Raw genomic sequence first — 57671 nt, forward strand, 5'->3', positions numbered from 1 at the left:
CTCGACTTGCATGTATTAGGCACGCCGCCAGCGTTCGTCCTGAGCCAGGATCAAACTCTCCATAAAAGAAATTTGATTAGCTCAAATTGTTTTGCTGGCATCAATTTTGATGTCCAAAATTTTGTTTTGTTCACTAGCTAAGCTAGTTACTTAAAACTTTATTGATTACGTTTTGCTTGTTCAGTTTTCAAGGTTCATGTTTTGCTTTGTTTTAGCGTGTCACCGTGGCGACTTGTATAATACTACACCCTTATTTTTAAAAGGTCAACACTTTTTCAAAAAAAGTTTAACTTTTTTCTCGACATAGAATTACTTCCTATATTAATAATCAAAATAAACCTTTGACTACAAATAATATTTTCACCCTTAAGGTTTATGTTATACCACTAATTAAAATATAATTTTATCATATCTTACAAGAAAAAATTAATAGATTTTTTTGGATAGCAGGAAAAAAATCGATATTAAACCGATCTTTCAGTATGTAGATGCAGTTTTTTATATAAAGGTGAACTGGAATGAGGGGCACTACACTCCTAAATGGAGTCAACGACTTTACTTGATTTCAAAAAAGACTATAGATAAACTCAAAAGTTTGAGTTTATCTATAGTCTTAAACTGAATTTTATAATGGGAAAAAGAATGGGATAGTTATCATCATGACAATAAACATAACAATTTGTAACGGTATCCCTATTCTTACAAAGTCCATAAATTTATAGCCCCCAGCTGTCATTACCAGCGCATTAGTTGGGGATGCAATTGGTGTGGCAAACGCCATACTCGCGGCTACTGCTACTGCAATCATAAATGTTGTAGGATTAACCTCCATTGCTATTGCAGCACTCATAGCTATTGGTGCAAACAATACAGCCGTCGCCGTATTACTAATAAATTGTCCAAAGACAGCTGTCAAAATATAAACACCTATGAGGACACCATAGGGACCATAGTCACCAAGAACTTTAATAATCCCGTCAGATAATATAGCCATGCCTCCTGTTTTTTCTAACGCTGTCGCCATTGGTAGCATAGCGGCCACTAGCACTATACTTTCAAAATTCATATTGCTATACGCATCTTCCATGTTCCGTAAGCAACCAGTTAATATCATTAAAACGGCACCAATCATAACAGAAATAACAGCAGGGAAAATTTCAAATGCCATTAACATAATCATAAACAGCATAATAATCCCCGCAATACCAGCTTTTCCTGTTGCCGCTGCTACACTCGCGTGTTCTTTTGGCTGACCCACAACCACAACATCTTGGGTCTCTCTCGCTAATAAAAGAATTTCATCCCAAGCTCCTTGCACTAAAATAGCGTCTCCAAATTTCAACTTATGCGAAACCATGTCTTGGAGTTTATAACCACCCTTACGATTAATACCAATTATATTTAGATTGTATTTTTCTCTAAACCCTAACGAACTAACTGTTTCATTGATAAAGCTTGAATTTGGCGTAAGCAATACCTCTGCAATACCGAGGTGCTTCGAAACCAATTCATCAGCTTCCCCTTCTACTAATCCTTGCATCTCGAGGTGATAATCCTCAACAAAGTGACGAATATCCGCTTCTTCCCCTTGAACATACAGCTCGTCCTTTGCATGAATCACACTTGTGGGACCAGCCATTTCTTGATACGTCATAGGTAGTAAATTGATACCTTCTTGTGACTTGCGATGAATTTTCATCATACAGAGCGTGTACTTGGCTGGTAGCTTTAACTCTGCTAACGACGTTTCAATAATAGGTGATTCTTCTGGAACAGAAATTTTGAATAGTCGATTATTTAAATCATATTGCTTTATGATTTTCTTGGGTGAAAGCTTATAGCCCTCATTTGTTTGCGTACGATGTTGATCTTTCGGTAACAGAATATTGCGCACAAGTACTAGATAAGCAATTCCTGCAATCATACCCACTATACCAATTGGAGTTATCTCAAAAAATCCAAGTTTGCTATATCCTCTATCTACCAATAACTGACTGACAATTAAATTGGTTGGGGACGCAATCAACGTCATAAGACCCGATAGACTAGCTACGTATGAGAGTGGCAATAAAAATTTAGAAGGGCTGACCTTCATACTAATCGCTATACTTACAACTATTGGCATCATTAATGCGACAGTACCTGTATTGCTCATAAATGCACCGACAGATCCAACAATGATGAGTAGTAATACAAATAGTTTCAACTCACTATTGCCCGACCATTTAAGTAATAACTGTCCTGCCATTCCCGCAAGACCTGTGCGTAATATTCCTGCACCCACGACGAAAAGCCCTGCAATCATTAAAACTACAGAGTTTGAAAATCCAGCTAATGCCTCTGTGGGCGTTAGAATATCTGTAATAACAAATGCTAAAAGTGACACAATTGCTACAAGATCTGCTCGTATTTTATTGGTCACAAATGCGAAAATTGTTGCACCTAAAATAAGAAATGTTAATGTAAGCTGCACATTCATGAATTCCTTTCTAACATTAATCATTAAAATTTTTGACAGCAAAAAAGCCGTCACCATTGCTATTTCTATTATAGCTTACGAATGGCTAGAAATAGTAAAAGTCACCATCTTTTCAAAATTAAAATAAGTGTGGCATGCAACCACACTTTTATTTCTTATATAGATGATGTTCTTTAATATAGTCATAACAAGCATTGGGCAAAAGATATCTTGGCTCTCCACCCATCGCAAATTCTTCCCGAATATAGGTAGAGCTAATTTCCATGGCTAAGCCCTTATCAATAAGGTGAAATCTCCCATCATCATTATTTCTTAAAATCGGGGATCGGCTAATTGTTGATAGCATATCAACCCCATGCCTCGCCATAACTATGAATTTATTTTCGGTAACTAATGCGTCTCCCTTTTTCCATAATCCTGCTCCAATGTCTACTAATAAATCTGCGCCCATAATAAAGTGGATTTCATCTTCTGGATGTTTTTCCCTAAAGTATTTCATCGTGTCATACGTGTAAATATTCCATCCCTCTTGATCCATCTCATAGGAATCTGCTATAAAACGATCATCCTTAGCAATTGCTAAATGTAGCATATTCCACCGATGCTTATCTTCTGTTTTTATAGTTTTATCTTTTCGCTTATTTGAACAGGGTAAAAATATGACCTTATCTAATTTACAACGGTGTGCAACCGTGCTAGCAGTCCAAAGATGAACATTGGTGATAGGATCAAAGGATGAACCATAAATACCTATTCTCGCCATCGTATCTTCCTCCTGTCATTTTTTATCTAGTATCCATCTTCTTCGAAATTTTTTCTTTAATATCATGAATAATAGCTCTCTTGTGATCCCAGCAAGCCTGACTCAAATCAACTGGGTACTCTTCCGGGTTCATCGTTCGTTTGTACTCACACCATAATAATTTTAAATTTTTCTTTGCATATGCTTGTGTCTCTTGAATTGTAGGTTCCTCAAATACTACTTTCCCATTTTCTACAATGCTTTCATGTAACTCGATCGCTGTAAAATTCGTCACAAACTTAGTTATATACGTATGAACAGGGTGGAACATCTTTAATCGTTCTGTTTGCTGAATATTTTCCTCATCAAGGGCAATATAGTCACCTTCAGCATGACCATTCTCATTATTAACAATACGATAGACTCGTTTGCGCCCAGGAGTCGTCACCTTTTCTGGATTCGCAGAGATTTTTATAGTATCAACCATTTCCCCATTTTCATTTTCAATAGAGACTAACTTGTATACTCCACCTAAAGCAGCTTGATCGTAGGCTGTAATTAGCTTCGTGCCGATTCCCCAAGCATCAATTTTCGCCCCTTGAGATTTTAAATGCATAATAGTATATTCGTCTAAATCATTGGATGCCATAATTTTTGTTTCCTTAAAGCCTGCATCATCTAGCATTTTTCTTGCTACCTTTGATAAATAGGCTAAATCACCACTGTCTAAACGGATACCAATAAAATTAATTTGATCTCCCAATTCCTTCGCTACTTTGATGGCATTCGGAACACCTGACCGTAACGTATCATAAGTATCTACTAAGAATACACAGTCTTTATGTGCAGCTGCATATTTTTTAAACGCAGTATATTCATCTCTATAGGTTTGAATCATAGCATGCGCATGTGTTCCTGAAACTGGAATACCAAATAATTTACCTGCACGCACATTACTTGTTGCAGAAAAGCCACCGATATAAGCAGCACGAGTTCCCCAAATTGCCGCATCGAATTCGTGAGCACGACGGGTTCCAAACTCCATCATAACATCCTCACCCGTCACTTCTTTAATACGCGAGGCTTTCGTCGCGATTAGCGTTTGGAAATTAACAATATTTAGCAAGGGGGTTTCTATTAATTGCGCTTCAGCCAATGGTGCCTCGATTCGCAAAATAGGTTCATTGGCAAAAACCAACTCTCCTTCTCTCATCCCCCTTATAGTTCCTGTAAACTTTAGATTCTGGAGATAGTGGAGAAATTCCTCTGGATAGTTCCCTTCTTCACGCAAATATTCAATATCACTTTGAGAAAAACCAAAGTTATTAATAAACTCCATTACTTTTTTTAAGCCAGCGAATATCGCATAACCATTGCCAAATGGAAGTTTTCTAAAATACAGCTCAAAAACAGCCTTTCGTTGATGAACCGCGTCCTTCCAATAGGTCTGTACCATATTTATTTGGTATAAATCGGTGTGTAACATGAAACTATCATCTGCGTATTTCACGTCATTTCCCTCCATTCTTTACTATCAAATAACAGAGGCACCAAGTGTATGCTCAAAATGACTTAAAGCCCACTCATGTCCTGTTTGATTAAAGGATGCGACAGCGTTTTTATGAATGACAAGATCGAACCCTTTATTATAAGCATCTACAGCCGTATGAAGAACACAGATGTCTGTACAAACACCAATTAAATGAAGCTCTGTAATTCCTCTTTCACGCAATTTCAACTCCAAATCTGTCCCTGCAAAGGCCGAGTAACGAGTTTTATCTATATAATAGACATGTTCCAATTCTTGCTTACCTTCGTACAATGTTTTTAAAGCCCCGTATAAATCTCGCCCTTTGGTATGACGAATATTATGTGGAGGAAATAGCTTTGTTTCAGGATGATAAACATCTTCTTGCTCATGAACATCTATAGCGAATACTGTGAACTCATTATTTGAGATAAATTCACTTGTTAAATTAACAATCGCCTGCTCAAGCTGTTGTCCCGGCTCCCCACAAGTTAGAGCTCCATCAGTTGCAACAAAATCAACAGTGTAATCAATATTAATTAATGCTCTCTTTTTCATCGTTTTATCACTCCAATTTTTAATTAGTAATACTTAAATTACAAATTACTGTTTTTAAAGTTATCAGGAAAGACGAATCTTTCCTAATGATAAATTGATTCCACTACTTCAAAATCATTAAAAGTATACAGCTGTGATGGCCTAAACGAATTACGTTTTGTTTTCTTCGGTTTTCCTTCCACATCCACTACTTTTTCGATAAAAGGTAGTTTAGGTGCTTTTGTAAAAAATACAGAATCATTAGCGATTCGTGGATCGTCTTCAACTGTCAGTAGTACCCGTTGTAATTCTGATAAGGTAAACTCTTGCGGTAAAAAATTTTTAGCAACGGTTGTTTGCACCATGTCTTTTTTAATAAATTCGAGTGCATCTGCAATGATTTTACGATGATCAAAGGCTAGTTGAAGTGTAAATACATTTTCAATATCAAATAACTCTACATCATCTGCATCATCATTTGCTTGTCGCTGTTCCATATGCTCCTCAGGAACAATCGCATAAAAAGCATTTGAAATCATCCAGCCACGAGGATCTCGATTGATATCATCGTAAACACCAAAGTGCTGAACATGTAACCCTTCTACATTCGTCTCTTCTTTTAACTCTCTTTTTGCTGCAATATAGGCTGATTCCTTTTGATGAGCATCTACAAACCCACCCGGAAGCGCCCATTTTCCACCTTCAATATTGGCATTTCCATCAGCATCTTTAGCAGCACGCTTAATTAACATAATTTTAAGTGTCATGTTTGGCGGTGCCTTTTCTTCTGTTTTCTCCGAAGTAATCGTAAAAATTGCGATATCTGCTGTGTATCCATCAGGTGTTTTATATTTTGAAGAATCATAATGCGCTAGCATTTCTTCTTCCGTCCGAAATTTTGACATCATATAACCCCTTTAATCATTACAAGGTTTTAGTAATTTGTAATTAACGAATTACTATTTAATTGAATTATAAACCCCTACCGAAAAAAATGCAACCTATTTATTTAGTACCTCAAAGAGCTATTATCATCAGATTTTTTTAATCAAAATAAAAAAGCATAAATAAAGCTTTTATGCCTTATTTATGCCCATTTACTTTATTGTTCTTTCAGCAAAATTCCATTTTGTACAACAACTTGCCCATTTTTAATAACTGTATTTGTATGGTTCATGCCATAGAAGTATTGTAATTGCTTATAATTAGCAACATCTAAAATAATAACATCCGCTTTTTTATCCACTTCAAGGGAACCTATTTGTTCGCCTCGATTCACTGCATACGCGGCATTAATTGTTGTTGCCGTTAGTACCTCCTCTAGTGTCATTCCCATATGCATGCAAGCTAAATTCATTATAAATGGTAGACTCATAGTCGGAGATGATCCTGGATTAAAGTCCGTTGAAATGGCTACAGGTACCCCTTCATCAATCATTAGACGGCCTCTTGCGAACGGAGCACGTAAAAAGAATGCAGTTCCTGGCAGCAAGACAGCAATTGTACCCGCTTCAGCCATTTTTTGAATACCTTCATCAGAGGCTACTAACAAATGCTCTGCCGAAATGGCTCCCACTTCTGCAGCAAGTTCAGCACCTTTATAAGGCTCAATTTCATCGGCATGTATTTTCGGTGTTAATCCAAGGGCTTTCCCAGCCTCTAAAATACGCTCAGATTGTTCTGGTGTAAAGACACCTTTTTCACAAAATACATCATTAAATTCAGCCAGTTCTAACTCTGCAACTTTTGGTAGCATTTCATGAATCAAAACATCCACAAACTCATCCTCACGCCCTTTATAGTCGCGAGGTACTGCATGTGCACCCATAAAAGTACTAATAACATCCATATCATGCGTTGCTTGCAACTTTTTCGCTACTTCAAGCTGCTTCTTTTCCGTCTCCCAATCCAATCCATAGCCTGATTTGGCTTCAACGGTTGTGACTCCATGCTTTAAAAATATATCTAAGTGCTTCCTTGTTTTTTCATACAACTCATCAAAGCTAGTTTCTCGTGTACGCTTTGTTGTAGCGTGAATGCCACCACCCGTATTCATAATTTCCATATAGGTAGAACCATTGAGCCGCATATTAAACTCTTCTTCACGGGTTCCTCCATGTACGAGATGTGTATGACAGTCCACTAACCCTGGCATAACGACCTTACCAGAAGCATCAATTGTAGTAGCCTTCTTCACTAGTTCAGGAAAATCTACCTCTAATTGCTCTAAAGCACCTACAGCAACAATTCGATCTTCTTCAATAAGAACACTACCATTTTCCACTATAGCAATTTCTTGCATTTGCTCCTTTGTGCGAGGTCCTCGTACATTATTTTTTAATGTAATCACTTCATTAGCATTTTTAATTAAGACAGTCACTTTACATCATCCTTTAACATTGGTATTTGCACACCTTTGTTTTTAGCTGTCCGAATAGCAATGTCATAGCCTGCATCTGCGTGACGAGCCACACCCATACCAGGGTCTGAAATTAATACGCGTGCAATTTTCTCTGCTGCTAGCTCCGATCCGTCCGCTACTAACACTTGCCCTGCATGCTGTGAATAGCCCATACCTACGCCACCACCATGGTGAACACTTACCCAGCTGGCGCCGCTTGCTGTATTAACTAGCGCATTTAAAATCGGCCAATCCGATACTGCATCTGAACCATCCAACATCCCTTCTGTTTCACGGTTTGGCGAAGCAACAGAACCTGAATCAAGATGATCACGACCAAAAACAATTGGAGCTGATAACTCACCATTCGCTACCATTTCATTTACTTTTAACGCAAAGCGATGACGGTCGCCATAGCCTAGCCAACAAATACGTGCAGGTAATCCTTGCCATTTAACCATTTTTTGTGCCATATCGATCCAATTAACTAGACCTTCATCTTCAGCGAACATCTCTTTCGCAAGTGCATCCGTTTTATAAATATCCTCAGGGTCTCCCGAAAGCGCAGCCCAGCGGAATGGCCCTTTCCCTTCACAGAACAACGGACGAATATAGGCTGGTACGAAGCCTGGGAAATCAAAAGCATTGGTTACGCCCATTTCTTTAGCATAGGCGCGAATATTATTGCCATAATCAAACACCTCTGCACCAGCCTCTTGGAACTCTAGCATTGTACGAACATGCTCTGCCATAGTTTCCTTAGCTCTTCGTTCATATGTTTTTACATCTGATTTACGAAGTGCTAATGCTTCCTCAAATGTCATGTTATTCGGTATATAGCCATTTATCGGGTCATGTGCAGAGGTTTGGTCTGTGACAAAGTCTGGAATGATCCCTCGATTCAACAGTTCACGATTGACGTCTGCACAATTTCCAACAAGGCCAATCGAGGCTGGTTCTTTTTGGTCACGTAATTTATTTACTAATGCAACCGCTTCATCCACAGTTTCTACAAGATAATCACAATAGCCCTCTTTTATTTTACGTTCAATGCGGGCACGCTCTACTTCTACAACTAGAATGACAGCGCCAGCCATTTTCCCCGCTAGAGGTTGTGCACCACTCATCCCACCCATACCACCTGTAAGGATGAATTTACCGCGTAAATCTGCAGAGCCAAATACTTTTTTCCCTGCTTCTACGAAGGATAAATAAGTACCTTGTAAAATACCTTGTGCGCCGATATAAATCCAGCTTCCAGCAGTCATTTGACCATACATCATTAAATCTCGATCTTCTAATTCATAGAAATGGTCCCAATTAGCCCACGCTGGTACAAGATTGGAATTGGCAATTAAAACACGCGGAGAATGTTCATGTGTACGGAATACAGCTACGGGCTTCCCTGATTGGATCAATAATGTCTCATCATTCTCTAGTTTTTTTAATGAAGCAATAATTTGCTCATAACTTTCCCAATTACGAGCTGCCTTTCCAATACCTCCGTAAACAATCAGCTCATCTGGATTCTCCGCTACTTCAGGATCAAGATTGTTCATCAGCATGCGCATCGCTGCTTCCTGTGTCCATCCTTTACAAGTTAGTTGATTCCCATGTGGTGCACGAATACTTGTTTTAAATACCATAAAAAAACACGCTCCTTTAAAATAATAAATACATTAATAATAAATAAAACTGAATATTCAGACATCAAAACGAATAATCCCTTATAAAGCAGAGGCGACTTAGAAAACCAAGTCTCGCCTCAGCTCTTCCAACTTAAAATCTTTTAAGCAACTTTACATATATTCCTTTACTAGAGCATCACTAGTTAATAAATACTCCGCCAACGCCTCAATTTCATCACCGATCGGCTGATCTGCTAATAGCGGTGGACAAAACTCACGAACTTTCTCTAAATACTTTCGTGTGGTTGGTGATAATTGTTCCTCCGCTTTATCTAAATAAATAGCCTGTGATGCACAAATCATTTCTATCGCTATAACTAGGGCAGCATTTCGGACAATCTGACGTACTTGACGAGCAGAAGTTGTCCCCATACTTACATGGTCTTCCTGATTCCCTGATGTAGGAATTGAATCTACACTAGAAGGATGAGCCAACACTTTATTTTCTGAGACAATGGATGCTGCTGTATATTGAGCAATCATCAGACCGCACTCAATCCCGGGGTTTGTCGCTAAAAATGGTGGTAACCCTTCATTTAATTGAGGATTCACCATTCGCTCTGTACGGCGTTCTGAAATATTAGCCCATTCACTTACCCCAATTTTTAAAAAGTCCATCGCTAAAGCAATTGGTTGACCATGAAAATGGCCACCCGATAGTACTTCACCGTTTTCTAAAACAATCGGATTATCGGTCGTGGCGTTCATTTCAGTTTGTACTCGGTTCTCCGCGTAAAAGAAAGACTGCCAGGAAGCACCGTGCACTTGTGGAATACAGCGCAGTGAATATGCATCCTGCATACGAATTTCTCCTTGCTTTGTCACTCGCTTACTTCCCTCAAGCCACTTACGAATACGACCGCCAACAAGCTCTAACTCAGGATGTGGCCTTACCGCTAAAAGGGCTGGGTCAAACGCAGATGTGATTCCCTTCAATGCTTCTAGTGTTAAACTAGCAGCCATATCCGCCGCAAGCCCAATTCTTTCAGCCTCATTAACGGTTAAGACACCGATTCCTGTCATAGCCTGTGTACCGTTTACAAGTGCCAGCCCCTCTTTAGCTTGTAGTCGAACAGGTGATAACCCCGCTTGCTGTAACGCCTCACTACCACTCATCACTTCTCCATTAAACTCAGCCTTACCTTCTCCCACTAGGACTAAAGCTAAATGTGATAATGGCGCTAAATCTCCACTTGCTCCAACCGAACCTTGTGACGGGACAATTGGGTGTACGCCTTTATTAATAAAATCTAATAAAAGCTGTACCGTTTCCTCACGAATACCTGAAAATCCACGAGCTAAGGCATTTGCACGTAAAACCATCATGGCACGTACAACATCAGTAGGAAACGGATGGCCCACACCTGTTGCATCCGATCGTAATAAGTTCAGTTGCAATAGCTCAATATCGTCTTCCTCAATTTTTATATTGCTTAGTTTGCCAAAACCTGTATTCACACCATAAATCGTTTGTCCCTCCGCTAAGCGCTTTTCGATCCGTTCCCTACTTAAACGAATACGTTCTATACTATCTGTAGCAAGTGCAACTGTTGCATGCCCTTTAGCGATTTCCTCAATTTGTTGTCTTGTTAATGTATTGCCATCAAGCTCGATGATCGACTTCACATGACATCCCCCTATTCCATTTATGGCTTATGTAAAATTCATTTTAACGTAATCACTAAAACATCCGCATTCAACTACTTTAAGCGTTTACATTGTAAATGAGTGTCCTGCTGAATGATGGTTAATTACTCTATTTCCATTGTACTAACTACCTTTTTCAGAATATAGAGAATTTTAAAAGAGAAAACATGATTTTTTTCAGATTCCTATGTTATTTTTAATAATATAATCGTATTTTTATATGAAACTAGAATATTATAAGCGAGGTTAGATGTTATGAAGCTGTTATTAATCGATCGAGACCCCACTGAACTAGCAGGCATTAAGTGGTTTTTACATACCTATTTTCCAGGCGATGTTCTCATTGACATGTGCACGACTATTTCAGATGTACCTCAATACATCCGTCAATTTGAACCGGATGCCATACTGTTAAATATCGACATGATCCCTAATAATCGCTTAACTTCTCTTTATCGAGATCTACAAAAACTTGCAGGTGCTATTTTAGCCGTAACAACAGAACCCTTATTTAAAAACGCATTGAAAGCCATTGATTTACAGGTAGCTCATCTGTTTGTAAAGCCCATTGATTTAGAAGTATTAAAGCAAAAACTGACAGGCATTTCCTTGCGCTCACCACAAAATACAGATTATGCCCAGGAGGCTGCAAATGAATCATTTTATAATCATTTATTTTTGGATACGAAATCAAACTCTATTGAAACTGGCATTTACTTTACAATAATTGAACCTGAGCACACTGAAACCTATAACAAGCTTTACAATTGGCTTCAACAAACATCTATTCATTTCCATATGAAAACCTATCCTTTATCGAATAGAATCGTCTGCCTTTTTCAAACGCAAGACATAAAGCTGGTAGAGAAGGATGTACGTACTCTTATGAAGGAATGGCGTTTGTTTAGCAATAGTTCTTTAAATATCGGGATATATGATGGACCGACTACAAGCATTAAAAATATGTATACATTAACAAAGCGTACACTTCATCAAAGTTTTTACGAAGGATTCGGGCATATTTTTTACGCAAGTAAACAATTTGAAATACACCCCTTTGATCCATTACTAACACCAGAGGAACAACAATTATTAATAAGTAGCCTGGAGGAGGGTAATCTCGAAGCCGTAAAAACATTTTTATATCGACTTTCTAATGAAGGCATCTATTACGAGCAGGATGACCTACGCATCCATCTAACAAGTGTGTTAGCACAAATTCGGCGCTTTATGTTGAAATATAAACTACACGAAAAAGCAGTCATTGAACAAAACTACCGCCAGCTATTCCATTTAATTATTGAGCATCCTATTTTTTATACGATTCTCAATGGCATTATTTCTTTCACACAGAGATTAATAGAGCTAGCCCGTGAAGCCCGCATGGAGAAAAGAGCCGATTATGTTGAGCTCGCTTTAGAAATTATTGATCAGCAATTTAAAGATAGTTCCTTGTCTCTTCCCTTTGTCGCCCGTAAGCTTGGCATCAGCCCCAATTATTTAAGTACGATTTTTTCGAAGAAACAGGGCTTGCCATTTAAGCGCTATATACAGCAAGTTAGAATTCAAAACGCTAGTAAGATGCTAGTAGAAACAGATTTTTCAATTAGTGAGATTGCTCATTTAAACGGTTTTGATGATCCAAATTATTTTATTAAAATATTTAAACAACAAATCGGTATGACTCCCCATCGATACCGAAAAAACTAAAAAGAATGTTGCATATAATTTTCAATTAGTTATTTTCATTTTCAATAAAGGCTTGTGTTATGGGTGTTAATTCTTTTACTTCTTTTCTTTTACAGTATAAATACTGTTTATATATAGTTTATTTAACAAGAAATTTAGGACGAGGATTAAGCATAAATAGGCTCTTCGGTGCATATATTTATATTTTATATCTTACTATAAAAATTCTTTAACGATAATTATTATAATGTACTAGCAATTCTATTTTATATTTGTTATAGTTATAGACGAAGAGTTTGACTTATATTATTTTCAGGAGGTAACTAATATGACAAACGCAAATGATCGTAGCCGTCGTTTTACAACAGCAGGTGGTGCTCCAGTAGTAAGTAACCATGACTCTATGTCAGCAGGTCCACGCGGCCCTCTATTACTTCAAGATGTATGGCTAGTTGAAAAATTAGCAAACTTCAATCGTGAAGTAATCCCTGAACGTCGTATGCATGCGAAAGGTTCAGGTGCATTTGGTACTTTTACTGTAACGCACGATATAACTCAATATACAAAAGCTAAAATCTTCTCAGAAGTGGGCCAGAAAACTGATATGTTCGCACGATTCTCCACAGTTGCTGGTGAGCGTGGTGCAGCAGATGCTGAGCGCGATATCCGCGGCTTTGCCCTTAAGTTCTATACTGAAGAAGGCAACTGGGATTTAGTAGGAAACAATACACCAGTATTTTTCTTCCGTGATCCACTACACTTTACAGATTTAAACCACGTGGTCAAACGTGATCCACGTACAAATATGAAAAACGCTAATTCTAACTGGGATTTCTGGACTCTATTACCAGAAGCACTTCACCAAGTTACAATTGTAATGTCCGACCGTGGTATTCCAACTGGTTACCGTAATATGCACGGATTTGGTTCTCACACATATAGCTTTATCAATGCTGATAATGAGCGTGTTTGGGTTAAATTCCACTTCCGTACAGAACAAGGCATTAAAAATTTAACAGGTGATGAAGCAACTGAGGTAATCGGTCAAGACCGTGAATCTTCACAACGTGATTTATATGAAGCCATCGAAAAAGGCAATTTCCCTAAATGGAAAATGTATATTCAGGTTATGACAGAGGAGCAAGCTCGTGAGCTACCATACAACCCATTCGATTTAACAAAAGTATGGTATAAAAAAGATTTCCCATTAATTCCTGTAGGTGAGTTTGAGTTAAATAAAAACCCGGACAACTACTTTGCAGAAGTGGAACAAGCTGCCTTTGCACCATCTAACATCGTCCCTGGTATCAGCTTCTCACCAGATAAAATGTTACAAGGTCGTATCTTTGCCTATGCGGATGCACAACGCTACCGTTTAGGTGTAAACCACTATATGCTTCCTGTTAACGCACCAAAATGTCCATTCCGTACTTTCCACCGAGATGGCTCTATGCGTTTTGACGGCAACCTTGGATCAACACTAGGCTATGAACCAAATAGCTATGGTGAATGGGAACATAATTTAGACCATAAAGAGCCTGAGTTACACATCGATGGTCATGCAGGAATTCATGATTTCCGTGAAGACGATAGTAATTACTTCGAGCAACCAGGTAAACTTTTCCGCCTAATGACTGCGAAAGAACAACAACGTCTATTTGAAAATACGGCTAATGATATGGCTTCTGTTGAGGAATTCATCAAACGCCGTCACATTCTTCACTGCTATTTAGCTGATCCAGCATATGGTGAAGGTGTTGCAAAAGCAATGGGTCTTTCATTAGAAGGTATGGATCTTACAAATCCATACGTAAAACAACCAACAAACGTTTAATATTCCACTTATTATTGATATCCAAATCCAACTTTTACTCCATGTGAATGTATAATTCACGTGGAGCTTTTTTGTATTCGTCTAGGTTCAAGCGTTCACTTCTATTTGCAAAGGCATATATTACTTTTATTCATCTCCCCTATTAAGTTGTGAAACCAACATAAAAAAAGGCTTGTGTTTAGTAAATAAACACAAGCCTCGCACTATTATTATTGATAGATTTGACTACCTGCCTTTTTAAACTCCGCTGACTTTTCCCTCATACCTTCATGGATGGCTTCTGTTGTATTTAAATCCTTTTCTTTAGCATAATTACGAATATCCTGGGAAATTCTCATGCTACAAAATTTAGGCCCGCACATTGAACAAAAATGAGCCGTTTTGGCTCCTTCTGCTGGCAATGTTTCATCATGATATTCTACTGCACGCTCTGGATCAAGAGAAAGGTTAAATTGATCGCGCCAGCGGAACTCAAAACGCGCTTTTGACAGTGCATCATCCCGTTGCTGTGCACCTGGGTGACCCTTTGCTAAATCTGCAGCATGTGCAGCAATTTTATAAGTAATAACCCCTACTCGAACATCCTCCCTATTAGGTAAACCTAAATGTTCCTTCGGTGTCACGTAGCAGAGCATAGCAGTTCCAAACCAACCAATCATCGCCGCTCCAATAGCAGATGTAATATGGTCATAACCTGGCGCAATATCTGTTGTCAATGGACCTAATGTATAGAAGGGAGCTTCCTTACAAACCTCTAATTGCTTGTCCATATTTTCTTTAATCAAATGCATTGGAACATGACCTGGCCCTTCCACCATTACTTGAACATCATGCTTCCATGCGATTTGCGTTAATTCGCCTAATGTTTCCAGCTCCGCGAATTGTGCTTCATCGTTAGCATCCGCGATTGACCCTGGGCGTAAGCCATCTCCTAATGAGAAGGCTACATCATAAGCTTTCATAATTTCGCATATTTCCTCAAAATGAGTATAGAGGAAGTTCTCTTGATGATGGTATAAGCACCACTGCGCCATAATGGACCCACCCCGAGACACAATACCCGTTACACGGTTTGCGGTAAGAGGGACATAACGTAAAAGGACACCTGCATGAATAGTGAAATAATCTACCCCTTGCTCCGCTTGTTCAATAAGCGTATCACGGTACACCTCCCACGTTAAATCCTCAGCCACACCATTCACTTTTTCTAATGCCTGATAAATTGGTACTGTCCCAACGGGTACTGCAGCATTTCGAATAATCCATTCTCTCGTTGTATGAATATGCTTGCCAGTTGATAGATCCATAATATTATCAGCGCCCCAGCGTGTAGCCCATGTCATTTTTTCGACCTCCTCTGCAATCGAGGATGATACGGCTGAATTTCCAATGTTCGCATTAATTTTCACATGGAAATTACGACCGATAATCATTGGCTCTGCCTCTGGATGATTAATATTGGAAGGCATAATAGCTCGGCCTGCTGCAATCTCTGAACGTACGAAATCTGGGTCCATATTTTCGCGTATCGCTACAAATTCCATCTCAGGTGTAATAATTCCCTTTCTAGCATAATGAAGCTGTGTGACATTTCTACCCTTCTTTGCACGTAAAGGCTTTCTCACCAATTCCGGAAAGACATTTTCATGGATACGTGGATCATCAGCACGACGAAAACCATTATCCTCAGGTTTAATCGTACGTCCTCCGTATTCCTCAACATCCCCTCGCTCTTGTATCCAAGGACTTCTTAAAGCAGGTAAGCCTTTTGTAATATCCACACGAAAGGAAGGATCTGTATATGGTCCACTCGTATCATACACTCGAATCGGGGCATTTTCTTCATCTCCAAAGCTACCAGTCGTCGGACTTAATGCAATTTCACGCATTGGTACTAATATATCTGGACGAGATCCTTCCACATAAACCTTTTTACTTCCTTCAAAGTTAGACATAATCGTAATGTTCTTTTCACTAATTGCTGACATGAGCTACTTCTCTCCCTTAAATATATTTTAGGCAAGGACCGAATCTAGCTCACCCAACAATCAAATAAAATAAATAAAGGCCGAATCCAAAATAATAATTGGATCCGGCCATGAATGTAAAGGGTCTATTGATTGCACGTAATAGGCAATAGCTTCTTAACTTTCCCACGCTGGTATGAGCCAGATCAGGTCCAAAGGGTCAAGAAACCTCTATGCGTTTCCCTCTCAGCCTGACTCATCAGACCCCCCCTAGTTAATACTATTCAGTTTGATGCTAGTGTAGCAGATATTGCTAAGAGATGGAAGTTATCATTTAAATATTTTCTATTAGGTAAACAATACATCCGCAATATAAATCACAATCGTGACCGTTATACAACTCACAATGGTTGAGAATAAAACGGTTTGTGCAGCTGTTGCCGACTCTACATCATACTCTAATGCTAGACTTGAACTGTTGCGGGATGTGGGAAAAGCACTTGCTATAAATAATGATTGTGCCACAACCCCATCTAAACCCAGCGCATAGATAATGACTAAAGCCACGGCTGGTCCGATAAATAATCGCGTGAAGCAGCTGACGAATACTGTTTTATTAAACATCGTTTTGATCTCCATCTGAGACAATTGGGCGCCTAGCGTGATTAATGCAACGGCAATAAAACCATCTGCTACATGGTCTATTGGTATTTTAATAAACTGCGGAATGCCAATATCAAAATAATTCATGGCCACACCGATTATTAAAGCGTGAATAATAGGCATTTTTATAAAGTCCTTAAAAATCGTCATGCCCGATTTAGTAGAGGAAATTAAATTATATAAACCATACGTATACGTTGTCATGTTTTGAAAGATAACGAGTATAACCTGGATGGCTACACCAATAGGTTGAGTGGCAAAAATCATTTGAGCTACCGGAATCCCATAGTTCCCAGAGTTAATGAGTACTACACTATTTTTAAAAACAGCCGCCTCAGTTTTGGCGAGGCCAAGCCCTTTCGCTAAAAAGTGACTAAGCAGCATTTGACTACCGATAAAAAGTACAACAAACAATCCGACTTCTCCTAGAACAGACAGCTTTATATTCGTCTCATATAAATTAATAAATACAGCGGCTGGCATAAAACAATATGTAATAAGCTGTGATAATGCTTTTAAATTAAAGCGAAATTTCTTTTGTAGAATAGCACCTAGTACAAGTAATACTAAAATAGGTGCGACAATTTGAAAGAAAATCATTCCAAGATACACCATATTGATGTCCCCCCTCCCTTTTAATAGTAGTGTCGATCATGCACTTGGTCAATGACACTTACTTTCATAATTAAAACCGTTGATTTCCACTACGGACGGGGCGCGCCTTGTTCCTATGGTTGAAAAGATTCAAAAAATCAAATCAATGAACGAGAACAATGTAAGAATTACCAAAACTCATTCATTTAGGGCCATGTATGATTAGGCAGCAAAGAATTATTTTTCATGAAGTAAAAATGAAAAAGGAATCGAGCATGAACTTCTCGATTCCTTTTATCAACAGTCTGAGCTACCTTTAGATTTTAGGTAGCCTTTTTCTTTACGCAAGCTTAAATAGATTAACTACCTCTTGCAGTTCATTAGAGATATCATTCATATTTTGCATAGACTCTGCCACTTTTTGCAATTCTGCTTGTTGGTCCATTGCAGAGGCACTTACTTGCTCAGCAGAGGCCGCTGTTTCCTCTGATATAGCCGATATACTTTGAATGGACATAATCGCTTGATTTTTATGCTCTAACATAGTAGACAACTGTGTCATTAGTTCACTAATAGAAGTTGCAATTGCACGTGACAAATCACTATTATCTTTAAAGGCCAATTGCGTGCTTTGTACGGACTCATTTTGAGATTGCATTAAGTCTGCATTTGATGCAATGACTGCAACTGTTTGCTGAGAATTTTCTAAAATACTTTCTACCGTGCTTTTAATAATTTCTGTTTCAGTTTTTGATTGCTCTGCCAACTTTCTTACTTCTTCCGCCACGACAGCAAAACCTTTTCCATGCTCACCAGCTCGTGCAGCCTCAATACTTGCATTTAAAGCTAATAGATTAGTTTGCTCCGTAATGCTTTGAATGGAGGCAATAATTTGATTAATATTGGCAATATTAGAAGCTAGCGATTCCATTTGCTGCTGAATACGGCTGTTCATCTCATTCGTCTCTATATTATGTTCATGTAAACTTAGAACCTCTTGCATGCCTTTTTCTGTTGTCACATTTGTCTTGTTGGATAAATCGTCCATTTCATTCGAAAGCGCAGTAATAGCGTCTATTTGATCCGATAAATCCATCATACGATAGTTCGTTTCTTCAGTATCCTCTGATTGCTTCGATGCACCCTGTGCAATTTCATTAATGGCTACTGATACCTCTTGACTAGAGGACACGATTTCATTAAACGCCTCATGTACCTGGTTAGAAGATTGGTTCAATAGAGTCGTGGAGTTTAACACCGCTTTAATAGCACTATTAGTTTTATCCAACATATTATTATAGGCCAATGCGACTGCCCCAATTTCATCTAGTTTAATATATTTATCCTCTACCTTTTGTGTTAAATCACCTGCTGCTGCTGTTTCAATTGAAGCACGTAAAAACTTGAGCGGCTTTAACTGTTTGTAAATAAATAGTACACTTGCAGCAGTCATCAAGGCTACCATTATAATGGATGCTATAATCGTATATATAAATACATGGTTATATGTTTCTAAAATTTTTGATTCAGCTAATACGATTTGAACGGTCCAAGTTTCGTCAATGTCCTCTAAAATCATTGGAGCAAACACATTATAAGCTTGATCCTTTAGTTCATTAGACTCTATGTACATACTTGTTAGCTCGCCGTTTTCCATTGTCTTACTTATGCTTGTCCAAGCAGGGTCGTCTTGCATATTTTGCCCATCCAGCTCTTTACCGAAGCTGTTAGCTGTTAGTACACCGTTATTTGTAATAATTGCCGCATAGCCGCCTTCCGGAGCAACAGACTTTGTCAGCTCATTTAAATAATCAATCGATACATCCGCCGTCAATACACCAAAAAACTTCCCTGAAGCATTGACTAATGGTACAGAAATTGTGGTCATTAGTACGGTTTGACCGTTTACACTATAGTCATAGGGCTCCGTTAAAACGGTCCGTCCCTCTTCTTTTGGCACCCAGTACCATTGGGATACATTTTTATCATCTACACCTTCAATAAGAGTGGTCGTTATTTCATTACCATTTTTACTTAAGTATGGTCCAAAACGTTTTTTGGAATCTACCAATGTAGCCTCATCATTTGGGTTTACAATAAGAGAATTCTGTTCAAAGATAGCTCCTACCCCTAATAAATCATCATTATTGGCTAAATTATTTTCCATGATGTCTAAAACACCTTTGGTAGATAGCGTCTTATTCTTCTCCATACTTTCAACGATCCGTTTCGTTGTTTGTAATGTTGTATTGGCTTTTTTAAAGCGCTCGCTCATAATAGCCGCTGATGATTCAGCCGTTTGCAATGTTCCATACTCTGCATCTTTAACACTTTGCTTTTTTATAATCATCCCCGTTGTCACTGTATAGGATAAAAATAATACTAGAAACAATCCTATTATTAGGGAAGATAGTTTCAATGCAATTCCTCTTGATTTCTTCATCACAAACACCCCACTTTTATAAATAATCATAATGGATGGAAGGTCGTATCTCAATAAAATATTTAGCGAATAAAGTAGAAATTTACATAATTATAGATAAAAATACAGGCATATTAATAGATTTTTCTTATATATTTCAAAGTACTTATGACTCATTCAAGTTGCAACAATTAGTAAAACATACACTTAAAATACTAAATTATAGTAAAATATGATATATTATCTATTAGATAAAATGATTGGAGTGACTTGCATGACAAATAAAGCGCTATCAACATTAATAGCCACGGCTATGACAGCGACACTAGTATTACCAGTGGCTACTGCACAAGCCTCTTCTTCCCTAAATCAATCAAGCTTATATGAAGCACAGTTTCAAGTTGCAGCAACAAAAAAAGTGGTCGGCAATGCCGTAACGATTAAAAACATTACAAATGATACGGTCATTACAACAAACGGTACATTTAGAATCCACAATGATTTAAAGCCCCTTTTTGATCATTCAAACAAAACAGCATTAACGAATGCATCGGCCACCATTGTCGTAAAAAACAAGCAAATTATTGATGTGACATCATTAACATTAAATAAAGCTGGTACGAGTAAAAAATCAGTATATTTTGATGGGGGTGACGCTCATGTTTCTGGTGATGTTACTGTGAACGCAGATTATGTAAACATACAAGACATTACGATTGATGGTCAGCTAATCATTACAAACAGAGTAAAAAAAGCTATTACACTTGATGACGTTTCTGTGAGCGATACGATTACACTAAAACCACTAATTATAAAGAAGAATGACTGGCTGTATGTTACGCTAAGAGATATGAAATCATCTACTATCAATGTAGCACGTACGAAGGTGAATATATCTTCTGACCAAGCGCTTTCTAAAATTGATATAGGAGGTAAAGTTCCTACTTTTGAGTTGAAGGCAAATGTGGAAAAGCTAACGATCAATGTAGAGGAAAACTTCAACCTTTTCGGCGAGGGCAAAATTGAACAAATCATTGTCAAAGGCGGAACAAAAGTAGCATTAAATTCTGGACACCAGGTGGGTAAAGTACAAGTAGACAATAAAAGCGTATCCGTTACCCTACCTGTTATTGATAAAAAAGAGCTAACTACGCTACTAGCATCCCCCCCTTACGTACAGGTTTCTATAAATGGATACGATATTTTAACAACTGACAAATGGACAATGCAGGTTGATCGTAATATTTTTGATTCTGCTGTGGCCAGCGCCAAAGCTGTAGCAAACAACAATAGCGCCTCACAAGAACAAGTAAAGAATGCTATTACACAATACAGAAATGCTTTATCCGTCTATCAAACTGCTCAAAAGTACGGCTTAAAATATGGCTATGGCTACGGCAATAGCGATAAAGCTACTCTTCAATCTTTAATCAATTCAATTCAGTATGTAACGGTTTCGTGGGGCTCAGATGTTTACCATAATAATCCATGGACAACGCAAGCTGAGAGGAACGCTATAGATTCCGCAGTTTCAGCTGCTCAAGCAGTTGTTAATAATTATTACGCTACTCAAACTGATATTACGAGTGCTATCAATAACTTAAACAATGCTATTTGGACTTATAAGAGTGCTTATAAGTATAATAATAATTATTATTATGGTAATAAATACAGCTTACAAACGCTTGTTAATCAGGCAAAAGGGATGTATGTGACTGTTTCAGAGGATGGATCAGGTTTATCATCTAATATCAATTGGACAACGTATATGGAATGGTACATTTTCGACTCGGCCGTATCATACGCTGAAACGTTTTTATCTAATAATTATTTCTCTGACTACGAAGTCTCATATGTCATTAATTATTTAAACACCGCTATTTCAACCTATAAAGGCCAGTATAAAAAAGGGAAAGATTAAATTCTTTCAGCTTGAAATAAAACAATGATGCTGACAAAACAAATCAATGAATATAACGTTTGATCAATGAGTTTCATAAACCTGTTAGGACGAAAACTAGGAACAACTATATCATCGAGCTTGCGTTAACTTCTCAATGGCTTTTTTTTCAATCTAGGGACTCTGCAAACTGCAAGAGTCCTTTTTATAATCATTATTCTATATAGTTAAACATTCATGTGCGTTAGCGCATTGGTCTGCTTCCATCTTTTATACCAATTCTCAATTTCCTCACTTGGTTCCACCGCCAAATGCTCCTGAAGCGCTTTTTTTAACAGTAAGTATTGCTCCTCAACAGCCGCTACATTATTCAGTAAATCGTAAAGTTTCATCAGGATGAAATAGTTTTCCTCTTCACCTGCAAAAAGAGCTTGAACTGTTTCCTGTACCTTAATAGCAGCTGAATAGTTTTCATTTGTTATATAAAATTCACTAAGCTGATGGGCATGATGTAACCATAGTCGCCTTAAACGCTCTTTCTCACTTTCTGCCCATAGATAATCACAATCGCCTAAATAATCACCAGTATACATTTGGAATACTTGTTCATGCTGATCCACGGTTGACTTTTCTAGTGAAGGTAAAGCTTTCAAGCTAGACAGCCATTGTTCTACATCTACAACAGTTTGTTCCAACAAAAGTTTATAGCCTGAATTGAGCAATGGACTTGAAATTTGCACACCTTCCAGCCCATAGTTTTTTAATGTTTGACGTATTGTATAAATGGCCGTATAAAGTTGTTTCGATGCTTTATCTCTATCAGACTCTGGCCAAAATAACTCTAAAATGGTATCACGATATATAATTTCATCACGGTGATTAAGTAAGTAAGCAAATAACTCTTTCGCTTTGGATGTTCGCCATTTTAAAATTTGTGTTTGGCCGTCTGGCGATACGACATGGAGCCCGCCAAATAGATTAATAATTGTAGAGTTCATTGAACTTTTTTTGTGTTTATTATTGATCTGTTCAAGACGATCCAATGTCTTTTCTAAACGTGAAATTTGTATGGGTTTCAATAAATAATCAACAGCATGTAAATTAAAGGCATCTAAAGCATATTGATCGAACCCTGTTGTAAAAACAATCTCTACATCTGGCAATAATTCTTGAATTTTCTCCCCCAGTGCTAAACCATCCATATCCGGCATGACTATATCTAAAAATACAACACTTGGTTGTATACTCTGTATCTCATCCATCGCTTTTAGAGAATCGGTGTATTCTCCAACTACTTCTATCCCTGGAACCTTACTTTCTTCAAGCAAGGTTTTTAATCTCGTTATTGATAAATATTCATCATCTACTAGCACGATTCTCATTATTACTCCTCCTTAAAAACTACTCCTTTACTTATTATCGTTTATTTTTCTAAAAAATTGAGAGATAGCATTACTTTTGAAGGATAAATAATCCAATTTGTAGACATCTACTGATATAGGATAAAAAAGAGCACGCCTCCTAAAAAACCATATTTTAACTATTAACAACTTCTATTATTTACCATAAAAAAATTAAAATAAACTGGCCTAACCGCTCATTTTTATATTCTCTCTGTCAGATGATTTTCGGTCATTACAGCCCATTATTATCCGGTAGTACTTGTCCCACAACAAAACAATTCTTTTTTGATGCCGTTTAAATAGGTACTGAAGTTATATACTCTCACTAAAAACACATAACCAATCTACCTATTCGGCCAAAAAATGCATAAAAAAATCCCAGGCTATGATAAAATTGATACAACCCCATATATTGGATAGATTTCCGTTTCGAATAATATAATTAGGAGGCATCTCATAGTATGAAAAATAAAAAAAAATTAGCTCTGCTGTCTTTAGTGGCGGTCCCATCGCTCCTTTATAGTGCACCAGCATCTGCTGCTAATGTGACTGGACAACCAAGCGTGGCATACATATACAGCACTTCTTACTACAATTCTAACGTGTCAAATGTTATACAATTGATTAACAATATTAACTACACAACCTCTACCTTCCAAGTAAATTTGGAGGCAGCACTTAAGGCCTACAATGCACTAACAGAGCTGGAAAAACAGTATGTAACAAACTATTCCACATTGTCAGCACATCAACAGACAAGGATTTCTTACCGTAAACTGGCAGCACAAATTGAGGAAAAGTTATATTCAGTAGAATCTACAGCTGTTAATTATTATCAAAATGTCATGGAAACAAGAGATTGGTATAATACCTTAAATGCAGCACAAAAAACTTTTGTAAGTGCAGCCGCGCAAAAAATATTAACATCATATATTGCGCCTAATACATCAGTTGATAAAGTAGTAAATAAAATTCAACTAATTAATTCATCTCGTCCAACTTTCCATAAAGATGTAGCTGATGCTCGAGCAGAGCTATATGCCTTACGTAGGTTTTCATATGTTTCTTTACCTACTGGGGTTGAACAACTTCTACTTGACGCTGAACAACTTGTATTGAAGGATAAGGCTGCTGCTAAGGCTGTAGAAAGTGCCATTGCAGCTCTATCACCAAAAACCTCTACTCCGCAGGATGTACAAGAAGTAAAGACGGCTTTTGAAGCTCTAACACCTGTACAGCAGCAACTCGTGCCAAATGTTTGGACTTTGGTTGATTTTGTCCAAGGGAAATATACACTCCCTTCAAAAGGGAACGTCCCTAAAACACCTGTACTATCAGATATGGTAGCTATACCAGGTAAAACAACGGCTATGACGAAAAGCAAGAATATTTATAAAGCCAAAATAAATGTTTCTGATTCCGAGATTGATACAGAACGCTTTATTTTAACAACAAAGGATAAAATAACAATTATCATTCCGCCACTTTATACATTAATCAATGAAGATGAAGGTGTAATCGACATTCAAGTAACAAAAAGGGGAGATCGCATTACTCTTCAGGCTACATTAAATAAAAAGCAAGTTACATTCGATGCGAACATGGAGATTATTATTGAAGGTTTATCAGCAAACTCATCGATCAACCACTTAAATGACTTTGGCAAGCAAGTACCAGCCGACTATATCGTTAGTGGAAACCGTCATATTATCCCAACAATGACACCTGGGACATTCCAAATCATTAGAAATTAAACATTTTAAAGCACTAAAGATACCCATTTCAAAGGTTTCTTTAGTGCTTTCTTAAAGCGCCCCCTTAACCTGTTGTCCATTTATGAGGCACCATTTATTTAATTTACTGTAGCTAATAGACGATTTACAATGAAATCAAGCTGTTTAGTTAATGAATATATATCATTGTAGTAACAAAAACCAAAATCAATTTCCACAAGTCTGCCTTCTTTAACAGCTGGAATAGCGGACCAAACTGGATGGTCAGTTAAATCTACCATCCCTTCATACGATGAACGAAAAACATAATCTCCTGCATACTCCGTTAATACTTCTAAGGATACATCTATCGCCTCCTGAGTATTATTCTTATCATCTATTTTCTGTTGAATAATTTCTGGCGCACGCATTCCTAAATATTCATACAATGCTTGAGAACCACGTCCAAAGGTATAACTTGTTACAACTGACATTTTCCCTTTGCCGCCTTCCATAATACTAACTGTTTTATCTAATACACCCACCGCTTTTAGCTGTTCTTTACTGTCTTCTACTTTTGTATAAAAATTAGTCAAAAGATCTTTTGCTTCTTTCTCTTTCCCCAGCACTTCACCAATTTTTTCTAAACGTTGATCTAAAGATGTTGTGGCGTCATCTATCACAATAGTTGGAGCTATTTTTTTCATCTGGCCATATAGTTCTTCATTCTTTGGAATAATGATGACATCCGGCTTTAATTGAATCACTGCCTCAACATTCGGCTCAAACCATTCACCTAAACTTTCGACTGTTTTTAATTCCTCCTCAAATGCAGCGCCCTCCTGTATCTTAGAAGAACCCACAGGTGTTACACCAAATGCTAGGACGTCACCAGTATAATACATCACAACTACTCGCTCAGGATTAACGGGTATTTCAACGTCCCCTTTAATAGTGGATACAACCTTTGTTTGTGATTTAATTGCTGTTTGTGCAACAGAGGTCTTATTTCCCTCGCCCCCCGTATTCGTAGATGTTCCGTTGCTACAAGCGCTTAATAAAAGTGTTAAGCATAGAAAAAGTGTTGCAATAGTTGATACTCCTCTTTTATTCATTGATTCATACTTCCTCCCTTTATATTGATAACCATTCTCAATATAATCTTGGAAGTTCCAATCGACAATGGAGTATCTTTCAGACATTGAAGGACTATCTTTTACTAGACGATCTATTTGTTCTTTTTGACGAAACTTTATGGGTGAGATCCCTACTCTTTTTTTGAATAGTCTACTAAAATAATAAACATCATGATAGCCGACGCTCATAGCTATATCACGTAAGCTAGCATCTGTCTCCACAAGCAAAGTGGACGCCTTTCCGATTCTTAGCTGAATTAAATACTCAATAGGACTACAGCCTATCTGTTGCTTGAATTGAATAGATAAATGTGATGGACTATAACGTAATGCCTTGGCAATTGTGTCTAACGTCAATGGTTTTGCGAAGTTTTCTTCTATGTATGCTTGAATTTGATAAGAGACATTCAACTTTGGGATGTCGAGACTCTCTTGATCTAACTGTATAAAAATTTCATTTAAAAATTGATAAAATAGTGATTTAACTGTAAATTTATCTAGATTACCGGCATTTCTCCATTTACTATACATTTGATGTGTTTTTTCGAACATAGTAACAGGTGAGCTTGGTACAAAACCGTATTGATATTTGAAAGGATTATTTCTATACATGGCCGCTACTACCCTTTTATTAGAAGTTAAAGGAATAAAGGCTCGATAGAATACCATATAGTATTCAAACCCTTTATCTTTAGCCATGATTTGCAGAGTAGAGCCCTTCCCACTGTGGATAAGATGAAAGCCCTCTAGTGTATATTTGTTTAAGTCTATATAGATATCTGCACTACCTCCTGTAGCATAAAGAAACATATTAGCAGGTAATTTATACAATTTACCAATTTCCTCAGGTTTGAATAGCTCATAACGTATATCTAGTATTTTTGTCGTGGCATGATTCCAAAGAAATAGAAACTCCTCATCAGGTAGCATTCTTTATCATTCCTTTCCATTCAGCTACTCCAAGTTTATTATAATTGATAATAGTTCTCAATTATATTTTTTAATAAATAGATATTAATAGAAAAATCACTCTGGCAATACAAGGCTAGAGTGATTTTGAACTTATCTTTAATTTCTTTTAACTTGTTGGACTATCATTTCCGTTACTTCTTCGATTTGCCCAAGTATAGAAATTGGATCTGAAAACCAGAAACTCCATCCATCGATTTCGAAAATTTGATCATTTTGTACAGCATCAAGTGTTTTCCAAACAGGTTCACTTTTATAATCATATGTTTCTGTTGCTTTATCAACTGCCATAAAAATATAATCACCTGCATATTCTGTAAGTAATTCAGGGGATAATTGCAACCAAGGCTTTTCAGGATCAATATCATCTATTACTTTTGATGGCGGCGTTAGTCCAAGCCCATCATAAAATGACCGCCCTGTATAACCATTACCGTATAATGTTATATCATTTTTTGCCCCGCCAGCTAAAATAGTAACAGTTTGATTCTTGCTTATAATATTTTGAACGGTTTGTTTGGCTTTTGCTACTCTCTGATGATAGTCATCTAACCATGCCTTCACTTCTTCCTCTTTATCTAATATTCTACTAAACTCCTCCAATGTCTCATCCATTTCTAAAGTAAACGGTATTAAAACAGTAGGGGCTATTTTAGAAAAGGCTTCATATTTCTTTTCATCACCTGTAATAATAAGGTCTGGCTTCAAATCTACTACGGCTTCAAGGGAATCCTCAAAATAAGTAATTCCTTCGTTATGGTCTTTTAAATAAGGGCTTTTCATATAAAGCTCCTGTGTACCTACTGGTTTTATGCCCAAGGTCAATAAAAAACCAGGGTACGTATCCGTTACGACACGTTTCGGGTCAACTGGAATTTCTACATCCCCTTTCACAGTAGAAACGATTTTCGTTGTGGACTGCACTTCCGCAGCCTGATTGGTTGCCGCCTTTGTCTCCACATTATTGGTAGTATTCATAGCACTACCAGAACATGCACTTAGCAATAAAGTGAAGCATAGCAATAAAGTCGTCATCATAGAGGACTTTGTCTTTTTATTCATCAGTAAATCTCCTTTTTGTTTATATTGATAATAATTATCATTATCAATATAATGTTGTATCCACTTTTTATCATTAGACAAAGAAAGCCGATACATAGGACGATACGATTTATGTTGTTTTGGTTGCTGCTTAAATTTCATGGGGGTTAGACCACTGTGCTTTTTAAAAATACGGATAAAATAAGAAACATCTTCATAGCCAACACTCGAAGCAACCTCTTGCAAGCTTAAAGTTGTATGTATTAATAACTGCCGCGCTTTTTGAATTCTTATTTGAATAAGATAATCAATAATACTTCTACCCGTCTTTTGTTTAAATTGCTTAGCTATATAGGGCACACTATAATTCAACATTTGGGCAAGTGATTCTCGAGTAATCGGTAGATTGTAATATTCGTCTATATAATTTTGAATTTGCTCCACAGGATCTGGCTGTTGAACATTGACATGCTGTTGATGTAATTGCTGCAAAAGTTCATAAATAATTTGGTAGAAAAGTGATTTGACATGGAAATGCCCTATATTGTTCTGTTTGAGCCACTCTCGATGCATAGTTTCTATTTTTTCCTGTAATGTGAGTGCATTTGTAACTTGAAAAGCATATTGAAGCTGAACAGGTTTTTCCCTTTCCCATAGCGCTAGCATGCCTTTTCTAGATGTAATAGGCAACGTCGCTTTGTAGAGAATTAAGTAGTACTCTAAACTATCTTCTACAGCACTAATATGTAGGCAGCTTCCTTTGCCAGCATGCGCTATATTAAAACTTTCTATCATATAAGATTTATTGTCTAATATTACATTAGCTTTCCCTTTGATAGCGTACAGGAAACCGCTAGCTGGTAAACGAAATGAGCTAGGCTGCTCATCACCATGTATCTTGATATACCGTATATCAAACACTTGGATAGTAGCAGACTTCCACAGAAGGATATGATCATCTATATTCACTGTTTGTATACACACCTTTCAAGTCAAATAATAGAATGGCCCCCTTGTAAATATTATAAATGATAAACATTCTCAATAATATCTAAAAATGTAATAATAAAAAGAAGCATCTTCACTAGGAAAGATGCTTCTATAAGTTTCTTAATTGAGACGGTTAAACTAAATAATCAATCACCATTTTCTACTATTTTTTATTCGTTAGCCAATTTGTTAATTCCTCAACTTGCGCCAAGACTGCTGTTGGGTCATAATACCATGAACGTTCCTCAGGCCAAACATAAAGATTATCATTTTTTACAGCTGGCAGGCTGCCCCATATTGGATCTTTCTTAAAATCTTCAACAGTTCTATCATTTGAAGTTAAAATAATGTAGTCTCCTGCATAATCTGCTAGTATCTCTTCGGAAATCTCAGCCCACTGCTTTTCCATAATTTCTTCTGCTACATTTGCAGGTGGCTTTCGACCAAATGACTGATAAACTGGCTGTCCTCCACGTCCAAAGTTGTCACCATAAACATAAATAGATTTGCCTGCATCTTCAATAATGGAAAAACTCGCTTCCTCTGGAATAATCGCATCTACCTGTGCTTTTGCATCGGCAATTTTTTGATCATATTGGGAGAGCCAATCCTTTGCTTCTTGCTCTTTTCCAAGTAACTCACCGAAATATGTAAGCTCCTCATGTGCATTTTTCAATTCCCCGTATGGGATAACTACAGTTGGAGCAATTTTACTTAAAGCATCATAGTTTTCTCCATTACCAGTAATAATCAAATCCGGTTTGAGTCCTAAAATCCTCTCAGTCGACGGTTTCCCATATACACCGATATCTTCTACACCTTTCAATGCTTCCTTTAAATAATAGTTTTTAAGAGCTAGCCCAGGGGCTCCCACTGGTTTGACGTCCAATACAAGTAAACTCGCAATATATTCCTCTGCTACAATACGTTGTGGATTAGTCGGAATAACAATCTCACCATTTGTCGTCTGAATCGTTTTTGTCTCTGCTTCTTTAGTATCTTGTTCTGTAGCTGGACTAGCGGTCTTTTCCTTTTCTCCACAAGCCGTTAACAGTAGAAGTAATAGAAGAAACAGTGGCGTTAAGAATTTTCTATTTTGTTTAAGCATTTTTTCCCTCCATACACATTAATTGATAATCATTCTCAATAATTGTAGAAGAATGACAAATATCTGTCTATGCATGAAAGTGATGTATTGCCCTGTAATTTTATGATGTCAGTACTTCCATCAGTTTTTGCAATTGAGCTGCTGTAGATAAAGGGTCATATCCATAAAATAATTCATACTGATTAATAAAATACACCTGCTTCTTTTGCACAGCAGCAAGTGACTGCCATTTTTCTGAGTGTAATACAGTTAATAGACACTCTTTTCCGAAATCTTTTGTAGGAAGAGCCGTTACAAATATATAATCAGCTGGAAAATGAACGATTTCTTCAATATCTACTGTTAAATACCCTGTTTTTTCTATATTATGTGTGACAATCTCATCTGGTCTACTAAACCCTAAATCTTCGTATAATATATGACTCCCCCTTCCATGACTGCTATTTATACAATAAGCTGCTTGACTACCTATTTCCCAAACAATAGCAGTACCCCTTGCCCCAAGCTGTGGATCAAGAAGTTGATTGCATTGAGCTACCTGGTCATCATATTGCTGAAGCCAATGATTATACACTTCTCGTCTATCTACTAAATTGGCAATAAGCTCAAATTGCTCTCGCCAACTTAACTGTCTACATGGCAGCTCGAATATAGGGGCTAAAGACAGTAAAGATTGTTTTTCTTTGCCACCACTGTAGTTAATAATGACATCTGGACATGCTACGGCTATCTCTTTATAATTTGAAGTAATATCATACTCATAGCCCTTCAATTTCTGTGAGGAAGGAACAGACTTGATATTCTCTAAAAATGGGGAGTACACCCCTAACACTGGCGTAATACCTAATGCCAGTAAGCAGGCAGTATGATTGGCATTGAGTACAATGAGACGCTTCGATTTTTGATAATAAACTGTAGGCGATACACCGACAATTTCTTTAAATTTCCGGCTTAAATAGGTCCCCTCTCTGTAGCCTACTACTTGGGCTAAATCATCTAATTTTGGCATCCCTAATAATAGTTTTTTCTGAGATTCCCTTATTCTTAATAATGTTAAATATTCGCTATACGTATATCCAGTGTGCTTATGAAACGTACGAGAAAAATGTTCGGGACTTACCTGTGCTTTTTCAGCCATTTGCTCTCTTGTTAAGTCTTCATTGAAATGTAGATTCATATAATTAAGTACCCTATCAATCCACAAATCTTCTTGTTGTTTGTGAGTACGTAAATGGTGGTACAGTTCTTCTAACATTTCACCAAATAGTTTTTGTAAACGAAACGGATTACTTTCAACTGTAATTTTCGCTTCTCTTTCTATCTCCTTGACTAAATCCATGAGACGATATGAGCAATGTTCCATTAAAGTGGTGTCTTGTAATAAACTAACCAATTTGGGGCCATAGGCACGATATTGAATGACAACCCCTATACTTCCGCTTGCTTTAAGTAGATGGAAATCGTCCACATCATCCACAAACATAACAGAATTTGAGCTAAGCTGAAGCTTCCTACCTTGTAGCGTACACAAGGCATTACCCTCATAAAGTACAATGATAAAAGGGTATGCCGACTGATCTTTTTTGGCACAAAATAGTTCTTCTAATTTCATAATTTGAATAGGTTGATAAAAAACATGGGACAGTAACTGATTATCATTATACATTCTAGTTCTATCTCCTAAGCTCTTAATTGATATTGATTATCATTTTCATTATAATGGAATAGAATAATAGAAATCAATTGAATTGGGAGGCTTTTAGCTTTGACAAATTTTTTTAAAAAGAATTCCTTATTCACAGGTATTCTCCTTTTTTCGATGCTCTTAGCTGCATGTGGAAATCAATCATCTCCCTCAGCAGATAAGGCTAAAGTTAATCATTCAAATCGCGTGTTAACAGATTCTTTAGGTCATGAAGTAACGGTCTCCGAAAGTCCTCAACGTATCATTGCTCCCTATCTAGAAGATCACCTCGTGGCTTTAGGCATTAAGCCAGTAGCACAATGGTCAGTAAAAGGTGGGACATCTATTCAAGACTACCTTCAGGAATCATTAAAGGACATTCCAACAATTGAGTTTGATCTTCCCTTTGAAGCTGTTACAAGCTTTAATCCAGATTTAATTGTAATTGGTTCATCTGAAATCGCAGAAGGTGAAAAATACGAGCAATATAGGAAAATTGCGCCTACATATGTAATGGGAACAGAAGATAACAATTGGCGTAACAAGCTTCTGAAAGTGGGAGAAATTTTCGATCAAACAGATAAAGCAAAGGAAGTTCTTACAGATTATGATCAATTTGCTAAAGAGGCAAAAGAGGATATTCACAACAAGGTGGGGAATCCTTCAGCCACTGTCATCTGGAATATTAACAATACAATTTATATGGTAAGTGATACAGCCTCGAGTGGTATTGTTCTTTATGAGGATCTTGGGCTGAAAACACCTAGCCTAGTGAAAGAAGTATCCGCCTCTGCTGCTGGTGATTGGTCACAAGTATCTTTAGAAAAATTCGTACAAATAGATGCTGACTATCTCTTTGTTATTAACAGTGATCGTGCAGGCAGCTCTACATTACTAAATGATCCTCTCCTAGCAAATATACCTGCCATTAAAAATGGCCATGTTTATGAGTTTGACCAAAGCTCAAGCTGGTTATATTCTGGGGCCATTGCTAATCGCCAAATCATTGAAAATGTGTTAAATAGTATCGCTAAGTAAAAATACCCCTTCAGCTACCTTACATGCTGAAGGGTTTTATTGTGTTCGATATTTTAAAAAGTCTCGAGGGCTCACCCCATATTTCTCCTTAAACACCTCAGCAAAATGACTTGGATTAGAATAGCCCACTGCATTAGCTACTTCCATAACATTCATGGTTCCGTTTTGTAATAATAAACTTGCCTGCTCCAAACGCTTCTCACGTAAATAGCCAAACACTGTTGTACCATACATCTCTTTAAAGCCTTTTTTCAGCTTAAAATCATTTAAACCAATTAAACGAGACAGCTCCATTAAAGAAGGAGGATTCATCATATTCTCAACCATGATAGCTTGTGCTTGAAAAAGTTTGTTTCTATCGTCACGTGAGAATTCCACCGGGTTTATGGATTGAGGGAAAAAGGACTGAAATGTACTTGTTAAAAGCTGTAAAGCTATGCTTTCTAATTGCAAATTAGTTATCTGATTAGCTGCTATCGCTTCTAGAAGCTGTTTTACCATAAGCAAGTCTGGTGGGTTTATTTTCTCTTGAAACAAGCGATAAGGAGACCCACGAAGAATCCTTGAAAATCTGCTGGAAGCACCATCATACTCATTAATTTTTTTCATGTAATGGTTAAACGTTGTTACAGGTATACCAATACTGACCATCTGATAAGACTCATCTTTATTAAATAAAAAATTTGCCTCTATAGATTCCATCAATTGCAGTGTGCATGTCCCTGCCTTTACCCTATATTCACAATTAGAAATGTGAACTCTTCGTGTTCCCTGCAAGCAGTAGCTTATTTCTACCATTGGCTTCGTTGTTAAAATATTCATTTGATAGTCTTGATGAAATGAATAATCTGATATAACCACTTCTAAATCTGTACGGGGCAAGAAACGATGAATTGCCCCTTCCTTCATTGTTGATTGGAATTCCATATAATGTATGGACGTTTCCTGTGGCTTTAGTACATTTAATGCCTGAAAAAATTGAGTGAAATTTTGATGAAAGTCCACATTCATAGAGTTCACCATCTCCTTAGCACTTCAATTGAGAATTATTATCATTAATTATCTAAAGTATAACCTAAGTCCAATCTTTAAGCTATGACATTATACCTCTTCATTCTGTTTTTCAACCAATGTACATACGAGTACTATACATAAAAAGAAAATAATCGCTCCAAAGCCATATGCAACTGAAAATCCACCAAAATACTCAATCAACCAGCCAGCTAAGCCTGGTCCTATCATTTGACCCACTGCATAAAAAATAGAAATAAAACCAATAGCCGATGCAACATTCTGAGGAGACACTTCTTGACTGGCTTTCATTTGTATTAACACCAGCACACCACCAAGTGATGATCCCCAAATTATAGAGGATACTATAAACCCTCTAATGTTAACTAACATAATAGGCAATAAATCTCCAACGACCGATAATAGTAATGCTATTATTAATGCCTTTTTAACACCCATTTTATCTGCTAGCATTCCCCAGAACGGTGCACCTCCAATCGAAACAATCCCTGCAATGGCATACACAGTACCTGCCGTTGCACTGGACATACCAAGATTCATCATATAGCTTGTTTGATATATATTTGGTATGAGATAGACAAGACCTACTGCAAAATAAATTCCTGCTATTATATACAGCCCTTTACTGCGCCATACCGCAATGTGTTCCTGTGTAATATCCTTTTTAGAAGTATGCGGTTGCTTTATGGTCCAAAAAGCCAGCAACATTACAATCACCGTCAAAAACGCGAATATTAGCCAAGTTCCACGCCAACCTGATACAGGAAAATGCTGTAGCATAAATGGTACGAGTAAACCGGATAATAGCATCCCAATACCAGCGCCGCTCATTAACAGCCCCATCACTATCCCTCGTTTCTTGGGATATAAACTAACAGCTATCGATAATAATGGTGTATACACAAGTGCACTTCCTGCTCCGACAAAAAACAGTGAAATAGCAGCCCACCCAAAATTAGTGACGAACACTAGACTCGTTAACCCTAAAACGACACAGCCCCCTCCTACTAATAGAACTTTTTTTGCACCAATACGCATTGTAAGTATTCCTGACATACCTACAGTAAATAAATAACCTAAAAATAATATCGTACCTAGAGAACCAGATTGAGAGGTTGTGAAGCTCATTTCTTCCTGCATAAAAGGCAAAATAATACCATATGACATACGAGCAAATCCTGTAGTCGTGACGATTAATAACATACCTGTTATGACGAACACCCAAAATTTTTTCATCCTTAAACCCCTTTCATTGTTGAATCATAGTGTAATAAAAGGTTAACTTTCTACCGATTAAAGGATGATAATACGGTCAAACGGATTTTAATTTCTGTCGTAAAACATCATCAATGCGATTTTTGGATAAACCTCAATGACCTATATTTAGTTTGTCCATTGTTCTAAGATAAGGTTTAAATTATGCTAACTTATGATAATGATTATCAATTACGGAGGAAAAGATATGAAAAAATTAAACCGACATATGCTCATTTGTAGCCTCTTACTACTGGTTGGAGTCCTATTGGCTGCTTGTGGTTCTAACAATGAAGAGACTAATCGAAAAGAGACAGCAACGGCAGAACCGACAACACGTATTTATAAGGATTATTTAGGTCATGAGGTAGAAATCCCTGTGAATCCTGAGAGAGTAGTTTATCATGGCGAAGGATACGGGGATGTGCTTGCATTAAATATCAAAACAGTTGGTGCAGGATTCTCATGGATTACTGATTATGCTTGGGAAGATCGTGTAAAAGATGTAGAGGACGTTGGTTTTCCGATTAATGTAGAGCAAACATTATCATTAAAGCCAGACCTTATTATTATTGGTACATCTGATGAAAAGACATATTCCCAGCTTTCTAAAATCGCTCCAACTATAGTGTTTGATACGTTCGCCCCATTGAACCAACGTTTAACGGAACTGGGCGATATACTTAATAAAAAAGAAGAAGCAGCTCAATGGATAGAGGATTATACTGATAAGGCGGATAAAATGTGGGAGTCGCTTGTGGCTGTTGGGACTGTTAAACCAGATGAAACTGCATCTGTATTAACATACTACCCAGGAGATCGATTATTTGTAATGGCACGTGCAGGGCTTTCTCAAGTTTTATACGATTCAAATGTTCTTAAGCCTGGTGATAAGATTCAAAAAATACTTGATGATGGAACAGGCTTTGCTGAAATCTCTACAGAGCTTCTTCCTGAATATGCTGGCGATCGAATTTTCATCCTAACGCCAGTAACTGATGAAGCGAAACAATCGACAAAAGAAATGATGGACAGCCCTATTTGGAAAAGCTTACCTGCAGTTAAAAATGGGCATGTATACACGATTGATATTCAGAAAAGTGATAGCGATGCCTCAACTAGAGAATGGTTATTAACAGAATTACCTACTATGTTAAAAAAATAGATTTAAAGAGACATTTCATCTTTGTTGAAATGTCTCTTTACTTTTTATACAATAAAGTTAATTGATAATCATTTTCATTTAGCAAGGACGTGAATAAATGGAAGACAATCATTCTTTTAGTCATAATTTATTATTTCATTTAGTAGATATTGACTGTATTTCACAGAGCTACCCTTTTATTTGCCCATCACACCATACGATGATACTTTTTACGGATGGCTGTGGGACATTAACGATAGATGACAATCCCTATTTGGTGACCAAAGGAAAGATTTTTCTTATACAACCTCATTCCATGATCGATTTATCGGCTCTAACAAATGAATTCTGTTTCTATAAAATAACCTTTACAGCTTTCCAGCTACAACAGGAGCTACCTTCTCCTTATCTAGGGCCTATTTTTTCTGCTGAAGTGGAGCATACCGTTTATCCGAATACACGGTTTATCCGTCTTACAGAAGATCTATATCAATTAAAGACCAAATCGGATTATTTTAAACAGCAAGGCGTTTTATATGAACTATTACATTTATTATTTGAACATCAGCTTCATAGAAATGTCCAATTAACTATGACGAAGGCAGTCGAGGAAACGATCAACTATATACATAAATATTATCAACAGCCTTTAACAGTTAAGATGCTAGCTGAACTTGCTCATATCGCCCAATGGCAATATAGTACAATCTTTCAAACTTTAACAGGGAAGAAGCCGCTAGATTATATTACAGAATTACGTCTTACAAACGCAAAGGAATTATTACTACAAACTAATGAGCCATTAAAGGATATTGCACAACAAGTTGGATTTGATGATGAATATTATTTTAATCGCCGCTTCCGACAGGTGATCGGTATTCCGCCAAAACAGTTTGCACGACAATATAGGCGACGAACAGTGGTAAAAGATTGGACTGGACATGAAGTCATGATCCCATCCGCCCCCCACCGGATTATTTATCACGGAGAAACGTTTGGGGATATGCTGATCTTTGATGTTCAGCCAATAGGCGGTGACAAGAAGTCTATAAGTAAATCCTTTTATAAAAACCATGTTCCTTCTATTCAAGATGTGGCCTTTCCCATTAATCTTGAAAAATCTTCGAAGCTAAATCCAGATTTAATTATCTTTACAAATAATGATGAGCAGCAATATCAAGCACTATCATCAATTGCTCCAACTATTACCTTAAATTCTTGGGATTCGTTAGAGGAACGCATCCTTCTATTAGGACAATGGCTTAGCCAACAACAACGAGCAGAAGATTGGCTAGCCCGCTATAAAGTCCAAGAAAAATCAATGTGGCAAAAGCTCCAATCAGTCATAGACCCGGGCGAAACAGCAACGGTCTTGACCTTTGATCATGGTAAACGCCTTTATGTCATGGGCTGTACAGGTCTATCCCCTGCTCTTTTTCATCCAGATGGATTTCAGCCTCACCAGCAAGTTAAAAAATTGCTTCAATCAGGCAATGGATATAAAGAAATACCGATAGATCACTTACCAAAGTATGTTGGTGATCGAATTTTCCTGCTCTTATCGGATAAACCCGACTCGCAAATGGCCACGATGGAATTAATGAATAGCGATATTTGGAAGGATCTCAAGGCTGTACAGAAAAACCACGTATATTTAGTAGATGCAACAAAGTGGAATTATAGCGATGCCTTTACGAGAGAAAAGTTACTTGGCGCATTACCGAGATTATTAATTACAACAAAGTAATATAAATTCAAGGGGTGACATTTTACATGAAAACAGAAAGTATGACAGATAGAATGACGACGCAAATATCATTAAAGGATATACGTGATTATATTGCTAAAAACCATCATCAGCCTCTCACGATTGAGCATCTCGCAATCATTTCTGGTCTAAGCTCTAGCTACTTTGGAGAGGCCTTTAAAAGGGCATTTGGGCTAAGTGCCACAGATTATTTAACAGAGCTGCGTATTGGACATGCCAAACAATTATTGCGTGATACCGACCTATTACTGCGTGATATTGCTAGAGAAGTTGGCTACAGTGACGAATTTTATTTTAGCCGTAAATTTAAAAAGGAGGTGGGGGTTTCACCTTCTGCTTTCAGTAAATTAGCGCGCCAGCGTATTTCTACCTTCTCTGTGTCTACTATCGGAAATTTATTAGCTCTTGGCATCATTCCCGTTGCGGCTCCACTGAATGCTAAATGGAGTCCTTATTATTACAATCATTATCAGGACAAAATCCAAGTGCATGTGAATATATTTGATGCAGAATCAGAGGATAATTTTAGAAAATTAGCCTCAGCCAAGCCTGATATTCATATTTTTCAAGAAGAGCCCTCTCTTTCCATGCTTGATTGGCTTCAAACAATTGGCATTAAAAGTGTTTATATAGAAGCTAAGGATTGGCGAACACAACTAAGAGAAATAGCCGTTGCTGTCAAAAGGCAAAGCGTGTGTGAGTATTTCATACAGTCCTACGAACAAAAGGTATTAGAGGCTAAGCAAGAAATTAAACAAGTGACCAAGGAAGATAGTTTTGCCGTTCTACGATTATGTGGCGATCAATTATTTTTATATTGCAATAAAGGGATTCAGGATGTCCTATTTACAGATTTGCAGCTCTACCCTATTGATGGGCAACAACAAACATGTAACGAGCTAATTACGCTTGATCAGTTAGTAGACATAAACCCAGATCGTTTACTATTTATCGTTTGTCCAGATTCTCAGACTCGAAATTATTGGCTTACTTTACAATACCTTGATCGTTGGAAAGAGCTCCAGGCTGTAAAAAATGGACATGTCTATGTTTTGCCATCAAATCCTTGGTTTGAATACTCTGCTATTGCGATAAATCGAATGCTAGATGAAATGTTGCTCATGTTTACCGGAAAAAATCCAAACTCTTTTCCTGTCCCCGTCCATGGTATCGTATCCGATAGTGAATTATAATTCCATTTGAGAATGATTATCAACGGAAGGAGACATTGAACTACAATGAAACACAATGGTCGTAATCAAGCGATTATAAAAGCTGTCTATATTCTGGCCACTTTAATGCTAGCTATTGGATTACTTTCTGCCTGCAATGCCCAATCAAGCAATAACGAAGAAAAGGTAGAAACACAGGTAAACTCAAACAATATTAAGGAGCAAAGAGCTTATCCATTAACCATAAAGGATGAGGCTGGCAATGAAGTAACATTACCAGCTAAGCCCACTAAAATATTCGCACCTGTTTTGGAGGATTCCTTACTAGCTCTTGGTATTAAGCCTACTATGCAATGGTCGAATGGCGTTAAACCGCAGCTCTATTTACAGGATCAGCTACAAGGTGTACCTGAAATTAGCTTTGCAAGCGGCCCCCCATCTCCTGAAACGATTATGGCAGATAAGCCAGACTTAATTGTTTTGCATAATTCGTTTTATATTGAAAATGGCACATATGAAAAATACGCAAAAATTGCACCAACCTATGTGTTCAAAAATGCAGCAACTGATATAAAAGGTTCAATTAAAGTGTTAGGGCAATTACTAGACGAGCCCGCTAAAGCACAGCAAGCTATACAGAATTATCAAGAAAAGGTTGATGTAGCAAAATCAAAGCTGGCTTCCAAAACGGAAGGCAAAAAAGTAGCGTTAATTCGCTTTAACGCCAAAGGGATGTTTTTCATGACAGATGAATATTTCAGTGGGTATGTATTAACACACGAATTAGGGTTCGAGCAAAGTAGCTACGTGAAAAATGGTGCGTTTGAAGTATCTTTGGAAATTCTACCTGAGCTAGATGCCGATTATATTTTCCTGATCAATGATGGCAATCTTGGAAATCCATTTATCAATGAACTGAAGGACAGTACTATCTGGCAAAGTACAGATGCCTTCAAAAGTAATCAGGTATTTGAAACATCTGAGGATTATTGGCTAAATGGTGGTATCCATGCACAAGGGAAAGTGATAGACGATGTATTGGAGTTTTTAGCGCCATGACAACAATGACAAAAAAACCATATGTATCAGAAACTTATTTTGAATATACCATGACATCCCACAACCAGTTAGACTATCGACTATTAATTGCAAACCCGACAGATGCACCACCAGCAGATGGTTATGCGGTTATTTATGTACTAGATGGAGATGCTCTTTTCCCAACGCTTGCAGAGGCGGTAAAATTACAAACGCGCAAACCAAAAGGCTATGAGCCCATTCTTGTTATTGGTATTGGCTATCCCTCTAAGGAACCCTTTGATATGGAACGACGCTGCAATGATTTTACCCTGCCTGTTAGTGACGGAAAGCTGCCAGCACGTCCAGATGGAACTCCTTGGCCACCAAACGGCAAAGCCAATGAGTTTCTAGACTTTATTGAACATGAACTAATGCCTGCTGTCGAAAAAGAATGGCCCATCAACAAAAAGAAACAAGCGGTTGTTGGTCATTCCTTAGGAGGTCTTTTCACACTATATGCTTTATGTGCAAGACCTCATTTATTCAGTCATATTGTAGCTGGCAGTCCCTCTGTTTGGTGGGCTGACAATGCGGTACTAAAAGTAATAGACCAATTTTCTGAAGATTGGAACGGTCAGCATGCTATTAATCTCTTACTCACAATCGGTGCTAACGAGTTGCCTGATATGTTAGAGGGAGCTGATTTAGCGGCTGAACGACTGAAGCGTTTAAGTGACCAAAACATTTATACTAATTATGTGAAGTTTGATGAGGAGGACCATGTGAGCGTCCTACCTTGTATGCTTGGTCGACTTCCACGATTTTTAGATACTTAACTAATCAAAAAGCCAAGTAGTTTTTACAAATCTACTTGGCTTTTTGATAATTATTGAATGGAAGGATCTTTATAACCAACCTTCGCATAGAACTTGTGGAAATTACCATATTTATCTTCTAATACAATTGTCACCCAGTCACCATTGAAGAATTTAGCTGGATGTGTAAGTTCTTTTGTAACACGAGCTACATTTGTCGCAACTGTTCCTGTTCCCTTTGATAAAGAACTGTTTGAACCATGTAAGACTGCTTGAATCACTTGTGCAGGAGTTCTACCTGTAATAACTGAAGCATCTGTTCCAGTAGTATCAGATAAATAATAATACTTCAATAATTCACCATTTTCATAGAATTGCGAATCAGAGCCAAGTAAATCAAATGTTGCCTGTACTTTTCTATCGTCGCCTGGTGAAGTCAAATAGGTTAGTTTTATTTCCATAAACTTCGCATCCAATGTTCTGTATAAATATTGGCCAGTATTGACAAACTTATGGCCTTCATAGCCTGGAATCATGAAGTCTCGAGTTTCCTCTTTCATTGTAACTTTTATCGTTTGATTTGCATCACTTAATGTTTTTGGTTTAATAATGAGCTTACTCTCTTTAGTGGTATCTGTCCCAACAGTATAAGTAACTGACTCGTATTTAGCTGTCACATCTACCTCATTACCATTGATATCCTTTGAGGTAATTGTCAAAATATCTGCTAAATCAACACCTGGATTTTCAAGTTTGGACTTACCATTTTCATCTCGCATTATTGTTTCATTAAACGTGATTGTAAATGTATCATCGCTATTACGATAGATAAGTCCTGGGTATTGTTTATTGTCCATTGGAGAAACCATTCCAATGCTTGGTGGTGTACCATCCGAATAGAAGTTATGCTTCATCAAGCCATCAGATGTTCGATCATGGTCATTATATGAATCATTCGCCTTATAGATTGTGAAATTGCCAGGAGTGTCCTCTACACCTACATAAACGACATATTCTGTATGTGGTTTAAGGGATACACCTCTCGCATCCAATGTCCCTGAAAGACCTTTCCCAATTTTTTCAACCGATGGGCTAGCTTTAAGTTTTGATTCTAAATATTTTTCATCTGCGGGTGCAGTTAGATTGGCATCCGGATTATCAATTAGATTGCCATCCTTATCTTTAATTCTTCTTTCAACAAACCAGTAATGAACTTTTGCTGTTTCATTTGTTTCGAAGCTAATAGTAGCCTTTGTATCATCTTTTTCTTTTGCTTTAATCTCTATATTACGTAGTAAAGGAGCTTTAGTATCTTCAAATACTGTCTTAGGACCCGCGATTTTAGAAAGTTCTCCACCACGATCTCTTAGCACCATATAAATAGTATAACTATTAAACGGATCAAGTTTATTTTGTTCAATAGAGACAGGGAATTTTTGTGTAGCTGTTTCCAAATCTGCAGTACCTGAACCTCGTTGGATATAAATATCCTTTCCACCAATCTGGAAATAACCAGATTTACTAGAATCATTCCCAAATTCATTAATAAAGTCACGTTCTGTAATTTTATGATCTGTTAAATATTGTTGGAAAGTCTTCGTTTCACCATTATCTACTACTGTACTTGGTAGTATCATATAATAATATGTCCCGGCCTTATTCGGTTTAAATTCGATTTCAGCTCGTCGGAAACCATCAGATTCATCTGTTTTATTAATTGTATTTACAATTGTTACTACTGGCATTACAGTATCTTCATGTCTATACTCAGCATAATTACGAATAGGGTCACCTGGCTTCACCGTATTCGTGTTTTCAAATGCATTATCTGCTAAGTCTTTGACACCTGGTAAAACCGTTACACGTAATGTATCACCATTAACAAAACCTGTATCAGATGGAATTGTTAATAATACTTTTTTATCCCCTGCTTTATACTCAACAGCTGAAGGTTTAATTCCTTTTTCTCCAGTTACATTTACAATAACTGTACCCGTTAATAAGTAATTATTAATATCGTTAGCACTTGCAGGATCTAATGCCTCACTCACAGTCAATTCAAACTGATTATTGCTCTTTCTAACTAATTTACCTTGTTCAACATATGGATTAATATTATCAAGCTCACCAGTTTTAAAATCCTTTACAACAGCAGGATCTACAGAGTAGTTTCCTGAATCGTCCTTCATTACGACATAGAGCTGATAATCTGTCTCCGGATCAAGTCCTGTTAAGATTCCAGTTATGCCAAGTTCACCAGCTTTTGCTTTCCCTTGACCTGTTGGGTTAGCGACGATGTCTGCCGTTGTCGGGTCAGCTGCTGTTGTTTTCTTACGAACATAGTAGTAATAATCTCCAGGTTCACTTGCTGCAAATTTGAATTCAGCTCTTGTGCCTCCGTGTAAAGGTGTAACTTGTAAAGATTTCACTACTGGCGGTGATGCATCTTTCATCTGGAATGATTGTGACACAATATCAGATGCATTTTTCGAGCCGTCTACCACCATGATGTAGATGACATATTCTTTTTTCTCACCTAGATTGGATACTTTAACGGAGTTTGTACCTTTTACAGCGGCACCACTTCCATAAGCTACGTTTTCATTTGAAAGGTGATTAACCATTTCACGTTTATTTGGTACTTCGGCACCTTTTTCACGGACAATATAATAGTACGTACCGACTTCATCGGATGTGAAGTCCGCCTGAATCTCACTGCCATTTAGCACTTTGACATTTGTAATGCTAACGATAGGTTTTGTTTTATCATCAGGGTTTTGATTCTCGTTTTCATCTTTATCAATTGGTTTGCCATCTGGATCAGTAATACTGCCTATATTATCTTTATCATCAAGGAAATCGTCGAAGATATTATTCGGTGAACCATCCTTAGGTAAGATGACCTTATCGATATACGTATAATCTCCAATATCGATTTTACCGTATAAATTATCCACAAATAATGTGCCAATTCGACCGTAGATATATAATTCAAGATCTGTGCGGCTATTGTAGTTGATCCAATCAATATTTCCTGAACCATAAATTGTTAGCGGTGTTTCTGTAGTAAGATTTAACGTACCAATATAGCCTTCAATTTCAAATTCGCGCACACTTCCTATAATGTCTACACGTGGTAATTTCATATTGGATTCGATTTTTGTACCTGTTTGAGATACTACTAGTCTCGAAACAGTACTGTTATAAAATTCAAGATGCTTTTCAACATTTTTCATTTCCTGTTTTTCGTTAGACCAGTTGACAAAAGGCTTATCTTTTTCAGGTTTTTGATTCGTCCAATTCTGAAGATCGTTTGTTGAATTGTTAATAGATGAATCCTCACCCTTAGTATTATCAGGATCTGACCAGTTGATAAATGATATATTGTTACTTGCCACACGTCCAATTGATAAAGGCTGATTATAAGTAGTAGCCCCTAAATGTAATGGTGGACGAACTGTTTCATTGACAAACATAGTACCAGTCATCTTCAGATTATTAAATTCAATATAATTACCATTAACTTCGATAGTAGCACCTAATGAACCTTGATCCCCATCGAAATCAAGGAAATCCTTGCTTGTACCACTAGCATTTATAGTTAATTTAGAAATGGATAGAATCTTCTTACTAGAAAGAGTCCCTTCAATATATGCACCCTTTAAAACTGGAGCATTATAGTCGTTAAAAATATGTGAAAGGTTTTCTGCTTTATAAGCCTTCCCATTTATATAAACGGCATCATCATCGACACTTGTAATTTTGTAAGATGTTTCATTATTTTTCTTTTCTTGTGAACGGACAACAAAAGAAGCAAATTGTCCACGATTTACAGGATCAAACGGTGAAAATGTTACAGGTGTCGTTCCTTCCGTAATGTTCAAATCGATTAGTGTTTGAATATAGATTGCATTGCTTGATTTGCTATCTACATCTTTAAAAATGTTGTTGTAACTAGGAGAAACCTCCAGATGGAATGCTAACACTAATATTTTAGCTAATTCGCCGCGAGTCATTACTTCATTGGGCATAAATGTGCCATTTGAATAACCAGACATAATGCCTGCATTTTGCAGTGCCGCTACAGATTTATAAAAATCGCTCCCCTTCGGAACATCTTTATAATAAGGGTCTTGGACATTTCTAGTATCCAATTTTAATGCAGTAGCCAGCATTTTTGCTACTTGTCCACGAGTTACATTGACATCTGGACGGAAGGTATTATCGGCAAACCCGTTAATTACGCCCTGAGAATACAATTTTAATATATCGTTATAATGAACCGAGTATTGATCTATGTCTGTAAAGGGAGAAGTAGCCGCTGCCGCCTTTTGTGGTGAAGGTACTACAACAGCAATCCCACTTGAAGCAAATACTGTTGCTATCAAGGCTTTATTTACTTTTTGGATTTTAGATTTATCCATTCCACTCTTCCTTTCACTTATGTATTTTGATACGTACAAATATCATTTTCATCATACCCTTTATATCGACCAAGAGCAGGCGAATCTTCATAGATAAATGTAAAATAGTCCAGTAAATTTATTGATAAATATAGCACTACGAGACTACTCGTACAGCCAAAAACTTCTATCGCATTTTACAACAACAAAAAAAGCCAAGGAGCATCGGTGCTCACTTGACTTTCACGATATATAGGCATACATCTAGTCGTACTTGTGATGTCATAAGGGAAAGGGGGATAACCTTACGTCTTGTCAAGTCGATCGAGAGATGTGACCCGAATTACATATCATTTGAACATAGTTAATGGTCATTTGGCGAATGACTTACAAATAGCTTGCCCAAATGATGTTTCCATTAATCAATTACCCCAAAAATCAAAAATATAAGCTTATTTTAATTAATTTTTACTTTATTTTTTGTACGGCAATCTTAACTTGATTTCGTCCAGCTTGTTTCGCCTCATATAAGGCTCCATCAGCCGCTTCAATTAACGCCTCTGTTGTAGCAGCCATTTCTGGATATAGGGCTATCCCTGCTGATAATGTTACGGGTCTACCACATGGACTTTCCGTTTCAGCCAATTTTCCCCTCAATTGTTCCGCCACTTGCTCCGCCTCTTTGGCAGTTGTATTCGGCAGAAGCATCACAAATTCCTCGCCACCATAACGACAGCATACATCCCCTTCTCGCCCTACAGATTGCATATGTTTGGCTAAAAACTGCAGGACTTTATCACCAACAGCATGACCAAATGTGTCGTTCACGCTTTTAAAGTGATCTAAATCTAGCAAAATAATGGCATGAGGCACCTTATTTTCTAACCACTCCTCCAGCATAGCATCCATCGTTCGTCGATTGGTAACACCCGTCAATGGATCTACGGTTGATTGATCCTTGAAAAATGTAACCTGTCCATGTAAAAACGATAGACTTCGAATTAAGACATTCTTCAACGAATGGGCTTCAAAGTACCAGTCACTGACTGACTTTAAGCCTTCTACATTTTTCTTATCTAGACTTTCTTCTGTTAACGTCGCTAATTGTTGTAAAGGATTAGCAATGCGAGTCGCTGCCCAAAGCACAATAACAATTGAAACAATCATAAGCGGTACAGATTTAATAATAACTTCTTGTACTCTATCGAATGAAGGTGCCAGTGCTACTTCTAAAGGCTTTTGGGCGACAACTCCCCAACCTGTGGAAGGCACTGTACTAAAACCGGCAAGCATTTTCACTCCTTTTGTGTTGTCAACGATTTGAATCCCACTCTTACCGGACATCACAGCCTGAACGACTTTATTTTTTGTGACAACATCATTGATACGGCTTGGGTCCTGATGATAGATCACACGTCCATCTGAATCTACAACATATACGTAGGAGCCATCCTTACTATAATGTTCACCTAATAACGTTTTAAAGGCGTTTGGTTCTTTTAGATAAATTGTTCCCGCTACCATCCCTAAGTACTCGTTAGATGCCGAAAAGATAGGTTGGGATATAAAAATAATGAGGCGTCCTGTCATCGCCTCGTAAGGCTTAGAAACTAGTGGTATTTTTTTGGCTAATGCCTCTTGTGCGCCAAGAGAAGTTAAAACCTCACCTTTAATTTCAATGGAGGGTGGTGATACAGATAAAACAAGCCCCTTTGCATTTGTTATGATTACTGAATTGAACATTTCATTTTGTAATCTTAGACGGTCTGTTTCTCTATTTAAAATTTGCTCATCATCCAAATTTTCACTCACTTGATTGGCGCTATAACTTAAAATTTGAAAGGCTTCATGAAGATAGGCGTCTGCTGTTGAAGCCAATTTCTGTGCATACACTCGATTTGTTTCAAGTGTATTTTCCTTTATGGAGTCAACATTCATTCTGTATCCGCCCCAAACACTTCCTATGCTTGTAAAGAAGAATGCAGCCATAGCTACTCCCATAATTAAATGCTTTAATTTTAACTGATGTGATTTCATTACTTCCCACCTATATATGTTAGTATGTTTATAATTTTTAACAATTAGTGCCTATTATAAGCAACAGCACTTCAATAGAAAAGGAATCTTCTGAAGAGACTCCTTCCGTTAAACGCTAGAACATATCTCTAGGATTGTATCAATAAAGAGGGTTGAATAATATGGCTATCCAGTAAACTTTCTCTTTCCAATAAGCTCTTTATTTCTCACTGAATTTTCTAATATTTGACAACAGTTGTCAGAAAGTTGATGCAGAATCTAAATTCTAAATTTTTTTACTTTTATTGTTATTCTGACATATAAAAGTAGCATTATTTATTCTATAATAAAATTAACATAGGCAAGGAAAGATTCATTCTGTTATAATACTGATTAAAATTAAATATTCTGTATTATTACAGTTTTGCACAACGCTTTTCGCACAATGGGGATTATGAGAAAAGCGCTACTCAACCATCCTTGATGGTCGTGTAGCCTACACAAAAAGGGGTTGAAAGATTTGGGTATTTTAGAGGGGTTAAAAATTCTCGATTTTTCTGCATTACTACCAGGGCCAATGGCAACAATGATTTTTGCTGATTTAGGAGCCGATGTCATACATGTTGAATCTTCCAAACGCGTCGATTTAACAAGAATTATGCCTCCTTACGATGATGATCATGAAGCATATATCCATCAACATTTAAATCGTTCTAAAAAATCGATCACGTTAAATTTGAAATCACCAGAAGCTATTGAAATTGTAAAATCTCTTGTACAAGAATATGACGTAATAATTGAAGGTTTCCGACCTGGGGTTATGCAAAGGCTCGGGATTGGCTACGAAGCTCTTAAAGAAATAAATCCACGGGTAATTTATTGTGCGATTACAGGCTATGGACAAACGGGACCATATAGCAATCGACCTGGGCATGATAATAACTACCTTTCATTAGCCGGTGTCCTTGATTATTCTCGCCATAAAGATAAAAAGCCTGTCTCCATGGGAATTCAGCTAGCTGATATTGCAGGTGGAACGATGCATGCTGCGATTGGGGTACTAGCCGCTGCCCTTCATCGTGAGAAAACAGGTGATGGTCAATTCATTGATATTAGTATGACGGATGCTGTATTTTCACTAAATGCTATGTATGGCTCAGCCTTTATTGGAGGTGGACGTGTACCACAGCCAGAACAGGAAATTTTAAACGGTGGTAGTTACTATGATTTTTATAAAACAAAGGATGGCCGCTTCTTCTCTGTCGGTAGTTTAGAGCCTCAATTTCGAAAATTACTTTGTGAAGCACTCGATATTCCTGAATTGATTGATAATACGTTCAATGATTCCTACTACACACAAATTCGTTTTAAAGAAGCTGTTCACGATGCTTTTTTATCGAAAACGTATGAGGAATGGCTAAGAGTATTTAATGAAGATTTTGAAGGTTGTGTGGAGCCTGTTCTCACATTCCCAGAAGCCTGTGAGCATCCACAGCTAAAAGCAAGAGAAATGATTGTTGCGATTCCTAAAGGGGATGGCACATTACAACAACAAATTGCTTCTCCTTTTAAATTTGATGGCTCTGCACCAGAATACAAGCATGTTGGTGCTAAGCTAGGTGAGCATAATGAGGAAATACTAAGTTCATTAGGCTACGATACTGAACAAATCAAGGCTTTAAAAGATAAAGGCGTTTTGGAATAAAAAAAGTGTCTAATACTGTCGATGAAGGACGTATTAGACACTTTTTTATACATAGGCACTAATAAATACTCGAAGATTTTCAAAATGATCATCAATTAATAAATATTTTTTATAGATTTCCATTAATTTCTCAAAAAGCTCGAATTGCTCCGTTACAAATAACACCCGTAAAATATTTAACATATGCAAGGAAGCACTCTGTGCCACGATATAGTAAGGGACATCCGGTTGACGATAATTTTGTCGCCACTCTTCTACTGACAAACCAATATGCTGTAGTGAGTTGTTCACCTGTAGAGCAATATCCTGTTGAACGTATGCCTCAATAGCAATTAGCTGTTCACTGCTATAGTTTTTTTGTACTAAAGAAGTATTTATTTTTTTGTTAGACGCTAATACATGTTCCTTTAAAAGCAGTAAGCCATCTTCATAACGTGTCGCTTTTACATAATGATCAAGTAAAATAGCATATAAGTTTTCTAAATAATTTAGTTGATAATTTTTTATAATTGCAGGTGGTGTAGGTTTCCGATTTGGCAAAAGATCTTTATATTCCAATAAAATTTCGATAGCATAATTATTTAAGCGCTCATCCTCTAATAAATATTCACCATAATGTATAACTTTTTCACTTTGCAGTTCTCTATTTGCTATATGAAATAAAATATAGGCAATTAACACTTTTTCCTTCTCTGTTAGAGCGTACATGGAGTATCGCCATTCCGCTTCAAATGAAGTTATAAAGTCTTTGACGCGATGATAGTCACCCTCCGATAAGCAATAATGTGTAACAATTTGGTAAAGTCGTAGCTGTTTCTTTGCCAAACAGCTAGATTTATTTTTATCCACATGAGTTATACACTTATCCAGTATCAGTTTATAGTTATTCACAAAGTTATCCACATGTTCACAGCTCATTTTCATAGAATGCTCGAAATGTCCCATTATTTCATAAAGAAATGTGAATTGTTCTAATGGTCTGTGGATAAAAAGTGAATAAACTTTTTTTGTGAACAGCCAATGCCAAAAAGATGTATGTTCCTTATACATCATATGCACTAAATACTCATCCTGAAATTTATATAACATAATTGTCTGTAGCTCATTCACTGGCATTTCCATCTGCATTCTTTTCCCAAAAACCAGCCAAATTAATCGTTCTAGGTCTATTGTATGTTGGGCAAAGAGCTGCTCAAAGAAAGTTTCTTTTCCTTTTTGCGTATAAAAAAAGGCATTGAGCCGATCATTCACAAATTTTGCATCTAAACCATATTTGTCAAAATACATTTGCATTTCTGTTGATGCACGGCCCCAATATTTACGTGCTGTGGAAAAGGCAATATTCATAGCCATTTCTTCGTTTACTAAAAATCGTTTGGGTAAGAGCGAAGTACCAAGTATTTTTGGATCTTCTTGCAGATCTACCTCTGCCTCTAGCCATGTTGCAAGTAAATTTTCAGCACCCTCTACATTACCTTGTTTATATGTCATGAATAATTGCTCATCACAGTCCAACAGCATACAATTGGAGCCTCCCATCAAGTTCGACCAACAAAGATCTACCCCTATCTTTAAAATTCATGTTTTTAACACTCTTTCTTCAATATAACAAATCTTACCTAACATATGCTAAAAAAATAGTGGTATGCCTATCAAAAATGCATGCGAATAAAAAAATCCATCTATGAAGTGAATACTTCGCAGATGGCATCTTGATCACCAAAATTGTGGATATTTTCGTGTTTCTCTTAAATTATTTATTAACAGACCAAAGAAAACAATAATGACTGCCCCTATTAATACAGGCATAATTAAGTAACTCCAGCTATAGCCTCCTAAAATAATAATGATAGGATTGGCGCCCGCAGGTGGATGAATAATGCCTAACAAGGCCATGAAAAATATAGTTAACCCAACACCAAGGCTGATGGACAACATACTCGAACCTAATGTTGAATACAATACTAGACCAATACATGCAGAAACCAAATGACCACCGATAATATTTCGAGGCTGAGACAATGGCGCATTCCAAACGACAAATACAAGAACGCAGCTCCCGCCAAGAGATGCCATTAACCAAGGTGCATTTGTATAATTTGTTAACAAAAGCAACACAAAAATACAGATTAGACCACCTATCGCTCCAGTAAAGGCATCAGCAAAATTTGTCCGAGAGGGCGCATGTCCGCCTCCCTTCATCTTTAAAATAAAGGGCTTTATGATAGTCTTTTTTTCAATTTTATTTCCTACTCGCACTAATTCTGACATTCAGCACCGACTTTGCTATTTCTCTATTTTTTATACTTATATATTAATGGATATTAAACTTTTATCATTATATCAATCCATCATAACATTTCAATTCTAACTTCAAATTTCCGACAAATAATCACTTTTTCCACTCACAACTCCTACAAAAAAAGCAAACCTTTGAAAGTTTGCTTTCCTACAAATTGATTTGTTAATCGTATTGTTTTTTCACCGTTTTATAAATTCGGACCTTTTTCAGTATCGTTTTAGGTACTTGGAAAGTAGCTGTGACCATCCCTGGATGACGACCAATTTCTATAGAGCCTGTGATGGTTGCTCTATTTAATACCTCTGGTTCAGGTAACTCGAATAGCTTGGAAGCACGACGAATAGCATTATCAGTTGCCTCATTTAATGTTTTGCCAGAACCAACGATCGATACAGGGAATGCCTCTTCAACCTGCTTTACCCCAAATTCCTCTGCTAGTTCACGAGCACGACGCTTTTCTTCCTTTGTAAAAGGCTTTGCTGTATACGGTAAATCTTCCTCATTTGGTAGTAATATGGGACCTTCCAATGCTACTTTCTTCAAGACACTAACTTGAAGCTGTACAATTCCTGCTACATCAGTTGTATGTCCTGCAATCTCACCATCTCCCTGCATGGCATGCATATCTCCAATGTATACGCCACCGCCAGGAACCTTTACAGGACAAATAATCGTTGCACCTTCACGAACTCTGCTAATATCCATATGTCCATCAGTACGATGTAAATCCAATTCATCCTGTGTAAAGGCATATTCATGTGGTGCCCCAATTAAAAATGAACCAAAATCACCCGCATTATGAGAATCTGGCATTGCCTTTGAAGGGGTTGTACCAAGCTGACCTAAAAATGGGCGCATTCTGGCCATGACACCTATTATGTCACTTGGTGCTAGTGCAACAACGGGATTTTGAGTAGAGTTTTCAGGTGTTCTCATGTAATTTTTGGCATCAAGGGCAATACGACGGGCACCCTCTCGTCCAACCGTTACACCTATTTGCCCTTTATGATCAAACGTCATTGTGTAGCCATTCGTCATTTTGAATGGTGCTGTCTCTGTGTCACATGTCGAACAGCGAATTGCTTGAGGACCTATACCTTTAACAACTGTGCTTGGGTGGAGCTTGCCACAGCCTGGGCATTTTACGGAAACAAATGGATCACCAATGAATCGATCTGTAATCGCCTCATCATGACCAGAGGAAGTGGCCAGTGAAGTAACCTGAATAGACTTAATTTTAATGACGATGGCGTCCCCCACCTCAGCCCCCTCCACAAAAACAGGCTTCGTTACTTCATGTCCACCCCGTATAGTTGGTGTTAGCATGGGCCCCCAGCAGCCAGGTGTGGTATTGGCAATAATTGTTCCTCCATCTTTAACTGGCCCAAGCATTTCTTGTGAAGGGTCCAAAATACCATCTATGAACTCATTTACGAACAATGTCTCAGCGGCTTGCGGTTGCTGTATAAAGTCACTTTCTAGTCCCTCTTTGTCAAGCACTTGCAATTCGTTTGTCATTTTTCGTCACGCTCCTAGTTTGTCTTTTTATGTATGAGATTATATGTAAAAAAACGCTCTCCACATACGCAGAGAGCTATTTTTTTCTATCATGAGCAGCCTAAACTACTTGGCACAATTAATTATTCATATATAAATCAAAAATATGTGAGAAATCTTCTTTTTTGTACTGATCTTTATGATCAATCATCCAAGTATTCGCAAAGCGGGTAATTGCCTCAAATGATGCTGATGGAGAAATATTATCATTGCCAATTCGTCCAAGTGATGAAGAAGCAATATGTAAGCTTTTTTCTGCTACTTCTAACTTATAGGCATTGTTCTTTTGTTCGTAGCTAATCGCATGTAGTGCTTTATATAAATCTTTAATGTCATCAATAAAGCGTTTATGAATGTCGATGGAAAGTGGAGAATTACCGATTGTAAACTTAATTTCGACATCAAGGTCAATTGTTCCTGCTGTTTCGAGAAAAACATCTGTAATAGCGTACATAGAATAGTCATAGCGACGTAGTAATCGTTTTTTACTCATAGCGCTTTCGCCATCTACATGGAGAATGGCACGGTTTGTAAAGCAGTATTCATCTGCCTTCGTTTTAATTAAAAAGTAAATTTTCTCATCAATTTCATGTAGTATAAAATCATCTGCATCTGTTTTATCATAATCCTCTCGTTGAACGACTACTCCAATATCAGATAATCCTAATGCATCCGCAGCTATTTTTTTAAACATTGCCATTCCTCCTCATTCGTTTATACTCTTTTTACGTTTAATAGCTGTAAAGGTTTCATTCCCCCAAGTTCATTTTTAATAATTGTGAACGTAAGTATACAAAGTCTTTTCTTAGTAATACTTCATTTACTCTTTTCAGTACATTTCATTTATAATGATGTTCATAACATATAAAGATTCTTTCAAAAAGAAAGTATTCATTAAAAGAAAGGTTGTGTGAATAAATGCAAGAGCCAACCATATTAGTAGTCGATGATGAGGTAGATTTAGCTAATCTTCTAAAGGTAAGTCTGCAAAAAGAAGGCTATAAACAAATTTATACAGCTGGCTCCATTCAGGATGCTTGGACAAGCTTTCAGCAAACAAGTCCCGATATTGTGCTTCTAGATGTCATGCTTCCTGATGGGGAAGGCTATGATTTATGTAGACGAATCCGCGAAGTATCGCATGTACCCGTGCTCTTCATGTCTGCTAAAAATGAAGAAATTGATAAAATTTTAGGACTTGCCATTGGAGGCGATGATTATATTACAAAACCCTTTAGCCCTAAGGAAGTTGCCTACCGTGTAAAGGCACAGTTACGTAGAGCTGGCTATCAAACACACGATACAATTTTGAGCATTTCAGAAAAAACGATACAAGTTGGACCCTTCCAGCTTAACGCTGATGAAACTGAAGTACACAAGGATGGGGTTTTATTGGAGTTAACGGCTAAGGAAATTGGTTTAATGGCATGTTTTATGAACAACCCTAATCGCATTTTAAGTAAAGAGACTCTTTTTGAGCGTGTCTGGGGAGAGGATTTTTTCGGTTCTGATAATACAGTCATGGTGCATATTCGACGTCTGCGTGAAAAAATTGAGCAGGATGCCTCTAAACCTTTTTTTATCACAACTGTAAAAGGCCTTGGGTATAAGTTCGTCATACCAAAAGAGGCGCAAGGATGAAGTGGAAATTGACCGCACGCTTCCTCTTTTCTGTTCTATCCATTGTGATCATCGTTATTTTCGTCAATACAGCCATTCTCATGGGGCTCCTGTCATATAGACTTATTAATGATTCTCATGGAGCTACTGAATCGAAAGAAGAAGACTTCGTACGGAATTTTCAGCAGTACATTGAAATAGGAAATGGAGCAGCTTCTATAAGTACAGAAGGACTCGAACAGTTGCATCAGCGAAATGCTTGGATTCAATTACTTGATATGAATGGTCAAGTCATTGGTTCTCAATTTGCTCCAGAAGAAGCACCTTCCCATTACAAACCCATTGATTTGATACAAGTGTACAAATATAAAGAATTTGATGCTGATACGACAGTTTATGTTGGTGTCAAAGATGAGGTTAGTTATCTTGTTGGCATTAAAGGGAGTAATGTTGCAAGATTAGTCATGCATATTTCTGGCCCTTCTTTGTTGCAGTTTGCTGGTAAATTCGGATTATTCATTGTTATTGCTGATTTAATAGTCGCTGCATTGGTTGGCTGGCTATTTGGTCGTACGCTAACGACGCCTCTCTATGCCTTGATAGAACGCATTCGTCATTTAAAAAACCATGAGCATCAGTCAGTTAAAACACCTGGTGGTGTATATAAAACTGTTTTTGAAAATTTAAATGAAGTATCTAGAGAACTAGCTTTACATGAGCAGGAACGCAAACGTCTTGAAGTGATGCGTGAGGAATGGATTAGCAATGTCTCTCATGATATGAAAACACCGCTTGCCTCTATTCGTGGCTATGCAGAGCTTTTAGACGACGAGACACTCACCTCTCAAGAACAGGCCGAGTATGCTCAGATTATCGAGAAACAGTCATTGCATATGCAAGAGTTGCTCGATGACTTAAATTTAACGATGCGCTTAAGACATCAGCAACTACCGCTCACTCTACAAGACGTCAACATGGTACCGTTTATTCGTGAGATTGTGATTGATACATTAAATACCCCACAGTTTGAACTTGCCAATATAGAGTTTGAAGCAACCTCAGAAAACTATCACCATCTCATTGACGAACATTTTATGCGCAGAGCTATCATGAACTTTTTACACAACGCCCTACTTCACAACACGCCTGATGTATCTGTCCATGTATCTATCGATAAAGACTCCATTACGATAGCGGATAATGGCAAAGGGATCTCCGCGGAGGATTTAGAGCATATTTTTGAGCGCTATTACCGCGGTACAAATACGGATAATACAGTTGGTACCGGCTTAGGCACCGCCATTGCTAGAGATATTATTGAAGCCCATGGAGGTACTGTTACTATTACTTCAGAAGAAGGTAAGGGTACCACCGTTACCATTTATTTAAAAAAGGAGCAGCCCTAGTTTGACTAGTGGATGCTCCTTTTTGCTATTTCATTTGATCTTGCGCTTTATTCGGTAACTCGTGGAATTTCACCTCATCATAGGAAGAGACTTCTGTTTCTTTTTTGACATAAAGCTTTAAATAAGCATCATGGCGTAAATTTTTGTGAGCGGAGAATTTTAATGTTTTTTCTTCCCCATTTTTATTGTAGGCAGGCAGCTCATACCAATACATTTTAAAAATTTCACCATTACTTGCCTTATACTCCTCTACCTCACCATCAGCCGTAATATGGACATAATAAGTGTCTTTATTTAAACGGTTAAAGTCTACAGTCATCAATACAACTAACCCTGCTACGAATAAGATAAGCAATGCACCTATTCCGAAAAATACTTTTTTCATATTAATTCCCCTGTCTTACAATTTTGTAGAACGAACGTACAGTAAATATATAATAGATGAAATAAATAGCAGAATACGCAATCATCCATAATATGACTGGCTTCGTAATATTCATACCAAATAACTGTGAAAATGCTAGTAACGCAAATGCACTATGCACAATACCTACGATCAGCGGTGCACTAAAGATGACAGCCACTTGTCCGGCTACAGTCTTTAAGATTTGCTTACTGTTTACACCAATTTTATTTAAAATCGCATATTTCGCCTGATCTTCCTCGGCTTCCGTTAAGATTTTGAAATAAATGATACTTCCTGTTGCCGCTAGGAAAACTAGTCCAAGGAAGCTACCAACAAACAGTAATGCACCTACTGTGGCTATACTATCCTCATAGCTTTGTGGAACACTAGAGAAAGATTCTTGTTGTTCTGTCGACAATTGCTTGACTATGTCTTTTGACACGGCCTGTTGTTTCAAATCATTGTCTAAACCAATAGCCTGCATCTTTACCTCTTCTGCATTAGTCGCAGCAAACTCTTGATCATTCACGACAAGTACAGTCCCCGCCGGAATAAAGTTAAGAACGCTCTCTGTGTACATTTTTTCCACATGGAAGGAATCACCATTTTTCAGTTTGAAATCTTCCCCAGTAAAGTCATGTGAAAATCGTTCATCATAAGCTGCGTCCAGCAGCACGGCCGATCCACCAGCAATATGCAGGTTTTGATCCTTACCTTGTAATTTTGCTAAACGATTATAATCAGATTCCTTAAGTAATGTATATTCGAAAAATGAAAATTCATTATCGACACGTAAATTCTTCACAGACAGTGATTCATGATAGATAACGTCTTTCTGTGAAAACTCGACGGGATCGCCTTTCCACATAAATGTATTGG

At 37.3% G+C, this 57671-nt stretch carries 39 protein-coding genes, 1 rRNA gene and 1 riboswitch (1 of these 41 running past the window's edge); of the genes, 13 read left to right on the forward strand and 27 right to left on the reverse strand.

Annotated features, from left to right (window positions below; translation table 11 throughout):
* The 9 genes from C9J29_RS18375 to hutH form a co-directional block, all read right to left on the reverse strand.
* Window positions 1-66, reverse strand: a 16S ribosomal RNA gene (locus C9J29_RS18375); the annotation flags it as partial.
* A 559-nt stretch (window positions 67-625) separates the two neighbouring features.
* Window positions 626-2479 (reverse strand): SLC13 family permease, encoded by a 1854-nt coding sequence (locus tag C9J29_RS18380; RefSeq protein ID WP_089986939.1) that lies wholly within the window; start codon window positions 2477-2479, stop codon window positions 626-628.
* A gap of 148 nt (window positions 2480-2627) precedes the next feature.
* Window positions 2628-3242 (reverse strand): nicotinate-nucleotide adenylyltransferase, encoded by a 615-nt coding sequence (gene nadD / locus C9J29_RS18385; protein ID WP_089986936.1) that lies wholly within the window; start codon window positions 3240-3242, stop codon window positions 2628-2630.
* 22 nt (window positions 3243-3264) lie between these two features.
* The gene (locus C9J29_RS18390) at window positions 3265-4746 is read right to left on the reverse strand and encodes a nicotinate phosphoribosyltransferase (RefSeq protein ID WP_107922579.1); all 1482 of its coding nucleotides are present in this window, start codon (window positions 4744-4746) and stop codon (window positions 3265-3267) included.
* A gap of 9 nt (window positions 4747-4755) precedes the next feature.
* Window positions 4756-5307 carry a cysteine hydrolase family protein gene (locus C9J29_RS18395; RefSeq protein WP_036220239.1) on the reverse strand — a complete coding sequence of 184 codons (552 nt, stop codon included), beginning with the start codon at window positions 5305-5307 and terminating at the stop codon, window positions 4756-4758.
* An 83-nt stretch (window positions 5308-5390) separates the two neighbouring features.
* Entirely contained in the window at window positions 5391-6191 is an 801-nt protein-coding gene (locus C9J29_RS18400; protein WP_089986934.1) for an NUDIX domain-containing protein, read from the reverse strand.
* Window positions 6192-6388: 197 nt separating this feature from the next.
* The gene (gene hutI / locus C9J29_RS18405; protein WP_089986933.1) at window positions 6389-7666 is read right to left on the reverse strand and encodes an imidazolonepropionase; all 1278 of its coding nucleotides are present in this window, start codon (window positions 7664-7666) and stop codon (window positions 6389-6391) included.
* The gene (gene hutU, locus C9J29_RS18410; RefSeq protein ID WP_089986932.1) at window positions 7663-9333 is read right to left on the reverse strand and encodes a urocanate hydratase; all 1671 of its coding nucleotides are present in this window, start codon (window positions 9331-9333) and stop codon (window positions 7663-7665) included. Before hutU ends, hutI begins: the two co-directional genes overlap by 4 nt.
* A 153-nt stretch (window positions 9334-9486) precedes the next feature.
* Window positions 9487-11001, reverse strand: a complete 1515-nt coding sequence (gene hutH / locus C9J29_RS18415; protein WP_107922580.1) for a histidine ammonia-lyase — start codon at window positions 10999-11001, stop codon at window positions 9487-9489.
* A 276-nt stretch (window positions 11002-11277) separates the two neighbouring features.
* Here hutH and C9J29_RS18420 point away from each other — a divergent pair, with 276 nt between their 5' ends.
* Window positions 11278-12732, forward strand: a complete 1455-nt coding sequence (locus C9J29_RS18420) for a response regulator transcription factor (RefSeq protein WP_107922581.1) — start codon at window positions 11278-11280, stop codon at window positions 12730-12732.
* Window positions 12733-13039: 307 nt separating this feature from the next.
* Window positions 13040-14545: a catalase gene (locus tag C9J29_RS18425; protein WP_107922582.1), complete on the forward strand. Its 1506-nt coding sequence runs from the start codon at window positions 13040-13042 to the stop codon at window positions 14543-14545.
* Window positions 14546-14754: 209 nt separating this feature from the next.
* Here the strand turns inward: C9J29_RS18425 and thiC are convergent, their stop codons facing one another.
* The 3 genes from thiC to C9J29_RS18440 all read right to left on the reverse strand — a co-directional run bounded on the left by thiC (window position 14755) and on the right by C9J29_RS18440 (window position 20212).
* The gene (gene thiC / locus C9J29_RS18430; RefSeq protein ID WP_107922583.1) at window positions 14755-16533 is read right to left on the reverse strand and encodes a phosphomethylpyrimidine synthase ThiC; all 1779 of its coding nucleotides are present in this window, start codon (window positions 16531-16533) and stop codon (window positions 14755-14757) included.
* Between the two features lie 145 nt (window positions 16534-16678).
* Window positions 16679-16794: riboswitch (TPP riboswitch) on the reverse strand.
* A gap of 66 nt (window positions 16795-16860) precedes the next feature.
* Window positions 16861-17790 (reverse strand): AEC family transporter, encoded by a 930-nt coding sequence (locus tag C9J29_RS18435; RefSeq protein ID WP_090003035.1) that lies wholly within the window; start codon window positions 17788-17790, stop codon window positions 16861-16863.
* Between the two features lie 319 nt (window positions 17791-18109).
* Window positions 18110-20212 carry a methyl-accepting chemotaxis protein gene (locus C9J29_RS18440; RefSeq protein WP_089986926.1) on the reverse strand — a complete coding sequence of 701 codons (2103 nt, stop codon included), beginning with the start codon at window positions 20210-20212 and terminating at the stop codon, window positions 18110-18112.
* A 253-nt stretch (window positions 20213-20465) separates the two neighbouring features.
* Between C9J29_RS18440 and C9J29_RS18445 the strand changes: the two genes are divergently transcribed.
* A complete protein-coding gene (locus tag C9J29_RS18445; RefSeq protein ID WP_164908751.1) occupies window positions 20466-22112 on the forward strand; it encodes an S-layer protein in 1647 nt (548 codons plus the stop codon).
* Window positions 22113-22318: 206 nt separating this feature from the next.
* Here C9J29_RS18445 and C9J29_RS18450 read toward each other — a convergent pair whose 3' ends face one another.
* Window positions 22319-23473: a response regulator gene (locus tag C9J29_RS18450; protein ID WP_089986924.1), complete on the reverse strand. Its 1155-nt coding sequence runs from the start codon at window positions 23471-23473 to the stop codon at window positions 22319-22321.
* A 482-nt stretch (window positions 23474-23955) separates the two neighbouring features.
* On the opposite strand from C9J29_RS18450, the gene C9J29_RS18455 reads away from it, so the two are divergent.
* Window positions 23956-25248, forward strand: coding sequence for a hypothetical protein (locus tag C9J29_RS18455; RefSeq protein WP_089986923.1), 1293 nt, complete (start codon window positions 23956-23958; stop codon window positions 25246-25248).
* A gap of 98 nt (window positions 25249-25346) precedes the next feature.
* On the opposite strand, the gene C9J29_RS18460 is transcribed toward C9J29_RS18455, so the two are convergent.
* The 4 genes from C9J29_RS18460 to C9J29_RS18475 form a co-directional block, all read right to left on the reverse strand.
* On the reverse strand, window positions 25347-27272 hold the full coding sequence (locus tag C9J29_RS18460; RefSeq protein ID WP_089986922.1) for an AraC family transcriptional regulator: 1926 nt from the start codon (window positions 27270-27272) through the stop codon (window positions 25347-25349).
* Between the two features lie 138 nt (window positions 27273-27410).
* Entirely contained in the window at window positions 27411-29321 is a 1911-nt protein-coding gene (locus tag C9J29_RS18465; protein WP_139207552.1) for an AraC family transcriptional regulator, read from the reverse strand.
* Window positions 29322-29505: 184 nt separating this feature from the next.
* Window positions 29506-30450 carry an ABC transporter substrate-binding protein gene (locus C9J29_RS18470; protein ID WP_089986920.1) on the reverse strand — a complete coding sequence of 315 codons (945 nt, stop codon included), beginning with the start codon at window positions 30448-30450 and terminating at the stop codon, window positions 29506-29508.
* A gap of 100 nt (window positions 30451-30550) precedes the next feature.
* Window positions 30551-32116 carry an AraC family transcriptional regulator gene (locus C9J29_RS18475; RefSeq protein WP_107922585.1) on the reverse strand — a complete coding sequence of 522 codons (1566 nt, stop codon included), beginning with the start codon at window positions 32114-32116 and terminating at the stop codon, window positions 30551-30553.
* A gap of 99 nt (window positions 32117-32215) precedes the next feature.
* On the opposite strand from C9J29_RS18475, the gene C9J29_RS18480 reads away from it, so the two are divergent.
* Window positions 32216-33172: an ABC transporter substrate-binding protein gene (locus tag C9J29_RS18480; protein ID WP_089986918.1), complete on the forward strand. Its 957-nt coding sequence runs from the start codon at window positions 32216-32218 to the stop codon at window positions 33170-33172.
* Window positions 33173-33208: 36 nt separating this feature from the next.
* Here C9J29_RS18480 and C9J29_RS18485 read toward each other — a convergent pair whose 3' ends face one another.
* Together C9J29_RS18485 and C9J29_RS18490 are read right to left on the reverse strand one after the other, a co-directional pair.
* Complete coding sequence (locus C9J29_RS18485; protein WP_164908750.1) at window positions 33209-34183, reverse strand: AraC family transcriptional regulator; 975 nt, start codon at window positions 34181-34183, stop codon at window positions 33209-33211.
* Between the two features lie 90 nt (window positions 34184-34273).
* Window positions 34274-35440: an MFS transporter gene (locus tag C9J29_RS18490; RefSeq protein WP_107922586.1), complete on the reverse strand. Its 1167-nt coding sequence runs from the start codon at window positions 35438-35440 to the stop codon at window positions 34274-34276.
* A gap of 226 nt (window positions 35441-35666) precedes the next feature.
* Between C9J29_RS18490 and C9J29_RS18495 the strand changes: the two genes are divergently transcribed.
* From C9J29_RS18495 to C9J29_RS18515, 5 genes are all read left to right on the forward strand, one after another.
* Window positions 35667-36623: an ABC transporter substrate-binding protein gene (locus C9J29_RS18495; RefSeq protein WP_107922587.1), complete on the forward strand. Its 957-nt coding sequence runs from the start codon at window positions 35667-35669 to the stop codon at window positions 36621-36623.
* Between the two features lie 97 nt (window positions 36624-36720).
* Entirely contained in the window at window positions 36721-38349 is a 1629-nt protein-coding gene (locus C9J29_RS18500) for an ABC transporter substrate-binding protein (protein ID WP_089986915.1), read from the forward strand.
* 26 nt (window positions 38350-38375) lie between these two features.
* On the forward strand, window positions 38376-39563 hold the full coding sequence (locus tag C9J29_RS18505) for a helix-turn-helix domain-containing protein (RefSeq protein WP_089986914.1): 1188 nt from the start codon (window positions 38376-38378) through the stop codon (window positions 39561-39563).
* 45 nt (window positions 39564-39608) lie between these two features.
* A complete protein-coding gene (locus C9J29_RS18510; RefSeq protein WP_089986913.1) occupies window positions 39609-40601 on the forward strand; it encodes an ABC transporter substrate-binding protein in 993 nt (330 codons plus the stop codon).
* A complete protein-coding gene (locus C9J29_RS18515; protein WP_107922588.1) occupies window positions 40598-41398 on the forward strand; it encodes an alpha/beta hydrolase in 801 nt (266 codons plus the stop codon). Before C9J29_RS18510 ends, C9J29_RS18515 begins: the two co-directional genes overlap by 4 nt.
* Before the next feature lie 50 nt (window positions 41399-41448).
* Here C9J29_RS18515 and C9J29_RS18520 read toward each other — a convergent pair whose 3' ends face one another.
* Complete coding sequence (locus tag C9J29_RS18520; RefSeq protein ID WP_107922589.1) at window positions 41449-45801, reverse strand: S-layer homology domain-containing protein; 4353 nt, start codon at window positions 45799-45801, stop codon at window positions 41449-41451.
* A 447-nt stretch (window positions 45802-46248) separates the two neighbouring features.
* Window positions 46249-47817 carry a sensor domain-containing diguanylate cyclase gene (locus C9J29_RS18525; RefSeq protein ID WP_107922590.1) on the reverse strand — a complete coding sequence of 523 codons (1569 nt, stop codon included), beginning with the start codon at window positions 47815-47817 and terminating at the stop codon, window positions 46249-46251.
* Between the two features lie 499 nt (window positions 47818-48316).
* Between C9J29_RS18525 and C9J29_RS18530 the strand changes: the two genes are divergently transcribed.
* The gene (locus tag C9J29_RS18530; protein WP_089986909.1) at window positions 48317-49501 is read left to right on the forward strand and encodes a CaiB/BaiF CoA transferase family protein; all 1185 of its coding nucleotides are present in this window, start codon (window positions 48317-48319) and stop codon (window positions 49499-49501) included.
* Between the two features lie 45 nt (window positions 49502-49546).
* Here C9J29_RS18530 and C9J29_RS18535 read toward each other — a convergent pair whose 3' ends face one another.
* The 4 genes from C9J29_RS18535 to C9J29_RS18550 all read right to left on the reverse strand — a co-directional run bounded on the left by C9J29_RS18535 (window position 49547) and on the right by C9J29_RS18550 (window position 54054).
* A complete protein-coding gene (locus tag C9J29_RS18535; protein WP_090003023.1) occupies window positions 49547-51022 on the reverse strand; it encodes a hypothetical protein in 1476 nt (491 codons plus the stop codon).
* Window positions 51023-51217: 195 nt separating this feature from the next.
* Window positions 51218-51772 carry an HPP family protein gene (locus C9J29_RS18540; RefSeq protein ID WP_090003022.1) on the reverse strand — a complete coding sequence of 185 codons (555 nt, stop codon included), beginning with the start codon at window positions 51770-51772 and terminating at the stop codon, window positions 51218-51220.
* Window positions 51773-51965: 193 nt separating this feature from the next.
* The gene (locus tag C9J29_RS18545) at window positions 51966-53321 is read right to left on the reverse strand and encodes an acetamidase/formamidase family protein (RefSeq protein WP_090003021.1); all 1356 of its coding nucleotides are present in this window, start codon (window positions 53319-53321) and stop codon (window positions 51966-51968) included.
* A 118-nt stretch (window positions 53322-53439) separates the two neighbouring features.
* Window positions 53440-54054: a PH domain-containing protein gene (locus C9J29_RS18550; protein WP_036122248.1), complete on the reverse strand. Its 615-nt coding sequence runs from the start codon at window positions 54052-54054 to the stop codon at window positions 53440-53442.
* Window positions 54055-54278: 224 nt separating this feature from the next.
* Between C9J29_RS18550 and C9J29_RS18555 the strand changes: the two genes are divergently transcribed.
* Together C9J29_RS18555 and C9J29_RS18560 are read left to right on the forward strand one after the other, a co-directional pair.
* The gene (locus tag C9J29_RS18555; protein ID WP_089986905.1) at window positions 54279-55001 is read left to right on the forward strand and encodes a response regulator transcription factor; all 723 of its coding nucleotides are present in this window, start codon (window positions 54279-54281) and stop codon (window positions 54999-55001) included.
* Window positions 54998-56386, forward strand: a complete 1389-nt coding sequence (locus C9J29_RS18560) for a sensor histidine kinase (RefSeq protein ID WP_090003020.1) — start codon at window positions 54998-55000, stop codon at window positions 56384-56386. The genes C9J29_RS18555 and C9J29_RS18560 overlap by 4 nt, the downstream gene beginning before the upstream one ends.
* 25 nt (window positions 56387-56411) lie before the next feature.
* Here the strand turns inward: C9J29_RS18560 and C9J29_RS18565 are convergent, their stop codons facing one another.
* Together C9J29_RS18565 and C9J29_RS18570 are read right to left on the reverse strand one after the other, a co-directional pair.
* A complete protein-coding gene (locus C9J29_RS18565) occupies window positions 56412-56771 on the reverse strand; it encodes a YxeA family protein (RefSeq protein ID WP_089986903.1) in 360 nt (119 codons plus the stop codon).
* 1 nt (window position 56772) lies between these two features.
* Window positions 56773-57671, reverse strand: partial view of an FtsX-like permease family protein gene (locus tag C9J29_RS18570; protein ID WP_089986902.1) — the final stretch only. It continues 970 nt past the right edge of the window; only the last 899 of its 1869 coding nucleotides appear in the window; its start codon lies off the right edge, out of view; its stop codon occupies window positions 56773-56775.

This window comes from Lysinibacillus fusiformis (assembly GCF_003049525.1).
In the GTDB taxonomy this organism is placed as follows: Bacteria; Bacillota; Bacilli; order Bacillales_A; family Planococcaceae; genus Lysinibacillus; species Lysinibacillus fusiformis.

Excerpts from the sequence above, each read along its gene's own strand:
- C9J29_RS18520 (WP_107922589.1), bottom strand. The coding sequence starts at position 45,801 with ATGGATAAATCTAAAATCCAAAAAGTAAATAAAGCCTTGATAGCAACA.
- C9J29_RS18380 (WP_089986939.1), bottom strand. The coding sequence starts at position 2,479 with ATGAATGTGCAGCTTACATTAACATTTCTTATTTTAGGTGCAACAATT.
- C9J29_RS18550 (WP_036122248.1), bottom strand. The coding sequence starts at position 54,054 with ATGTTTAAAAAAATAGCTGCGGATGCATTAGGATTATCTGATATTGGA.
- C9J29_RS18455 (WP_089986923.1), top strand. The coding sequence starts at position 23,956 with ATGAAAAATAAAAAAAAATTAGCTCTGCTGTCTTTAGTGGCGGTCCCA.
- C9J29_RS18495 (WP_107922587.1), top strand. The coding sequence starts at position 35,667 with ATGAAAAAATTAAACCGACATATGCTCATTTGTAGCCTCTTACTACTG.
- C9J29_RS18390 (WP_107922579.1), bottom strand. The coding sequence starts at position 4,746 with ATGGAGGGAAATGACGTGAAATACGCAGATGATAGTTTCATGTTACAC.
- C9J29_RS18560 (WP_090003020.1), top strand. The coding sequence starts at position 54,998 with ATGAAGTGGAAATTGACCGCACGCTTCCTCTTTTCTGTTCTATCCATT.
- C9J29_RS18515 (WP_107922588.1), top strand. The coding sequence starts at position 40,598 with ATGACAACAATGACAAAAAAACCATATGTATCAGAAACTTATTTTGAA.
- C9J29_RS18435 (WP_090003035.1), bottom strand. The coding sequence starts at position 17,790 with ATGGTGTATCTTGGAATGATTTTCTTTCAAATTGTCGCACCTATTTTA.
- hutU (WP_089986932.1), bottom strand. The coding sequence starts at position 9,333 with ATGGTATTTAAAACAAGTATTCGTGCACCACATGGGAATCAACTAACT.
- C9J29_RS18395 (WP_036220239.1), bottom strand. The coding sequence starts at position 5,307 with ATGAAAAAGAGAGCATTAATTAATATTGATTACACTGTTGATTTTGTT.
- C9J29_RS18540 (WP_090003022.1), bottom strand. The coding sequence starts at position 51,772 with ATGTCAGAATTAGTGCGAGTAGGAAATAAAATTGAAAAAAAGACTATC.
- C9J29_RS18525 (WP_107922590.1), bottom strand. The coding sequence starts at position 47,817 with ATGAAATCACATCAGTTAAAATTAAAGCATTTAATTATGGGAGTAGCT.
- C9J29_RS18565 (WP_089986903.1), bottom strand. The coding sequence starts at position 56,771 with ATGAAAAAAGTATTTTTCGGAATAGGTGCATTGCTTATCTTATTCGTA.
- C9J29_RS18485 (WP_164908750.1), bottom strand. The coding sequence starts at position 34,183 with ATGAATGTGGACTTTCATCAAAATTTCACTCAATTTTTTCAGGCATTA.
- C9J29_RS18400 (WP_089986934.1), bottom strand. The coding sequence starts at position 6,191 with ATGTCAAAATTTCGGACGGAAGAAGAAATGCTAGCGCATTATGATTCT.
- C9J29_RS18500 (WP_089986915.1), top strand. The coding sequence starts at position 36,721 with ATGGAAGACAATCATTCTTTTAGTCATAATTTATTATTTCATTTAGTA.
- C9J29_RS18510 (WP_089986913.1), top strand. The coding sequence starts at position 39,609 with ATGAAACACAATGGTCGTAATCAAGCGATTATAAAAGCTGTCTATATT.
- C9J29_RS18460 (WP_089986922.1), bottom strand. The coding sequence starts at position 27,272 with ATGCTACCTGATGAGGAGTTTCTATTTCTTTGGAATCATGCCACGACA.
- C9J29_RS18555 (WP_089986905.1), top strand. The coding sequence starts at position 54,279 with ATGCAAGAGCCAACCATATTAGTAGTCGATGATGAGGTAGATTTAGCT.
- C9J29_RS18505 (WP_089986914.1), top strand. The coding sequence starts at position 38,376 with ATGAAAACAGAAAGTATGACAGATAGAATGACGACGCAAATATCATTA.
- C9J29_RS18490 (WP_107922586.1), bottom strand. The coding sequence starts at position 35,440 with ATGAAAAAATTTTGGGTGTTCGTCATAACAGGTATGTTATTAATCGTC.
- C9J29_RS18535 (WP_090003023.1), bottom strand. The coding sequence starts at position 51,022 with ATGCTGTTGGACTGTGATGAGCAATTATTCATGACATATAAACAAGGT.
- C9J29_RS18420 (WP_107922581.1), top strand. The coding sequence starts at position 11,278 with ATGAAGCTGTTATTAATCGATCGAGACCCCACTGAACTAGCAGGCATT.
- C9J29_RS18470 (WP_089986920.1), bottom strand. The coding sequence starts at position 30,450 with ATGCTTAAACAAAATAGAAAATTCTTAACGCCACTGTTTCTTCTATTA.
- C9J29_RS18425 (WP_107922582.1), top strand. The coding sequence starts at position 13,040 with ATGACAAACGCAAATGATCGTAGCCGTCGTTTTACAACAGCAGGTGGT.
- C9J29_RS18475 (WP_107922585.1), bottom strand. The coding sequence starts at position 32,116 with ATGTATAATGATAATCAGTTACTGTCCCATGTTTTTTATCAACCTATT.
- C9J29_RS18445 (WP_164908751.1), top strand. The coding sequence starts at position 20,466 with ATGACAAATAAAGCGCTATCAACATTAATAGCCACGGCTATGACAGCG.
- C9J29_RS18450 (WP_089986924.1), bottom strand. The coding sequence starts at position 23,473 with ATGAGAATCGTGCTAGTAGATGATGAATATTTATCAATAACGAGATTA.
- C9J29_RS18545 (WP_090003021.1), bottom strand. The coding sequence starts at position 53,321 with ATGACAAACGAATTGCAAGTGCTTGACAAAGAGGGACTAGAAAGTGAC.
- thiC (WP_107922583.1), bottom strand. The coding sequence starts at position 16,533 with ATGTCAGCAATTAGTGAAAAGAACATTACGATTATGTCTAACTTTGAA.
- C9J29_RS18440 (WP_089986926.1), bottom strand. The coding sequence starts at position 20,212 with ATGAAGAAATCAAGAGGAATTGCATTGAAACTATCTTCCCTAATAATA.
- nadD (WP_089986936.1), bottom strand. The coding sequence starts at position 3,242 with ATGGCGAGAATAGGTATTTATGGTTCATCCTTTGATCCTATCACCAAT.